The following is a 55,075-nucleotide window of genomic DNA, read 5'->3' as shown; positions in this document are numbered from 1 at the left end:
GCCCGTACGACGAGCTGTCGTTCGAAGAGCTCGAGCCGCGGTCGTTCTCGTTCAACTCGCCGTTCGGCGCCTGCCCCGAGTGCACCGGACTGGGCACCCGCATGGAGGTCGACGAGGAACTGATCGTCCCCGACCCGTCCAAGAGCCTCGACGGCGGCGCGCTGGCCCCGTGGGCGCCCGGCAGCACGTCCGAGTACTTCGACCGGCTGGTCACCGCGCTGGGCGAGGCGCTCGGGTTCCGCACCGACGTGCCGTTCGAGAAGCTGCCGAAGAAGGCCCGCGAGGCCGTCCTGCACGGCTACCCCGAGCAGGTGCACGTCCGCTACAAGAACCGGTACGGCCGCGAGCGCTCCTACTACACGTCCTACGAGGGCGTGCTCCCGTGGGTGCGGCGCCGCTACGCCGAAGCCGAGTCCGACGCCAGCCGCGAGCGGTTCGAGGGCTTCATGCGCGAGGTGCCGTGCCCGGCCTGCGGCGGCACCCGGCTCAAGCCGGTGGTCCTGGCGGTGACGGTGGGCGGCAAGAGCATCGCCGACGTCGCCGCCCTGCCCATCGGCGAGTGCGCCGAGTTCCTGCGCACCCTGAAGCTGTCCGAGCGCGAGGAGCAGATCGCCGCGCGGGTGCTCAAGGAGGTCAACGAGCGGCTGCAGTTCCTGGTCGACGTCGGCCTGCACTACCTCAGCCTCAACCGCGCGTCGGCCACGCTGGCCGGCGGTGAGGCGCAGCGCATCCGGCTGGCCACGCAGATCGGGTCCGGCCTGGTCGGCGTGCTGTACGTGCTCGACGAGCCGTCCATCGGCCTGCACCAGCGCGACAACCACCGGCTGATCGAGACGCTCATCCGCCTGCGCGACCTCGGCAACACGCTGATCGTCGTCGAGCACGACGAAGAGACCATCAAGGTGGCCGACTGGGTGGTCGACATCGGCCCGGGCGCCGGCGAGCACGGCGGCCAGGTCGTCGTCAGCGGCACCCTCGACGACCTCCTGGCACAGGAAGACTCCCTGACGGGCGCGTACCTGTCCGGGAAGCGGCGCATCGACATCCCGCCGGTACGGCGTCCGCCCACCAGGGACCGCGCGCTCAAGGTCGTCGGGGCACGGGCCAACAACCTCAAGGACGTCACCGTCGGCTTCCCGCTCGGCTGCTTCGTCGCCGTCACCGGCGTCAGCGGCTCGGGCAAGTCGACGCTGGTCAACGACATCCTCTACACCTCGCTGGCGAAGGAGATCTACAACGCCAGGGCGGTGCCGGGCCGGCACAAGCGCATCGAGGGCATGGCCCTGGTCGACAAGGTCGTGCACGTCGACCAGTCGGCCATCGGCCGCACGCCGCGCAGCAACCCGGCCACCTACACCGGCGTCTTCGACGTCATCCGCAAGCTGTTCGCCGAGACGCAGGAGGCGAAGGTCCGCGGCTACCAGCAGGGCCGGTTCTCGTTCAACGTCAAGGGCGGGCGCTGCGAGGCGTGCTCCGGCGACGGCACGATCAAGATCGAGATGAACTTCCTGCCCGACGTCTACGTGCCCTGCGAGGTCTGCCACGGCGCCCGCTACAACCGCGAGACGCTCGAGGTGCACTACAAGGGCAAGAGCATCTCCGAGGTGCTCGAGATGCCGATCGAGGAGGCGACGGAGTTCTTCGCCCCGGTCGAGCGCATCGCCCGGCACCTGCGCACGCTCAAAGAGGTCGGGCTGGGGTACGTGCGGCTCGGCCAGCCGGCGCCGACGCTGTCCGGCGGCGAGGCGCAGCGGGTCAAGCTGGCGGCCGAGCTGCAAAAACGGTCCACCGGCAAGACCATCTACGTCCTCGACGAGCCCACCACCGGGCTGCACTTCGAAGACATCCGCAAGCTCATCGGCGTGCTGCAGGGTCTGGTCGACAAGGGCAACACGGTCGTCGTCATCGAGCACAACCTCGACGTCGTCAAGACCGCCGACTGGATCATCGACATGGGCCCCGAGGGCGGCACCGGCGGCGGTACCGTCGTCGCGACCGGCACGCCCGAGCAGGTGGCCAAGGTCGAGGCGTCGCACACCGGCGGGTTCCTCAAGGAGATCCTCGGGGTCTGAGGGGGGCGCTGACCCCACCACTTCGTTGCGCGCGCAATCCGTTCCGGTCACTGGTACGTACAAGAAAAAGGACGGCGGCGGCCGGAGCCATCGGCGGGTCACGGTCGTTGAGACTGTGCGAGCCGGCGGCGATCGTCGCGCGCCGGCCGCGTTGACGCAGCCGACACGGAGAGGCCATCGATGGAGCAGCACCACACGGCAACCACCCTGACCCGCGAGGCGGACGGCCACCAGGCCGATGGCGACCACCGCGGCGACCACACCGGCAGTGACCACGCCGGCTGTGGCCGCTGCATCGGCCGCCGCACCGCCTTGATGGGCATGGGCGCCGTCGGCGTCGCGGGCCTGCTGGCCGCCTGCGGCGGGGGCGACGACGAGCCGAGCACCGGCGGCGCGCCGTCCGCGACCACCGAGCCCAGCGCCGAGCCTCCGTCCAGCGAGGCCACCACACCGGCCGAGCCGGCGCCGGAGGCGACGACGCCCGCGGAGGAGGAGCCGGCCGGCGAGGCGATCGCCACCACCGCCGACGTGCCGGTGGGCAGCGGGTTCATCAACGACAGCGCCGGGGTCGTGGTGACCCAGCCCGCGGCGGGCACGTTCGTCGCCTTCAGCGCCACCTGCACGCATCAGGGCTGCGCGGTCACCACGGTCGCCGACGGCCTGATCACCTGCGACTGCCACGGCAGCCAGTACAACGTCGCCGACGGCTCGGTCGCACGCGGCCCGGCCGAGCAGCCGCTGCCGCCGGTCGCGATCGTCGTCGACGGCGACCAGATCCTGGCCGGCTGACGCAGGACGGCACCCGGTCGCAGCCCGCGTGAGGGGCGGCGACCGGGTGCGTCACCGGGTGTTCGAGCCCGGCCGGCCAAGGCTGCCCGTGGTCGGCCGGGCCGAGGCCGATCCCGGGTGGCTGACGGGGCCGCACCCGGCCGGTGCGAACGGGGTGAACCAGGCGGCCGGGTGCGGCGTCAGTGGGGCGGCGTCAGGTGCCCGGACGCGGCTCCGTGGGCGGCGGCTCCTCGTCGCCGAACAGCGACGGACCCGGCGGGTCGGCCGGCTGGTCCGACGGCGCGCCGTACGACGGTGCGTCGTAGGACGGCGCCGTGGCGGCCTGACCCATCGGCGAGTCGAAGTTCGACGGCGACAGCTTGCGCCACCACTCGCGGGCGGTGTTGATGCCGCCCACGCCGAACGCGATGGTGCCGGCGGCCAGGATCGCCAGCGGCAGGTACTGCAGCAGCGTGTTCTCGATCTTCGACGTCACCGACGGCGCGAAGTCCAGCGTGTCGAACGCCGCCAGGACGCCGACCACCAGCACGCCGATGCGCACGGCGCTGCTGACCCAGCTCATGTTCCGGCTGTCCGCGAACGGCCGGACGACATTCGCCGCCCAGTTCGCGATCGCGGCGGCCACGAACAACACCAGAAGCGCGACGGCCACCAACGGCAGATACGCGATCAGGCGATTCAGCATCGACGTGAGCTCGTCGATCTGCAACACCTCGGCGGCGATCTGCACGAAGATGACGAAGATCAGGAAATAGGCCACCTGACCGATCAATGCCACGCCATTCGTGCCGGCCTGGCGCAAGGTGTTCTCGATGCCCGCCGCCTCGGTCAGCCGTCCGGCGCCGACTTTTTCCAGGCCGGTTGTGAGCAGCCGCCGGATCAGTTTGGCGACCCAGTGCCCGACCAGCAGCAGTAGCAGCGCGACCAAGAGGCGCGGCACGAAGTCGCCGATGTCGGAGCCGAGCCGGCTGAACGAATCGCCGAGTTGGTCGACGAAATTCTCTGTTCGCACAGATGTGGGCATTCCATGCCTCCCGCCCTGTCTCGAATTTCTCCCGAACCTAGTTGCGGGCGGCTAATGGGTCGGTGCGATTCCGATTTGTTCCGGCTGTTCGGCCGAGGGAGGTGTGAGAATTGTCGGCACATCGCGGCACAATGCCGGGCGGCCGCCCGGTCACGCCGACGGCGAACGCCGCGGTGCCATCGCTGTCGGTGCGAGGTCATAGGCTGTCAGTCGTGGCCGATCCGACGACGTACCGTCCGGCCCCGGGGTCGATCCCGGTGGAGCCCGGGGTCTACCGCTTCAGCGACGCCAGGGGCCGCGTCATCTACGTCGGCAAGGCCAAGAGCCTGCGGTCGCGGCTGTCGTCGTACTTCCAGGACCTCTCCGCCCTGCACCCGCGCACGTTCGCCATGGTCACCACCGCGGCCAAGGTCGAGTGGACGGTCGTGCGCACCGAGGTCGAGGCGCTGCAGCTGGAGTACTCCTGGATCAAGGAGTTCGACCCGCGGTTCAACGTCCGCTACCGCGACGACAAGTCCTATCCGTACCTCGCGGTCACGCTGAACGAGGAGTTCCCGCGGGCCATGGTCATGCGCGGGGCGAAGAAGCGCGGCGTCCGCTACTTCGGCCCGTACGCCCACGCGTGGGCCATCCGCGAGTCGCTCGACCAGCTGCTGCGGGTGTTCCCGGTGCGCAGCTGCTCCAAAGGGGTGTTCAACCGGTCGAAGCAGATCGGCCGGCCGTGCCTGCTCGGCTACATCGGCAAGTGCTCCGCGCCGTGCGTCGGCCGGGTCGACGCCGACGAGCACCGCGACATCGCCGACGACCTCGTCGCGTTCCTCGAGGGCAAGACGGCGGGCTACATCCGGCGGCTGGAGAAGGAGATGAAGGGCGCCGCGGCGGAACTCGACTTCGAGCGGGCCGCCCGGCTGCGCGACGACATCGCCGCACTCGACCGCGCCATGGAGGCCAACGCCGTCGTGCTCGGCGACGGCACCGACGCCGACGTCGTCGCACTGGCCGAGGACGCGCTCGAGGTCGCCGTCCAGGTGTTCTACGTGCGCGGCGGACGGGTCCGCGGGCAGCGCGGCTGGGTCGCCGACAAGTCCGACGACGTCCCCGCCGGCGAGTTGGTCGAGCGGTTCCTGCTGCAGCTCTACGGCGAGCTGGACGGCGAGGTGGCGGTGCCGCGCGAGGTGCTGGTGCCGGCGCTGCCCGCCGACGCCGGTGAGGCGGCCGCGCTGACCGAGCTGCTGACGGAGTTGCGCGGCGGCCGGGTCGACATCCGGGTGCCGCAGCGCGGCGACAAGCGGGCGCTGCTGCAAACCGTCGCCGCCAACGCCAAGCAGTCGCTCAACCTGCACAAGACGAAGCGGGCCAGCGACCTCACCACCCGCAGCCGGGCGCTCCAGGAGGTCCAGGAGGCGCTCGAGCTGGACGAGCCGCCGCTGCGCATCGAGTGCTACGACATCTCCAACCTGGCCGGCACCGAGGTGGTCGCGTCCATGGTGGTGTTCGAGGACGGCCTGCCGCGCAAGAGCGAGTACCGCAAGTTCACCGTCCGCGGCGAGCAGGGCGGCACCGACGACGTCGCGTCCATCCGTGAGGTGCTGATCCGCCGGTTCCGCCGGCTGCGCGAGTCCCACCAGGCCGACCAGGACGAGGCCGCGGCCGACGGCACCGAGACCGCCGAGGCCGGCATCGCCGCGCCGGAGCTGCGCCCCGGCATCGACCCCGAGACCGGCCGGCCGCGCAAGTTCGCCTACGCTCCCGGCCTGGTGGTCGTCGACGGCGGCCAGCCGCAGGTCAACGCGGCCCGGCAGGCCATGGACGAGGCCGGCGTCAGCGACATCCCGGTCGTCGGACTGGCCAAGCGCCTGGAGGAGGTGTGGCCGCCCGACTCCGACCACCCGATCATCCTGCCGCGCACCAGCGAGGGCCTCTATCTGCTGCAGCGGGTCCGCGACGAAGCGCACCGGTTCGCCATCACGTTCCACCGGCAGCGCCGCTCCACCTCCATGGTCGACAGCCTGCTCGACGGCGTGCCCGGCCTCGGCCCGGCGCGGCGCAAGGCGCTCATGAAAGAGTTCGGCTCGCTGAAACGGCTCCGAGCTGCGACCATGGAGCAGATCGCGGAGGTCCCCGGCTTCGGTCCTGCGACGGCGCAGGCGGTGGTCGACGCGCTGGCGGAGCGCCCGGCCGTCCCGGCCGTGAACACCGCAACCGGCGAGATCCTCGATCCGTGACCAGCGATGGCCACGGGTCGCTCGCCGGACGCGCCCCGACAACAGCTAAACAGCCACGCCCTACACCGCACAAGGGGATCGCACCATGACCGACCAGGGCCGTCCGGAGGCCTCGGAGAAGCTCGACCTGCTCCTGGTCACCGGCATGTCCGGTGCCGGGAAGACGGCGGCGACGGCTGCTCTCGACGACATCGGCTGGTTCGTCGTCGACAACCTGCCGCCGTCGTTGCTGATGGACCTCGTCACCACCGTCACCCAGCGCACCGACCTCCGCCGCGTCGCCGTCGTCGCCGACGTCCGCGGCGGCGTGTTCTTCGGCGAGCTGCGCGGCGCACTCGACCGCCTCACCGAGCAGGGCTACCGCCCGACCGTGCTGTTCATCGAGGCCGGCGACGAAGCCCTCGTCCGCCGGTTCGAGTCCGCGCGGCGGCCGCACCCGCTGCAGGGCGGCGGCCGCATCCTCGAGGCGATCGAGCGCGAGCGCGAAGAGCTGGCGTCGCTGCGGGTCGCCGCCGACGTCGTCATCGACACCTCGCTGCTCAACCCGCACGAGCTGGCCGGCCGGGTCCGGTCGGCGTTCTCGGCGCCCGAGATCACCGGGCTGCGGGCCATCGTCATCTCGTTCGGATTCAAGTACGGTCTGCCGGTGGACGCCGACATGGTCGCCGACATGCGCTTCCTGCCGAACCCGCACTGGGTGCCGCACCTGCGGCCGCAGAACGGCACGGACGCCGAGGTCAGCGACTACGTGCTGACCCAGCCGGGTGCCGAGGACTTCCTCGAGCACTACAGCGAGCTGGTCGCCATGGTGGCGCCCGGGTACCTGCACGAGGGCAAGCGGTTCGTCACCATCGGCATCGGCTGCACCGGCGGCAAGCACCGCAGCGTCGCGATGAGCGAAGAGCTCGCGCAGCGGCTGCGCAAACAGGGCATCGAGACCCTCGTGGTCCATCGCGATCTCGGACGGGAATGACGGGAACACTCACCAGCACGACGGGCGACGTCGCCCGCGGCCGGCTCGCCGGCCCGAAGGTGGTCGCCCTCGGCGGCGGGCACGGTCTGGCGGCGTCGCTGTCGGCCCTGCGCCGCATGGCCGGGCGGCTGACCGCCGTCGTCACCGTGGCCGACGACGGCGGCTCCAGCGGGCGGCTGCGCGAGGAGCTGGGCGTGCTGCCGCCCGGCGACCTGCGCATGGCGCTGGCCGCGCTCTGCGGTGACGACGACTGGGGCCGCACCTGGGCGCGGGTGCTGCAGCACCGGTTCCTCAGTGGGGGAGAGCTGCACAACCACGCGGCCGGCAACCTGCTCATCGTCGCGCTGTGGGAGCTGCTCGGCGGCCACGTCGAGGGCCTGGACTGGGTCGGCCGGCTGCTCGGCGCCCAGGGCCGCGTGCTGCCGATGGCACTGGTCCCGCTGACCATCGAGGCGCTGGTCGGCGTGCCGGCCGCGGAGCCCGGCGCGCCGCGCGAGATCTTCACCGTCACCGGCCAGCACGAGGTGGCGACGACCGAGGGCGACATCGTCGCGGTCGGGCTGGTCCCGGAGAACCCGCCGGCCTGCCCCGAGGCGCTGGAGGCCATCGCCGACGCCGACTGGGTGGTGCTCGGCCCCGGCTCCTGGTTCAGCAGCGTCGTGCCGCACCTGCTGGTCCCCGAGATCCGCGACGCCCTGGTGACGACGTCCGCGCGGCGGGCCGTCACGCTCAACCTGTCCGAGGAGGGCGGCGAGACCACCGGCTTCACCCCGGAGATGCACCTCGAGGTGCTCGGGGCGTACGCGCCGGACCTGCGGCTGGACCTCGTCATCGCCGAGCGGCGCTCCTGCCCGGACGAGAAACTGCTGCGCCGCATCGCCGGCGAGATGGGCGCCGAGCTGGTCGTCGCCGACGTCGCCGACCGCGACGGCACCGCCCAGCACGACCCCGTCCGGCTGGGCCGCGCCTACGCCCGGACGCTCGGCAGCGGCCGCATCGGCCCCTGGCGCTGACCCGCCGCCTCCCCGCCCGTCCGCCCAGCCCGTCCGCCCAGCCCAAGTTGATCTTGGAGTTGCCCGGCCATCTATGGGACAAATCGCCCGGCAATTGCCGAAGAACTCCAAGATCAACTTTGGGGAGGGTCGAGGGGTGGCCGTTCGGGGAGCCGTCGTCCGGCATGCAGCGACCGCGACCGGACGGACCCTCCGGTGTGGCAGGATCACGGCATGGCGATGACAGCATCCGTGAAGGACGAGCTGGCTCGCCTCGAGGTGACAAGGACGTGCTGCCGCAAGGCTGAGGTGTCGTCGCTGCTGCGCTTTGCCGGCGGCCTGCACATCGTCAGTGGGAAGATCGTCATCGAGGCCGAGTTGGATACGGGGGTCGCGGCCCGCAGGCTGCGACGTGACATAGCGGAGGTGTTCGGCCACGACAGCGACCTCGCGATGGTCGCGGCCGGTGGGTTGCGCAAGGGGAGCCGTTACATGGTGCGCGTCGTGCGCGACGGTGAACGGCTGGCGCGCCAGACGGGGTTGATCGACGGCAGCGGGCGGCCGGTCCGCGGGCTGCCGCCGCAGGTGGTGAACGGCGCCGACCACGACGCCGAGGCGGCGTGGCGGGGCGCGTTCCTCGCGCACGGGTCGCTGACCGAGCCGGGGCGCAGCTCCGCGCTCGAGGTCACCTGCCCGGGGCCCGAGGCGGCGCTAGCGCTGGTCGGCGCGGCGCGGCGGCTGGCGATCTCGGCCAAGGCGCGCGACGTCCGGGGCACCGACCGCGTGGTGGTGCGCGACGGCGACGCCATCGGCGCGCTGCTGACCCGACTGGGCGCCCACGACAGCGTGCTGGCCTGGGAGGAACGGCGCATGCGCCGCGAGGTCCGGGCCACGGCGAACCGGCTGGCCAACTTCGACGACGCCAACCTGCGCCGGTCCGCGCGGGCTGCCGTCGCCGCGGGGGCGCGGGTCGAGCGGGCGCTGGAGATCCTCGGCGAGGACGTCCCCGAGCACCTGCAGAAGGCCGGCCTGCTGCGGCTGGAGAACAAGCAGGCCAGCCTCGAAGAGCTGGGCCAGCTGTCCGACCCGCCGATGACCAAGGACGCCGTGGCCGGCCGCATCCGCCGGCTGCTCGCCATGGCCGACCGCAAGGCCGCCGACGACGGCATCCCCGACACCGAGGCGAACCTCACCCCGGACATGCTCGCCCCGTGAGCGAGCCCGCCCCCGACGGCGGGTGGGCGATGCAGATCGTCGTCCACCTGCCCCGGCCCGGCTCGCCCGAGGGCGACCCGCCCACCCGGAAGGCGCTGCTGGAGGCGGTCGCGACGGCGGTCGGCCGGCTGGTCGACGCGTGCTACGCCGACGGCGCCGACCCCGAGTGGGCCGCCGCGATCCGTCACTACGAGGACGGCTGGATCCGCAAGGTGGTCCGCCGCGCCCGCGGCATCGGCTGGCGGCGCGTCCAGGACCTGCCCGGCGTCGGTGTCGAGCACGACGGCGCCGGCGTGCGGGCGCTGCTGCCCGGCCCGGCCGACGCCGTCCCGGACGACGTGCGCAAGCTGCAGGTCGGCGGCACGGAGGCGGCGGACGATGCGGACGAGGCGACGCCGGACGGCGAGTACGACGACCAGCCCGCCGCGATCACCGTCGTCACGAACCCGGCAGTGACGATGACGGCGGGCAAGGCGGCCGCCCAGGCCGGGCACGCCGCCCAGCTCGCCTGGCACGCGATGCCGTCCGCCCGCCGCGACGACTGGGCCGCCGCCGGCTGCCCGGTCACCGTCCTCGCCCCGACGGACTCGGATTGGGCCACGGCGCTGGCCGGCGCCGCCGTCGTCGTCCGTGACGGCGGCCTGACCGAGGTCAGGCCGGGGACGACGACGGCGATCGCCTGGTGGTGAGCCCGGTCAGGGCTGCGTCACGGTCACGCCGTCCGGAGGCGCTGCACCGTCGGACGCAGGCCCGCCGAGCCGGCCGACCGCGCCCGACGCGGCGCTCTTGATCAGCTGGTCGAGGTCGAGGCCGGTCGCGTTCTTCAGCATCTCGATGGTCTGGACGACGTTGTCGGTGACCTGCCGCGGCAGCGAGCCGACGCCGTCGGTCGACACCACTGTCAGCTTGTCGATCGCGCTGATCGGCGCCGACACCTCGCGGGCGATGCTCGGCAGCACCTCGATCAGCATCTGCAGCACCGCGGCCTCGTTGTAGTGGGCGAACGCCTCGGCGCGCTTGTCCATGGCCTCCGCCTCGGCGTGGCCGCGGGCGAGGATCGACGACGCCTCGGCGTCGCCCTCGGCGCGGACCGCGTCGGCCTCGGCGACCCGGCGCGCCTTCTCGGCCTCACCGCGCTTGGCGCCCTCGATGGCCTCGGCCTCGGCCAGCGCCGCGCGCCGCGCCTTCTCCGACTCACCGACCAGCCGGGCCTCCTCGGCGCGGCCCTCCGCGGCGGCGATGGCGGCGGCCTTGCGCGCCTCGGCCTCGGCGATGTCGGAGTTCCGCTTGGCCTCGGCCTCCTGCTCGACGCGGTACCGCGCGGCGTCGGCGGGCTTGCGCACCTGGGTGTCGAGCTGCCGTTCGGTCAGCGCCGCCTGGCGGACGGCGACCTTCTCCTGCTCGGCGAGGATCGCCTGGTCCTGGTCGGCCTGGGCCAGCGGCCCGGCGGCGGCCGCCCGTGCCGACGCAGCGTCGGTCTCGGCCAGGATCTCGGCCTGCCGTAGCGCCAGCCCGCGCTGAGAGACGGCGATCTCCTCCTCGGCCAGGATGCGGGCCTGCTCGGCGGCCTGCCGGGCGTTGGCCTCGGCGATGGCCGCCTCCTGCCCGATGCGGGCGGCCTCGGGCCGGCCCAGGTCGGACAGGTAGCTGCCGTCGTCGGTGATGTCCTGGATCTGGAACGTGTCGAGGACCAGGCCCTGCCCGGTGAGCGAGTTCTCCGACTCGTCGGCGACGCGCTGGGCGAACGCGGCGCGGTCGCGGATGATCTGCTCGACGCTGAGGCCGCCGACGATGGAGCGCAGCGCGCCGGCCAGGACCTCCTGCGTGAACGTCTCGACCTCTTCCTGCTGGGTGAGGAAGCGCTGCGCGGAGGCCCGGATCTGGTCCTCGTTGCCGCCGACCTTCACGATGGCGACGCCCTCGACGTTGAGCTTGACGCCCTGGCCCGACACGGCGCCGCGGATCTGCACCGACAGCCGGCGGCTGGAGAGGTCGAGGATGTGCAGCTTCTGGACGAACGGGATGACGAACGTGCCGCCGCCCATCACGACCCGCTGCCCGGACAGGTCGGTGGAGATGATGCCGGTCTCGACGTTGCGCACCGCCTTGCCGCGCCGGCCGGTGACGATGTAGGCCTCGTTGGGCCCGGCCACCTTGTACCGGCTGGTGATCAGCAGGACGATCAGGACCAGGAGGACGACGAGGCCGATGACGGTGATGGTCGTTTCGTTCATGCGTGGAACTCCCCGTTGACGGGGCCCGCTACAGGCGGGCGACGGACACGGCGGTGGGTGACAGCACTCCGACGACCGTGACCGCGGCCCCGCTCTCGATCGTCTCGACGGCGCGGGCGTTCAGGCGGGTGAGATGACCGCCGACACTGATGTTGACCACCCCGAAGCCCGCCTCCGGGATGGTCGAGACCACGACGCCGTCGAACCCGATGATGTCGCCGGTGCGCGGCGTCTGGTCGGTGGCGCCGTCCTTGAGCGTCCGCGTCAGCCACACGGTGAGCGCCGCGACCAGCGCCCCGGCTACCGCGCCGAGCCCGAGCGTCGCCGGCGTGCCCAGGTCGGCGGACTCGGCCAGCGAGGCGCAGAAGCCGAACGCCGACACGAACGCGGCCACGGCGGCACTGGAGAACCAGTCGCCGAGGTGCAGGACGCCGTCCAGGAACTCACCGGCGAGCAGCGACACCAGCAGGAACGCCAGCCCCGCGACGCCCAGGACGAGATAGATGGTCACCCGTGGATCCCCCTCCCGGCGACGTGGTCGGGCCGATGGTAGCGGGTGCCGCTCCGGGGGACGAGCACGGTACTACCATGCGGATGACGGGCCACTCAACGTTTCCGGCAGCGATGCCCTAATGTTTCGTCTGGGTCACCACGACGGGGTGGACGACCGTTCTTGTACGCCCCTCACCGTGAGGAGTATCTCCTGATGACCGTACGTGTAGGCATCAACGGCTTCGGCCGGATCGGCCGCAACTTCGCCCGCGCGGTCTTCGCGCAGGGCGGCGGCGACATCGAGATCGTCGGCGCCAACGACCTCACCGACACCAAGACGCTCGCGCATCTGCTCAAGTACGACTCCATCCTCGGCACGCTCGCCGACGTCAGCTACGACGGCGACACCATCAGCGCCGGCGGCCAGTCGTTCAAGGTGCTGACCGAGCGCGACCCCGCCCAGCTGCCCTGGAAGGAGCTCGGCGCCGACGTCGTCCTCGAGTCCACCGGCTTCTTCACCGACGCCACCAAGGCGAAGGCGCACGTCGACGGCGGCGCGCAGAAGGTCGTCATCTCCGCCCCGGCGAAGAACGAGGACGTCACCGTCGTCATGGGCGTCAACGAGAACGAGTACGACCCCGCCGCGCACACCATCATCTCCAACGCGTCCTGCACCACGAACTGCCTGGCCCCGCTGGCCAAGGTGCTGCACGACACGTTCACCATCGAGCGCGGCCTCATGACGACGGTGCACGCCTACACCGCCGACCAGAACCTGCAGGACGGCCCGCACAAGGACCTGCGCCGGGCCCGCGCCGCCGCGCTGAGCATCGTCCCCACCAGCACCGGTGCGGCCAAGGCCATCGGCCTGGTGCTGCCCGAGCTCAAGGGCAAGCTCGACGGCTTCGCCCTGCGCGTCCCGGTGCCCACCGGCTCGGCCACCGACCTCACCGTCACGCTGTCGCGCGAGGTCACCCTCGACGAGGTCAACGCCGCGTACAAGGCGGCCGCCGAGGGCGCACTGGCCGGCTACCTGCGCTACACCGAGGACGAGATCGTCTCCGCCGACATCGTCACCGACCCCGCGTCGTGCATCTACGACTCCGGCCTGACCCGCGTCAATGGCGACCAGGTCAAGGTCGTGGGCTGGTACGACAACGAGTGGGGCTACTCCAACCGGCTGGTCGACCTGGTTCGCTACGTCGGCACGTCGCTCTGAGGATGAGGGGAATCGACGAGCTGGGGGACCTGCGCGGTCAGCGGGTCCTCCTGCGCTCCGACCTCAACGTGCCGCTCGATGCCGAGACCATCACCGACGACGGCCGTGTGCGGGCGTCGGTGCCGACCATCCAGCAGCTGGCCTCGGCCGGCGCCCGTGTCGTCGTCATGGCGCACCTGGGCCGGCCGAAGGGCGCGCCCGAGGCGAAGTACTCGCTCGCGCCGGTGGCCAAGCGGCTGTCCGAGCTGCTCGGCGCCGACGTCGCGTTCGCCGCCGACACCGTCGGTGAGAGCGCGCGCAAGACGGTAGCCGCGCTGGCCGACGGCGACGTCGCGCTGCTCGAGAACCTGCGCTTCGACGCGCGCGAGACCAGCAAGGACGATGCCGAGCGGGCGGCCTTCGCGGCCGAGCTGGCCGAGCTGGGCGACGTCTTCGTGTCCGACGGCTTCGGCGTCGTCCACCGCAAGCAGGCCAGCGTCTACGACCTCGCCGAGGTGCTGCCGCACGCGGCCGGCCTGCTGGTGAAGGCCGAGGTGCAGGCGTTCGCGAAGGTCCTCGACGACCCCGCGCGCCCGTACGTCGTCGTGCTCGGCGGCTCGAAGGTGTCCGACAAGCTGGGCGTCATCGACAACCTGCTCGAGAAGGTCGACCGCCTGCTCATCGGCGGCGGCATGGCCTTCACGTTCCTCAAGGCCCAGGGCTACGAGGTCGGCGGCTCGCTGCTCGAGGAGGACCAGCTCGACACCGTGCGGGGCTACCTCGACCGCGCGGGCGAGCGGGGCGTCGAACTGGTGTTGCCGGTCGACGTCGTCGTCGCGGCCGACATCAGTGCCGACGCGGCGACGTCGGTGGTGCCGGCGTCGGCCATCCCGGCCGACCAGAAGGGCCTCGACATCGGCCCGGCCACCATCGAGCTGTTCCGCGGCAAGCTGGCCGACGCCAAGACGGTGGTCTGGAACGGCCCGATGGGCGTGTTCGAGCTGGCGCCGTTCGCCGAGGGCACCAAGCAGGTCGCCATCGCCGTTTCCGAGGTCCAGGGCACCAGCGTCGTCGGCGGCGGCGACTCCGCGGCCGCCGTGCGTCAGCTCGGTCTCGACGAAGGCGCGTTCACGCACATCTCGACCGGCGGCGGAGCCTCGCTGGAGCTGCTCGAGGGCAAGGTTCTGCCCGGCCTGACCGTCCTGGAGTCCTGATGGCGACGACCACCCGCCGGCCGCTGATGGCCGGCAACTGGAAGATGAACCTCACCCACCTCGAGGCCATCGCGCTGGTGCAGAAGCTCGCCTTCTCACTCAACGACGACGACCTCGAGAAGGTCGAGGTGGCGGTGCTGCCGCCGTTCACCGATCTGCGGTCGGTGCAGACGCTGATCGACGCCGACCGCTACAACCTCGCCTACGGCGGGCAGGACCTCTCCCCGCAAGACTCCGGCGCCTACACCGGCGACATCTCCGGGGCCATGCTGGCGAAGCTGGGCTGCACGTACGTCGTCGTCGGCCACTCCGAGCGGCGCCAGTACCACGCCGAGACCGACGAGCTGGTCGCGGCGAAGATCAAGGCGGCGTACAAGCACGGCCTCACGCCGATCCTGTGCGTCGGCGAGCCGCTCGAGGTCCGGCAGGAGAACCGGCACGTCGAGCACACGCTCGCGCAGCTCGACGGCGCGCTCGACGGTCTGGGCGCCGAGCAGGCGGCCAGCATCGTCGTCGCGTACGAGCCGGTCTGGGCCATCGGCACCGGCGAGGTGGCCACGCCCGACGACGCCCAGGAGCTGGCCGCGGCCATCCGCGAGCGGCTGGCGAAGCTGTACGGCGCCGACGTCGCGGCGAAGGTCCGGGTGCTGTACGGCGGCTCCGTCAAGGCGTCGAACGTCAAGCCGATCATGGAGCAGCCCGACGTCGACGGCGCGCTGGTCGGCGGCGCGAGCATCAACGCCGACGAGTTCGCACTGATCGCCCGGTACCACCGCAACCCCTGAGCTGCGGCTCCGTGTCCCCGTCACCCGGCGCGTTCGACCCGCCGGGGGCGGGGACATGATTGTCCCAGCCCAACGCCCACCGGCGAGGTCCCGGCGGCGGTGAGACCCACGAGGCAAAGGGAGAGCGTGCACGAGGTACCATTCGGCACGTCGGGCGCGAACGCGTAGTCTTGGAGCGTGCGATCGGCGCTCTGCCGGCTCGCCGATCCGAAAGGACGAAGGCACACCACCGTGGAACTGGCATTCTCGATCCTGCTGGTCATCACCAGCGCGTTGCTGATCCTGCTGGTGCTCATGCACAAGGGCAAGGGTGGCGGCCTGTCCGACATGTTCGGCGGAGGCGTGTCGTCCTCGGTGGGCGGCTCCTCGGTGGCCGAGCGCAACCTCGACCGTCTGACGATCGCGCTGGCTCTCGTCTGGGCCGCCGCCATCGTCGCGCTCGGCCTGCTGAACGCCAGCTAGCAACTCTCAGGAGGACGCACCGTGGTCGGAGGCAACGCGATCCGTGGCAGCCGGGTGGGCGCCGGTCCCATGGGTGAGGCAGAACGCGGCGATTCCGCGCCACGCCGCCGGGTGACGTACTACTGCGAGCACGGGCACGAGAGCTCGCCCAGCTTCGCCGCCGAGGCGGTCATCCCCGAGTCCTGGGACTGCATCCGCTGCGGGCTCCCGGCCAGCCAGGACCCCGAGCACCCGCCGGCCGCGCCGCGCACCGAGCCGTACAAGACGCACCTCGCGTACGTGAAGGAGCGGCGCAGCGACGAGGACGGCGCGGCCATCCTCGAAGAGGCGTTGCAGGCGCTGCGCAAGCGCCGCTCGCTCTAGGGCACGTCTGCTGTTGCGGCCACGAGCCGATGAACCAGGGGACCCATCCCGAAGAGCTGCCGGCCGAGGTCCTGGACGACGTGGCCAGCGTGGCCGGGGCAGAGGTCACTCTTCTCAGTCGCCTACCCGGAGGCGTCAATGGGGGTGCCCTGCGCGTCCAGTTGGCCGGAAGGGCAGATGCAGTTCTCAAAGCAGTGCCCCGGGCACACCCCAACCACCTGGACGAGACGTTGCGAGCCCAGAGAGTGGTCGAGCACATGCGTGGGCGCGGCTATCCCACCCCGGCCTGGCTCGGAGTGGGGGCCACAGCCGCTCATGTATGGCATCTGATGGACTTCGTTGACGCGGCTCCCGCGCCAGAGCTGACCCCGTCCCTCGTTGAGCAGCTGATGGAGATCATCGAACTCCAGGCTGGCCAAGCCTCCGAGCCCTACGACCACTGGTCGTACGCCTGGCGGGTCGCCACCGGTCAGGAATCGGCTGTCGCCGGGCAGGATGTCCCACCACCACGAGAGGCACCTGACATGGTCCATGCCGATCTCTCAACCCCCAGCAATGTCCTGGTCCGTGACGGAGCAGTGGTGGCGGTCGTGGATATCGGGAACGCAGGTAGCGGCACGCGGGCGACCGATCTCACCACCCTCGTGTGGTACACCTTCCAGGATCCGCTGCTGGACGATGTCCGAAGGCGGCTGTGGACGAGAATCCTCGACCTGGTCGGCTGGGAGGGGGCGGCGGTGCTCGCAGCGACACAGATCCTCCACATGCTCGAGATCCCCATCCGTCACGGGCGCCACGATGTCGTTCCAGGGGTGGTCAAGCGCGGCCATCGCGCCCTCGACGAGCTGGCCACCCCGCCGTGATCATCAACCTTCTTGGCTGCTATCACGACGTGGAAGGTTGATGATCATGGAACGAACCGCAGAGCCCCGATCCTGACTCGCGCTAGTTCTGCGCCAGGAACTCCGTTGCCGCGCGGCGCATGTCGTCGCGGAGGTCGGCCGGTTCCAGCACGACCACGTCGCCGGCCAGACCCAGCAGGTAGACGCGGGTCTCGTAGGCCGACTCGAACGTCATGCTCACGTTGGCCCAGCCGTCGTCGTCCGGTGCCGTCTGCGCGTCGATGACGGCGTTGCGGGCCCAGCGCAGGCGGGTGGCGGCGTAGCCCCGGACTCGCAGCCTGACGGGGTAGCGGCGCAGCTCGGCGAAGTAGCGGTCGCTGTGGTGCCGCCAGTGCTCGGTGAGGTCGAAGGCGTCCGGCCGCTCGAACCGCTCGTCCGTGCCGTCGGCGTGGACGATGCGGTCGACCCGGTAGGTGCGGAACTCGCCGGTCGCCTTGCGGGCGACGAGGTACCAGGACCGCTTCTTCGCCACCAGCCCGAGCGGCTCGACGGCGACGGCGTGCGGCGCGCTGCCGTAGGTGAGGTGGACGCGGGTGTCGTCCCAGACCGCCCGCTGCAGCACCGGCAGCCACGGCGACGGCTCGCGCGTCTCCATCCAGTCGGCGTGGTCGACCAGCACCCGCTCGCGGGCGAGGTCGGCGTGCCGCCGGGCGTGCGCCGGCACCGTCGCCAGCAGCTTCGCCTCGGCCGTACCCGCCGCCGCGTCCAGGCCCAGGTCGGCCAGCACGTGCGCCGTCGACGCGACGAACAGCGCGGCGGTCTCGGCGGGGGAGAGGCCGGTCAGCCGGGTGCGGTAGTCCGCCGCCAGCGACCACCCGCCGGCCCGGCCGCGGTCGGCGTACACCGGGAAGCCGGCCGCGCTGAGCGCGTCGAGGTCGCGCTGCACCGTCCGCGCCGACACCTCCAGGCGCCGGGCCAGCTCGCCCGCCGTCAGCCGGCCGTGTGTCTGCAGCAGCAGGATGATCTGGACGAGGCGTTCGGCGCGCATCTCTCCTTTATATGACAGACGGTGTCCTATTTGGGTTCTACGGTGGACGACATGACGTGGAGTACCGACCTGCTCGACCAGCTCGAGTTCTACTGGACCGTCCACTTCCGGCCGCGGCTGGCCGGCCTGACCGACGACGAATACCGGTGGGAGCCGGTCGACGGGGCGTGGAGCCTGCGTCCGACCGGCCCGTACGCAGCGCTGGAGCTGGAGTCCGTCCGGCCCGAGCCGCCGCTCCCGCCCGTCACGACGATCGCCTGGCGGGCGATGCACGTCGGGCGGGACGTGCTCGGCAAACGGGCGCGGGCGTTCTTCGACCCGGCCGCCGCCGACGCGGACATGTACGACGCCCGGCACTGGCCGTCGGCCCTGCCCGGGACGGCCGAGGGGGCGCTGGAGCTGCTGGACTCGGCCTACGCGCTGTGGCGGTCGGGGGTCGCGGGGTTGGACGACGAGGCGATGCTGCGGCCGCTCGGGCCGCGCGGCGGGCCGTACGCCGAGGACTCGATGGCCAGGCTCGTGCTGCACGTGAACCGCGAGGTGATGGCGCACGGCGCCGAGATCTGCCTGCTGCGCGACCTGTACCGGGCGTACGCGGACCAGCGCGACCCGGTCGTGGCAGCGGCCCTGCGCGGCGATGCGACGGCGCTGGCGGGCGCGTCGGGTGCTGACGTGCGGCCGACGCTGGTCGCCGAGGCGGCCGGCCTGCACCATTGGGATGTCGTGCGGGCGCTGGTGACGGCCGGTGCTCCGGTGGACGGGGCGGTGCACTACGCCGCCGGCGCCGGCGAACTGGACGTGGTGAAGCTGCTGGTCGCGCACGGTGCCGACGTCGCGTTGAAGGACGACCGCTTCCACCTCGACGCCGCCGGCTGGGCCGACTTCTTCGAGCACCCCGACGTGGCCGCCCACCTCCGCTCGTCCGCCCCCTCGCCGCGTTGATCATGGAGAAGGTCGGCTCTGGATCGCCTTGGGACCCGACCTTCTCCATGATCAACGCGGCGAGGGGGCGGGAATTCGCGTGACGCGGGGCGTCTGATCGTCGATACTCCACGCGATGCCACCATGAACACCGGCGGGACCGAACCCGGCCCGTCCTCCCGGTACTCCTTGACCGCGGTGGCCGGACGCACCCTCGACGCGATCCCGCCGCCGGCGCTGGTCATGCTCGGCATCGTCAGCGTCCAGCTGGGCTCGGCGTTGGCCAAGGGCCTGTTCGACGAGGTGGGCAGCTTCGGGACGGTCGCGTTGCGGCTGTTCTTCGCGGCGGCGGTGTTGATGCTGCTGTGGCGGCCGTCGGTGCGGTTGAACCGTCGCACCTGGACCGTGGTGCTCAGCTACGGCGTGATCCTCGGCCTGATGAACCTGTGCTTCTACCTGGCCCTTGACCGGCTGCCGCTGGGGATCGCGGTGACCATCGAGTTCCTCGGGCCGCTGGCGGTGGCGCTGGCCGGGTCGAGGCGCTGGCTGGACGCGTTCTGGGCCGTGCTCGCCGCGGGCGGAGTGGTCCTGCTGATGGAGGGACGCGGCGACCTCGACCCCGTCGGCATGCTGTTCGCCCTCGCCGCGGGCGCGTTCTGGGGCCTGTACATCCTGGTCGGCGCCGCGCTGGGCCGTCACACCACGGAGGGCAACGGCCTGGCGCTGGGCATGGCCGTCGCGGCGGTGGTGGCAGTGCCCATCGGCGTGGCGGACAGCGGAACGGCGCTGATCCAGCCCTGGGTGCTGATCGCGGGGCTGGGCGTGGCGCTGTTGTCGTCCGTCGTCCCGTACACGGTGGACCTGGAGGCACTGCGCAAGATCCCGCCGCGGGTGTTCGGCATCCTGATGAGCCTCGAACCGGCGATGGCCGCGCTCATCGGCCTCATCGTGCTGCAGGAGTCGCTGAGCTGGTCGCAGTGGATCGCGGTGATCTGCGTGGTGATCGCGTCGGCGGGCGCCACCCGCGGCGCCCGCCCAGAGCCCTTGCCGCCGGACCGCTGACCGCCGGTCAGGCCGCCCGGGCCTGCGCCACAGCGGCCTTCGGCGGCTTGGCGTCGAACGAGTAGCGCCGCTTGCCCTCGCGCTCCAGCAGCCCGGCGTCGGACAGCCGCTTGAGCACGACCGGGCACGCCTTGCAGCGCGGCCGGTCGCGGCAGCACTTCTTCTTCGCCTTCATCGACGCCATGTGGGGAAGGATAGGCAAGCCTTCCCCGCTTCGTCACATCTGTCCCGATGTATCCGCGGCGATCAGGGCGACGCGAGCCGATCCAGACCGGCCGGCAGCTCGGCCGCCGCGGCACGGTCGAGCAGCCACCGCGTGGCCCGGCTGCCCTGGGCGCCGGCCGCCGGGATCTGCACCGGCCCGGAGCCGCCGAGCGCCAGCCGGACCGCCTGCGCCTTGTCGGCACCGGCGACGACCAGCCAGACCTCGTCGGCGGAGCGGATGACCGGCATGCTCAGGCTGACGCGCTCGGGCGGCGGCTTGGGCGCACCGCGCACGCCGACGACGGTGCGGTCGTCGTGCAGGGCGGGGTGCTCGGGGAACAGCGAGGCGACGTGGCCGTCGGGGCCGACGCCGAGCAGCAGGACGTCGAACGCGGGCGCCCCTGAGTGCAGCCGCTTGTTCGTCTCGGCCGCCAGCACGTCGGCGTAGCGCGCCGCCGCGTCCTCCGGCGTCAGGTCGCCGGACGACGGCGGCATCGCGAACACCCGCGCCGGGTCGACCGGCACGTGGTCCAGCAGCGCCGCCCGCGCCTGGGTCTCGTTGCGGTCCGGGTCGCCGGACGGCAGGAACCGCTCGTCGCCCCACCAGACCGACAGCGCGGACCAGTCGACCGCCGACCGCGCCGGCGACGCCGCCACCGCGCGCAGCGTCGCGATGCCCGCCGTCCCGCCGGTGAGGACGACCGACGCGTCGCCGTGGGCGGCCTGGGCGTCGACCAGGCGGGTGATCAGCCGGGCCGCCACCGCCTGCACCAGCACGTCGGCGTCGCGGTGGATGACGATCGTCGGTGTGGTCATCGCTTGACCTTCGCCTTGGTCCGGGTGATCTTGCCGGTCTCGTGCAGCTCGCCCAGCCCTTCCTGGATGACCTCGCCGTAGATGTCGTCGGGGTCGAGCCGGCGCAGCTCCTCGGCCAGCGACTCGCCGGCGTTTCGACGGGGGAGTGCGACGCGGCGGTCGGCGCGGCCGGGGACGGTCAGCGTCGCCACCTCGTCGTCGGGCCGCTCGATGCCGATGGCACCGGACGGACGGTCCAGCCGGACGCTGAACAGGCCGGCGACGCCGGTCGCCTTGGTCCGCGTCACCGGCACCCGCAGCGTGTGCGCCAGCCACCCGGCCAGCAGGTCGGCACTCGGGTTGTCCGGCCCGCCCACCACCCGCGCGGCCGTGATCTCCTCGTGCGGCGGCTGGTCCAGGGCCGCGGCCAGCAGCGCTCGCCACAGCGTCAGCCGGGTCCACGCGAGGTCGGTGTCGCCCGGCTGGTAGCTCTCGGCCCGTTCCTGCAGGGCGGCGCTCGGCCGCTTGCACGCCGCGGCGTCGGTGATGCGCCGCTGCGCCAGCCGGCCGACGGGGTCGTCGGCGGGCACCGCGGGCGACTCGGCCGGCCACCAGACGACCACCGGGTTGTCCGGCAGCAGCAGCGGGACGATGACGGACTCGGCGTGCCCGGTCAGCGGCCCGAACAGCCGCAGCACGACCACCTCGCTGGCGCCGGCGTCGCCGCCGACCCGGATCTGCGCGTCGAGCCGGGCCGACCCGCGCGACGTGCCCTTGATGACCGCAATGATGCGGCAGGGGTGCTCGTGGCTGGCCTGGTTCGCCGACTCGATGGCGTCCTCGGCGTCGGCCTCCTCAGAGACGATGACCAGCGTGAGGACGCGGCCCAGCGCGACCGCGCCGTGCTTCTCGCGCAGGTCGACCAGGCGCTTGCCGACAGCGCCGGCGGTGGTCGACGGGATGTCGATGATCATGGACGCCTCCAGGTGCGGCCGTCGCGGGCCAGCATCGCGTCGGCGGACTCGGGACCCCAGCCGCCGGGCGGGTACTGCTGCGGCTGGCCGGCGGTCTCGGCCCAGAACTCCTCGATCGGGTCGAGGATCTGCCAGGACAGCTCCACCTCTTCGTGCCGCGGGAACAGCGGCGGGTCGCCCAGCAGGACGTCGAGGATGAGCCGCTCGTAGGCCTCGGGGCTCTCCTCGGTGAACGAGCCGCCGTAGCCGAAGTCCATGGTGACGTCGCGGACCTCCATGGCCGTGCCGGGCACCTTCGACCCGAACCGGATCGTCGTGCCCTCGTCCGGCTGTACCCGGATGACCAGCGCGTTCTGGCCCAGCTCCTCGGTGGCGGTGGATTCGAACGGCAGATGCGGCGCGCGCTTGAACACGATCGCCACCTCGGTGACGCGGCGCCCCAGCCGCTTGCCGGTGCGCAGGTAGAACGGCACGCCGGCCCATCGGCGGGTGTCGATGTCGAGGCGGACGGCGGCGAAGGTCTCCGTCGTGGAGCTCGCCGGGATGCCGTCCTCGTCGAGGAAGCCCTTCACCTTCTGCCCGCCGGCCCAGCCCGCGGCGTACTGTCCGCGCGCGGTGTACTCGGAGAGGTCCTCGGGCAGCCGCACCGCGGAGAGCACCTTCTCCTTCTCCGCCCGCAGGTCCGACGCGTTGAACGACACCGGCTCCTCCATGGCCACCAGCGCCAGCAGCTGCAGCAGGTGGTTCTGGATGACGTCGCGCGCGGCGCCGATGCCGTCGTAGTAGCCGGCCCGGCCCTCGATGCCGATGTCCTCGGCCATCGTGATCTGCACGTGGTCGACGTAGTGGGCATTCCAGGTCGGCTCGAACAGCTGGTTGGCGAAGCGCAGCGCCAGGATGTTCTGGACCGTCTCCTTGCCCAGGTAGTGGTCGATGCGGAAGATCGAGTCGGGCGGGAAGATGCTCTCGACCGTCGCGTTGAGCTGCCGGGCGCTCTCGAGGTCGTGGCCGAACGGCTTCTCGATGATCACCCGCCGCCACTGCTCGGCGCCGTCCGGGTGCGCCAGCCCGGAGCGATCCAGCTGCTTGCTGACGATGTCGAAGGACGACGGCGGGATGGACAGGTAGAACGCGAAGTTGCCGCCCGTGCCCTGCTCGCGGTCGAGCTCGTGGACGGTCTCGGCCAGCCGGTCGAAGGCGTCGTCGTCGGAGAAGTCGCCCGGCACGAACCGGAACCCCTGCGCGAGCTGCCGCCAGGTTGACTCGCGGAACGGAGTGCGCGCGTGCTGCTTGACGGCGTCGTGGACGATCTTGCCGAAGTCCTGCGTGGCCCAGTCGCGCCGGGCGAAGCCGACCAGCGAGAAGCCGGGCGGCAGCAGGCCGCGGTTGGCGAGGTCGTACACCGCGGGCATCAGCTTCTTGCGCGCGAGGTCGCCGGTGACCCCGAAGATCACCAGGCCGGACGGACCGGCGATGCGTGGCAGCCGCTTGTCGCGTTTGTCGCGCAGCGGGTTCTGGTAGTTCACCTCAGGATGCCCCTCAGGGTCTCGATGCCTGCCGTGCGGTCGGTCAGGTGCAGCCGGAGCACCGGACGGTCGTGGTCGGCCAGCACCTGGGCGTCGCCGGCCGCCTGCGCGGAGATCAGCTGCCCGAACGTGAACGGCCGGTCGGGGATCTCCAGGTCCTCGGCCGGCGCGCCGGTGACCTGCAGGTACACGCCCTGCGCCGGCCCGCCCTTGTGGTACTGGCCGGTGGAGTGGAGGAAGCGCGGGCCCCAGCCGAACGTCACCGGCCGCTCGGTGCGCCGCTCCAGCGGGACGCGGACGTCCGCCAGCCCGGCGTCGGGCCCCTCGCGGTCGAGGTAGGCCATGACGGCGAGATAGCCGTCCGGCGCCAGCCGCCCGAGCAGCGCGTCGACCGCGCCGGCGAGGGAGTCGACGCCGTCCAGCAGCCCGGCCGAGCCGCGGACCTCGACGACGCCGTCGGTGAACGCCGGCGCCTCGGGCTCGGGGGTGGCGTCGAGCAGGCCGCGGGCGGCCTTCTTCGCGCTCTCGACGTCGGGCTGGTCGAACGGGTTGATGCCCAGCAGCTTCCCGGCGACGGCCGTCGCGTACTCCCAGAGCAGGAACTGCGCGCCCAGCTCACCGGCGACGACGACGCCCTTGGCGGGCGGCTGGGCGGGCGCGCCCACGATGGCCGGGAGGACGTCGGCGGCGGGGTGGGCGACCTCGGGGTCGTCGACGCTGCCGCTGGCGATCGGCAGGATGCCGGTGCCCAGCTTGCCGGTGGACTCAGCGATCAGCTGCTCCGCCCAGTCGGCCAGGCCGACGATGCCGGAGCCGGCGTCGGCGATGGCGACCTTGTCGCGGCCGTCGACCTTGCCGCCGGCCAGCGCGGCGCCCAGCCGCAGCGCCGGGTTGTCGGGGAGATCGCCGGCCAGCCGGTCGGCGGCCGCGGCCGCCTCGTCCAGCAGGGCGGCGATGTCGGCGCCGGCCAGCCCGCTCGGGACCATGCCGAACGCGGTCAGCGCGGAGTAGCGGCCGCCGACGTTCGGGTCGGCGAGGAAGACCTTGCGGTAGCCGCCGGACCCGGCCAGCTCGGCCAGCCCGGAACCGGGGTCGGTGACGGCGACGATGCGGCCGGCCGCGTCGATGCCGGCCGCCTCGAACGCGGCCGCGAACACCCGCCGCTGGCTGTCGGTCTCGACGGTCGAGCCGGACTTGCTGGACACGACGATCACGGTGCGGTCCAGCCGGTCGGCCAGCGCCCGCCGGACCGCGCCCGGGTCGGTGGTGTCGAGGACGGTCAGCTCGACGCCGGCCGTCCGGGTGATGACCTCGGGCGCCAGCGACGAGCCGCCCATGCCGGCCAGCACGATGCGGTCGAGGCCCTCGGACCGCAACTGCGCCGACAGCGCCTCGATCTCGGCCAGCAGCGGCCGCGACGTCTCGTGCAGGTCGGTCCAGCCGAGCCGGATGGACGCCTCGGGCTCGGCCTCCGGGCCCCACAGCGTGGCGTCCTTCGCCGCGATGCGCGACGCGACCTTCTCGCCGACCAGGCCGTCGACGACGGCGTCCGTGTCGACGCCGTACGTCGTGACGGTCAGAGCGGTCACTTGGCGGCCTCCAGCTTGGCGTTGACGGACTCGAGCAGGTCGTTCCAGCTCGTCTCGAACTTCTCCAGGCCCTCGCGCTCGAGCACCTCGCTGACGTCGTCGAGGTCGACGCCGGCGGCGCGGACCGCGGCCAGCGCGTTCCACGCGTTCTCGCGGTTGGGGCGGATGGTGTCGCCGGTGATGTCGCCGTGGTCGGCCACGGCCTCGATGGTCGCCTCGGGCATCGTGTTGACGGTGTCGGGCGCGACCAGGTCGGTGACGTACATGGTGTCGGGGTAGTCGGGGTTCTTCGTCGACGTCGACGCCCACAGCGGCCGCTGCCGCTTCGCGCCGGCCGCCTCGAGCCGCTGCCAGCGGCCGGCGGCGACGACGTCCTCGTAGGCGGCGTAGGCGAGCCGCGCGTTGGCGACGGCGGACCGCCCGCGCAGCGCCAGCGCCTCGTCGGAGCCGATGGCCTCGAGCCGCTTGTCGATCTCGCTGTCGACCCGGCTCACGAAGAAGGACGCGACCGAGGCGATGCCGTCGAGCGACTCACCGGCGGCGACCCGCTGCTCGAGTCCCGCCTGGTAGGCGTCCATGACCTCACGGTAGCGGTCGATGGAGAAGATCAGCGTGACGTTGACGCTGATTCCCGCGGCGATGGTGGCGGTGATGGCCGGCAGCCCGGCCTTCGTCGCGGGGATCTTGATGTAGATGTTCGGCCGGTCGACCTCGGTCCACAGGTCGCGGGCCTGGGCGATGGTGCCGTCGGTGTCGTGCGCCAGCCGCGGGTCGACCTCGATGGAGATGCGGCCGTCGCCGTTGCTGGTGCGCTGGTGGACCGGGGTGAACAGGTCGGCGGCGGCGCGGACGTCGTCGGTCATGAGGTCGCGCACGGCCGCGTCGGCGTCGGAGCCCTGTGCGGCGTGGCGGCGCAGGTCGTCGTCGTACTGGCTGCTCTTGGTGATGGCGGCCTGGGCGATCGACGGGTTCGTGGTGACGCCGACGACGTGCTTGTCGTCGATCAGCGACTGCAGGTTGCCGGTGGTCAGACGGTCGCGGGAGAGGTCGTCGAGCCAGATGGCGACGCCCTCGGCGGAGAGCTGGGCGAGTGGATCGGTGGACATGGTGTCTCCTCAGGCGTTCGAGATGGAGTCACGGGCCGCGGCCACCACGGCGTCCACCGTGATGCCGAACTCGCGGTACAGGGTCTTGTAGTCGGCCGACGCGCCGAAGTGCTCGAGGCTGACGGCGCGGCCGGCGTCGCCGAGGTAGCGGTACCAGCTCATCGCCACGCCGGCCTCGACGGAGACCCGCGCCTTGACGGCGACTGGCAGCACCGACTCGCGGTACTCGGCGTCCTGCTCCTCGAACCACTCCTGCGAGGGCATGGAGACCACGCGGGTGGCCACGCCGTCGGCCTGCAGCGCCTCGCGTGCCTCGACCGCCAGCTGCAGCTCGGAGCCGGTGCCGATCAAGATCACTTGAGGCGCCCCACTGCCGTTGTCTGTGGCGGCCTCGGCGAACACGTACCCGCCGCGCGCCGTGCCCTCGGCCGAGCCGTAGACGCTGCGGTCGAAGGTCGGGACGTTCTGACGGGTCAGCGCCAGGCCGGCCGGGTGCTGCCGCTCCAGGATGGTGCGCCAGGCGACGGCCGTCTCGTTCGCGTCGGCCGGGCGGACGACGTCCAGGCCCGGGATGGCCCGCAGCGCCGACAGGTGCTCGACCGGCTGGTGCGTCGGGCCGTCCTCGCCGAGGCCGATGGAGTCGTGCGTCCAGACGAACGTCACCGGCAGCTGCTGGATGGCCGCCAGCCGGACCGCGGCCCGCTGGTAGTCGCTGAACACCAGGAACGTCGCGGCGTAGGGGCGGGTCAGGCCGTTGAGGGCGATGCCGTTGACGATCAGGCCCGACGCGAACTCGCGGACGCCGAAGTGCAGCGTGCGGCCGTACGGGTCGCCCGGGAACATCTTCGACGAGCGCTTCTCGGGCAGGAAGCTCGGCTCGCCATCGATGGTCGTGTTGTTGGAGCCGGCGAGGTCGGCCGAGCCGCCCCACAGCTCGGGCAGTACCGGCGCGACGGCGTTGATGACCTTGCCCGACGCGGCGCGCGTGGCGATGCCCTTCTCCGACGGCTCGAAGACCGGCAGGGTGTCGGTCCAGCCTTCCGGCAGCTCGCGGTTGCTCAGGCGGTCGAGCAGGGCGGCCCGCTCGGGGTTCGCGGTGCGCCAGGCGGCGTAGCGCCCGTCCCACTCCTCGCGCGCGGCCTTGCCGCGGGCGCCGACCTCGCGCGCGTGCGCCAGCACGCCGTCGGCGACGTCGAACGTCTTCTCCGGGTCGGCGCCCAGCACCTGCTTGGTGGCGGCGACCTCGTCGGCGCCCAGCGCGGAGCCGTGGATGGCGCCGGTGTTCTGCTTGTTCGGCGCGGGCCAGCCGATGATCGTCCGGACGGCGATGAACGACGGGCGGTCGGTGACGGCCTTCGCGTGCTGCAGCGCCTCGAAGATCGCCTGCGGGTTCTCGTGGTACTCGCCGCCGGCGGTGAAGTCGACGACCTGGGTGTGCCAGCCGTACGCCTCGTAGCGGGCGACGGTGTCCTCGGTGAAGGCGATGTTGGTGTCGTCCTCGATCGAGATGTGGTTGTCGTCCCACAGCACGACGAGGTTGCCCAGCTCCTGCGTGCCCGCCAGCGAGCTGGCCTCGCTCGACACGCCCTCCTCGAGGTCGCCGTCGGAGGCGATGACGAAGACGTGGTGGTCGAAGACGCTCTCGCCCGGCAGCGCGTCGGGGTCGAGCAGGCCGCGCACCCGGCGCTGCGCGAACGCCAGGCCGACCGCCGACCCGAACCCGGACCCGAGCGGGCCGGTCGTGACCTCGACGCCGTCGGTGTGCCGGTACTCCGGGTGCCCCGGCGTCGCCGAGCCCCAGGTGCGGAACGCGCCGAGGTCGTCCAGCGTCACGTTGTAGCCGGACAGGTACAGCTGGATGTACTGCGTCAGGCTGCTGTGGCCGGCCGACAGGACGAACCGGTCGCGGCCGAGCCAGTGCTGGTCGGACGGGTCGTGGCGGAGCACCCGCTGGTAGAGGGTGTAGGCGACCGGGGCCAGGCTCATGGCCGTGCCCGGGTGGCCGTTGCCGACCTTCTCGACGGCGTCCATGGCCAGCAGCCGCACGGTGTCGACCGCCCGGTCGTCGAGCTCCGTCCACTCGAAGTCTGCGCTGTTGTCGGGTGTCGTGTTCACCGGCGTGACGTTCCTCTCAGGCGGATGGAATCCCTACGTCTCTGCTCATGGCGCCGTCGGCGAGACGGCCGTTCCACGGTCGAGCGTATCGACGTCACCCGCACGTGTGCCCGGCCGCTCGGCGGATTGGGCGCACCGTTAGACTCAACAGGCCATGCTGGCGGATGTTCCCACTCCCGCCTGTCTCTTCGACCACACGAAGGTGAACGTTGACGTCCGTCGAGCCGAGTCCCGCGGCGACCCGGCGTGGGCCGAAGCCGACCACGCGGCTGGGGCGGCTGACCGCCGTCGTCGGCGTCTACCTGGCGCTGATGAAACTGCGCGTCGTCGAGCTGCTGCTCATCACGACGCTGCCGGCCATGGTGCTGGCCGAGCGCGGGCTGCCGTCGCTGGGGCTGGTGCTCGCCACGCTGATCGCCGGCACGCTGGCCGGCGGTAGCGCGCACGCGTTCAACCAGGTGCTCGAGCGCGACATCGACGCCGTCATGCACCGCACCCGGCGCCGGCCGCTGGCCACCGCCGTGGTCGGGCCGTACCCGGCGTTCGCGTTCGCGTCCGTTCTCCTGGCCGCGTCGGTCGCGATCATGCTGGTGTGGGTCAACGCGCTGGCCGCGGCGCTGACCATCGCGGCCAACCTGTTCTACGTCCTCGTTTACACCATGCTGCTCAAGCGGCGGACGTCGCAGAACATCGTGTGGGGCGGCGTGGCCGGCTGCGTGCCGACCCTGATCGGCTGGGCCGCCGTCACCGGGTCGCTGGACTGGCCGCCCGTCTTGCTGTTCCTCGTCGTCTTCTTCTGGACGCCGCCGCACTACTGGCCGCTGGCCATGCGCTACCGCGACGACTACGCGCGGGCCGGCGTGCCGATGCTGCCGGTCGTGGCGCCGGCGCGGACGGTGGCGCTGCAGATCCTCCTGTACTCGTGGGCCATGGTCGCCACGACGTTCGTCCTGTGGCCGGTCGCGTCGCTCGGGTGGATCTTCGGGCTGGCGTCCGCGCTCACTGGCGTCTGGTTCCTCGTCGAGGCGCATCGGCTGTACGGCCGCGCGCGGCGCATGCCCGACGGCGCCGGGCTGACCGCCATGCGGCTGTTCCACGGCTCCATCACCTACCTGACCGTGGTGTTCGTCGCGGTGATGGCGGATGTCCTGATCCTGGGTTGACTCTCCAGCCGCTGGAGACAGCACGGTGGTTCTCGTGAACGACGACGACGCCTTCCTGAGCATCGGCGACCTGGCCCGGCACACCGGACTCCCGGTGAAGACGATCAGGTACTACGCCGACATCGGGCTGGTGCCGCCGACCGACCGATCCCCGGCGGGCTACCGCCGCTACGACGCCGTCGCGCTGGCCCGGCTGGATCTCGTCCGTACGCTCCGCGAGCTCGGCATCGACCTCGCGACCGTCCGGCAGGTCCTCGACCGGTCGCTGACGCTGTCTGACATGGCGACGGCGCACGCGGCCGCGCTGGACGCGCAGATCCGGCTGCTCCGGACCCGGCGTTCGGTGCTGCGGGCGGTGGCCGCGCTGGGGATCGACGACCACGAGGAGCTGGATCTCATGAACCGCCTGGCCCACCTGTCCGCCGCCGAGCGGCAGCAGATCATCGACGACTACTGGTCGTCGGCCTTCGAAGGGCTGGACACCGACCCGGCGTTCGCCGACCGGATGCGTTCGGTCAGCGTCGACCTGCCGGACGATCCCACGCCCGACCAGGTGGAGGCCTGGGTCGAGCTGGCGGAGCTGGTGCAGGACCCGTCCTATCAGGCGCGGGTGCGCCAGATGGCCGAGGCGGGTTCTGGTTCGTCGTCGGGGCCGTCGCCCGCCGAGGTCGCGCTGTACGAGGCCGTGACCGAACTGGTGACGCCGCTGCTGACGGCCGGCGTCGCGCCCGCGTCCACGGAGGGCCGCCTGGTCGTCGACCAGCTGGCGCCCCGCTTCGCCCACGCCCGCGGCGTCGACGACGGTGCCGGCTTCCGCCGCGAGCTGGGCGAGCAGATCGCGTTGTTCTCCGACCGCCGGGTCGAGCGCTACTGGGAGCTGGTCGGGATCATCAACGGCTGGCCCACCGACCAGGTGAGCTCCGGCAGCGTCGCCATGATGGAGTGGTTCGCCCACGCGCTCACGGCAGCCGCCGACTCCTGAGCAGCGGCGATGCCGGTTGGGCGCGGCTACGGCTGCGTGGGTGCGCGGCTGTGGGTGTGCGGCTGCGTGGCCGCGTGGGGCCGTCCGGACCCCCGGTTTCGGCGCTGGAGCTCTGCCGTCGCATCCGATGGCAGAGCTCTATCGCGCGCGATGGTGGTCTGCGGTCGGTTCGGATGGCAGAGCTCCATCGCGCGCGATCGTGATCTGCAGTCGGTTCGGATGGCAGAGCTCCACTGGCCCGCAGTGCCGTCCGGACCGGACCGGGCCGGGCCGCCGCGCGCGACGCCGGGCTCGCGCGACCCGGCGTCGTCCCTGCTCCGCCGACCGTGGGTGGTGTGAGAGCATCGTCGCCGTGACACCGCTGCCGTGGCCGCCGGAGTGGCGCCGTCCGCCCCTCGGTGGCTGGCTCGGCGTCGTCGTCTTCGCGCTGCTCGCAGCCCTCCTGATACCGGCGGCCGTGGTCGCCGCCGTGGCCGGTCAGTGGGTCGGCGCGGCGACGATCGGCGTGGTGCTGCTGGTGCTGGCGCCCATCGCCGCCGGCAGCCGGCCCCGTCGCCGCGGGTACGCCGTCGAGGAGGTGCCGGTCGAGGTCGGCGGCGTCCGGCAGACGGGCGTGCGTGTCCGCGTCCGGCCGACATCGCCGCTGGTGAGCCTGGCGCTGGCGGTCCTGGGGCTGGCGATCACCGTGCTCGGGCTCGCGGCGTTCGTCATCGCGATCGTGCGCGGCGACTGGTCGTCGCTGGTCGGATTCGTCGTACTGCTGGTCATCGGGTCGGTGCTGCTGCTCGGCGGCGTGGTCGGGCTGCTGGCGTCGCGGAAGCGGCTCGGGCTGGACCTGACGCCGTCGCACGTCGTCATCGGGCTCGGCGGCGAGCCCGTCGTGCTGACCTGGGAGCAGATCGCGCGGATCGGCTCGACGTCGATCCGCTACGGCGTGGGCGCGGTGCTGCGCCCGGTGCAGAACTGGCTGACGGTCGAGACCCGCGAGCCGGTGGGCGTGGCGGCCCGGCTGAGCGGCCGGCGGTCCGCGGCGCTGGGCCGGTTGGCCGCGACGGCGTCGGCGAACGTGGCCGCGGCGATCCCGGCGGAGCGGCTCGGCGCCGATCCGGCGCTGGTCCACCACGCGCTGCGGTACTACCTCGAACACGCCGACGCCCGCCCCGAGCTCGGGACGGGCGCGGCGATCCGCCGGCTGGCGGCCGGCGAGGTCGTGGCCTAGAGCGGGTCGACGTCGTCGCGACGCTCGACGTACTCGCGGGTGCGCGGGCGCTCGACGTACTCCGTGCTGCGCGTGCGACGCGTCCGCATCGACGCGACCATCATCGACACCACGATGGCCAGGGCGCCGACACCGGTCAGCACCCAGCCGATGACGCTGAGGTCGAAGTCGGACAGCCGGTCACGGACGCCGAGGGCCAGGATCAGGCCCGCCGCCATCAGGAAGACTCCAAGGCCGATACTCATATCGGGTCACACCTCCTCTATCAGCAGGATTCGCCTGAGGGGTACCCGGCCGTGGGTTCGGCAAACGGCAGGGCCGTCCGACCGGCCGGCGGCGGGTCAGGCCGCTCGGCGCGAGGGCAGCCAGCGCGTGGCGTACCAGGCGTCCGTCGCCGCCATCACCATCAGCGCCGCGCCGAGCATGTGCAGCCCGACCAGCAGTTCCGGCAGCTCGAGCCGGTACTGCACCAGCCCGATGAGCCCCTGCCCGAGTTCGACGCCGAGCAGGACGGCGGCAGTGGCGGCCGCCCGGCCGGGGGAGCCGACCGTCCGGGCGGCGAAGTAGAGCCCGATCGAGATGCCGATGAGCACCAGGACCGAGTCGGCGTGCACCTGTGTCACGACGGCCACGTCCAGGCCGGTGCGCTTGGAGTCCGGGTCGCCGGCGTGCGGCCCGCTGCCGGTGACGACGGTGCCCAGGTACACGGCGATCGCGGTGACCACCAGGGTGAGCAGGCCGAGCCGCTCCAGCCAGGGCAGCCCGACGCGCTCCGGCACCGCTCCCAGCGGCCGCTGCGTCCGTCTGACCAGTACCGTCGCGACACCGACCAGTGCCGCCGACACCAGGAAGTGGAACATGACGACCCACGGGTTCAGGTCGGTCCAGACGGTGATGCCGCCGATGACCGCCTGGGCCGGCACGACGCCCAGCAGCACGGCCGACAGCGCGACGAGGTCGCGGCGCGGCCGGTTGGAGGTCAGCGTGCGCAGGACGGCGACCAGCATGAGGAGCGCGACCGCGCCGACCACGAACGTGAGCAGCCGGTTGCCGAACTCGATGGCGCCGTGCATCCCCATCTCGCGGGTCGCGGTGACCGAGCCCTCGGTGCAGTGCGGCCAGTCGGGGCAGCCGAGCCCGGAGTCGGTGAGCCGTACTGCGCCGCCGGTCACGATGATGCCGGCCTGCGTGACCAGCGAGGCGACGGCGAGCTTGCGCAGCGTCGCCTCCGACGGCAGCGGGAGCCGCCGCACGAGCCGGGCGGCCCGGCCGGGCGCCGGAGCCGGAGTCGTCGGGAGGGTCGCGGTCACCACGACATGGTAGGGACCCGGCGCCCGACGTCGATCTCCGGGTCCGGCGTCCGCTGCCTCACTGCAGGCGTTCTGTTAAGGGTCTGCGGTTTGCCCGTTCGACGCCGGCGTTAGCCCGGTGATTAGCCCGACGGGGTCCGCCGGCGGCGCGGCGGTTAGCCCTGATTCGGGCAAACGTCCTGGTCATTCGGGCAAACGCGGAAACCGCCGAACGGGCCGGATCCGGGTTTAGCGTCCGGGTCATGACCCCTCGATCCGTTCGTTCCCGCGCTCTGACGGCGGCCGCCGCGGTGCTCGCCGTGGTGCTGGCCGCGGTCGTGCTGGCCGCCGCCATCGTCGTGGCGGGTGCCGTCCGGGCGGCGGGTCCCGACGATCGCCGGCCCGCCACAGGGGAGCGGGCTGGCGCGGGGGAGCGGGTCGTGGCGGGTGAGCGGCCCGCCGCCGTCGCCGGGCTGGTCGAGCGTGAACGCGCCCGGCCCGCCCCGTGCCGGTGCCCCGGTCCCGGCGAGTTCGGCCGGCCCGGCGCACGCGGCCCGGAGCCTGGTGGCCGCTGGCCGGCGCCCGCCGCCCGCGCGCAGGCCGCCGCGACGGCATGGTTCGCCCCACTTCGGTCGCCTCGGCGTGACGGCTCGGATAACGTGCGACTGCGGGCCGGTCCTGATCGCCGCGAGAGCCGCCGTGGGCACACCGGCGGGCTCCGGCGCCGGTCCCGTTCGCTGCGACGATCTGCGGGAGGCAACGGACATGAGCGGCGGCACTCGGCTGCGACCGCCCAGGAACTGGCTGGACCAGCGCGTGCAGGGCTGGTGGCGGGCCCAGCTGGGGGTGCTGACCGCCATCGTGGTGGTGCCCCTGCTGATCCTCGGCCTGCTCATCGCGCCGGCTCGGCCGTGGTTCCTAGTCCCGGCGGCGGTGGTCGTGGTCCTCGGGCTGCTGGCGGTCGTGCTGCTGCCGCCCTGGTGGTTCCGCATCCATCGCTGGGAGGTCACCGACCAGGCCGTCTACACCCGCGGCGGAGTGCTGTGGCAGGTCTGGCGGGTGGCGCCGATGTCGCGCATCCAGACCGTCGACACCGCGCGAGGGCCGCTGCAGCGCGCCTTCGGCCTGTCGACGGTGACGGTGACGACGGCGTCCTCCGCGGGGGCGGTGAAGATCGAGGGCCTCGACCACGAGCAGGCCGCCGATCTCGCCGAGGAGCTCACCCGCATCACCCACGACACGCCGGGAGACGCCACGTGAGCGACTCCGGCGCCGCCTCCACACCCGCCCCCGGCGCCGCTCCCGCCGCCGCCCCTGCCCACACCGCTGACGAGGGGCCGGCCTGGCTGGCGCTGCATCGCGACACGGTCAAGGTCACCGCCATCTGGGTCCTCGGCCTCGCGGTGGCCGGCGCCGTGCCCACGACGCTGGGCATCGGCTCCGGCACGTCGTACGGCATCGCCCTCGCGTTCGTCGTCCCGGGGATCGTCCTGCTGGTCGCCGGGTCGGCCGTCGCCGACTACGTCCGGTGGCGGCACAGCCGATACCGGGTCACGCCGAAGCGCATGGAGCTGCACAAGGGCCTGATCTTCACCACGAAACGCTCGCTCGCCCGCGAGCGCATCCGCACCGTCGACCTCTCCGCCGACCCGGTCCAGCGGGCGTTCGGGCTGGTGAAGGTCAGCATCGGCACCGGCGAGGCCGTCGAGGCCGGCGGTCCGGGACAGCCGAAGCAGACGCTGGTACTCGATCCCGTGGGCCGCGACGAGGGCGAGCGGCTGCGGGCGCTCCTGCTCGACCGTCCGGTGGCCTCCGGCGACGGCGCCGATCCGGGGGTGCGGGTGCTGGCCCGCTGGGACCCCGCCTGGCTGCGGTTCGCGCCGCTCTCGTTCTGGACGTTCGCGCTGGCCGGCGTCGCCGTCGGCGGGTTGTTCCAGGTGTTCGACTGGTTCGGCCGCGAGAGCCTGCCGGTCGACTTCACCCGCGACGCCGTCGAACGCCTCGGCGCCACGCAGACGCTGCTGCTGTTCGCCGCCGCGTTCGTGCTGGCCGGCATGGTCGCGATCCTGGCACTCACCCTCGAGTCGTGGTGGAACTACCGCCTCGAGCGCGAGCCCGGCGGGACGCTCCGGGTGCGGCGCGGCCTGCTGACCACCAGGTCGGTCAGCATCGAGGAGCAGCGCGTCCGCGGCGTCGAGATCGTCGAGCCGCTCGGCGTCCGCTCCGCCGGCGCCGCCCGCGTCGACGTCGTCACGACGGGCCTACGCACCGACGCGAAGTCCGAGGCGTCGACGCTGCTGCCGGCGGCGCCGATGACGGTGGCGGCGTCGGTCGCGGCCGCGGTCGCCGGCATCCGCCCCGGCGGCCGGTTGCGGCCGCACCCCGCGGCGGCGCGGACCCGGCGGCTGCGCTGGGCATTGGCCGCCGACGTCGTGCTGGCGGCGGTCATCGCCTGGCTGTCGTTCGGCTCGCCGGTGCGCACCTTCTGGGCGGTCGTGCTGACGGTGCTCGCCGCCGCCCTGTGCGTCGCGCTGGTCGTGCTGGCCCACGACGCCTACCGCTCGCTCGGCCACGACCTCGACGACGCGTACCTCGTGGCCCGCAAGGGGAGCGTCCGCCGCGCGACGGTGTACCTGCAGCGGCAGGGCATCATCGGCTGGCGGGTGAGCCAGTCGGTGTTCCAGCGCCGGGCCGGCCTCATGACCCTCACGGCCACGACGGCGGCCGGCGCCCGTCAGTACTCCGTCATCGACGCCGACGAGCACGAGGTCCTCGAGTTCGGCGCCGAGGCGGTCCCCGGCCTGCTCGCCCCGTTCCTCGTCACCGACGCGCTGCCGCCGCCCGACCGCACACCGGCGGCTCTGGAGGGCTAGAGCGGTTCTGACGGATCTTGTTCTCTGGGGTTCAGGATGCTGGGTGTGTGGGTGAGCGGCCGAGCCGGCCAGACGAATCGTGGGCGCAAAGGTGTGAGAGCAGTGGCGCAGTGGGGTGAGACCGCTGTGGCTCTGACGACCGTGAACTCACACGGTGCTCGCAGCAAACTCACGTCGTCCGAGCGCCTGGCTATCCGCAACGACAAGCCCGCCGGCAACCATCTCGGTGCATGCCCGCCGACCAGATCGATGGCGGGCGGTCTGGTGGCGCTGGGACGCCACCGATCCACCCGTCACCGCGGCACCGGCGACGGACGCGGTCACTCCCAGCGGAACCAGCGGGCCGCCGCGGCGAGGCCGGCCACGGCCCAGACCGCGAGAACGGCGACCGGCGCCCACGGCAGGCCGGCCCCATCGGCCAGGACGGAGCGCAGCCCATCCGCCAGCGCGCCCGTCGGCGTCAGCTCGAGGACCGTCCGCACGCCGGACGGGAAGCCGGACAGCGGGATCACCACGCCACCCAGGACCAGTAGCAACAGATAGACGAGGTTGGCCGCCGCCAGCGTCGCCTCGGCGCGGAGGGTGCCGGCCATCAGCAGGCCCAGTCCGGCGAACGCCAGGGTGCCGGCGACCAGCAGCACGACCACGGCCAGCGGCGATCCCGACGGTCGCCAGCCCAGGGCCAGCCCGAGTCCGCAGACCACCACGACCTGCAGGGCCTCGACCACCAGCACCGTCAGCGCCTTGGCCAGCAGCAACGTCCAGCGGGGGAGCGGCGACGCGGCCAGGCGTTTCAGCGCGCCGTAGCGGCGCTCGTACCCGGTCGCGATCGCCAGCGACGTGAACGCGGTCGACATCACGCACAGCGCCAGGATCCCGGGCACGAGGAAGTCGACCCGCTCGTAGGAGCCGGTGTCGAACACCGGGGCGGCCGTCAGCAGCCACAACAGGACGACCGGGATCGCGGCGGTCAGGAGGAGCTGCTCGCCGTTGCGCAGCAGCAGCCGGATCTCGAACCGCGTCTGCGCCAGCAGCATCCGGCCGACCGGCGCAGCCCTGGGGGCCGGAGTGAACAGGGACGGCCGCGCGGACGCCGCGTCGTCGGACGGCGAGTCCGGCGGCTGGCCGGCGGACGGCGTTCCGGTCACGGCGCGGTCCTTCCGGCCCCGATCAGCTCGAGGTACACGTCCTCCAGCGACCGGTGCCCGACCTGCAGGCCCTCGGCCAGGATGTCGTTCGCCGCGCACCAGGACGTCAGCGTCGCCAGGAGCCGCGGGTCCACGGTCGCCGTGACCTCGTAGCTGCCCGGCGCGACCTCGCGCACCACGGCGTTGTCGGGCAGCGCCGCCAGCAGCGACCCGACGTCCAGGCGGGGCGGTCCGCCGAAGCGGATGACGTCGTCGGAGACGCCGCTGATCAGCTCCTGCGGCGTCCCCTCGGTCAGCACCCGCCCGGCGTCGATGATGACGACGTGGTCGGCGAGCCGCTCGGCCTCGTCGATGAGGTGCGTCGTCAGCACGACGGTGACCCCGGCGGCCCGCAGCTCGTCCAGCAGCTGCCAGGTGTCGCGGCGGCCCTGGGGGTCCAGGCCGGCGGTCGGCTCGTCGAGGAACACCAGCTCCGGCCGCCCGACCAGCGCCGCCGCCAGTGCGACCCGCTGCCGCTCGCCACCGGACAGCCGCCGCAGCGGCGTCCCGCCCCGGCCGCGCCGGCCCTCGCGATCTTTCCCGCCCAGCCTGTCCAGCCCCAGCCGCACCATCAGCATCGGCACATCCAGCGGCGTGGCGTGCAGCCGCGCCAGGTGCGTCAGCAGCTCCTCCGGCCGCGCGCCCGGGTAGAAGCCGGCGCCCTCCTGCAGCATGACGCCCACCCGCGGCCGCAGCTCGGCACCGTCGCGCCAGGGATCGAGGCCCAGCACGCGCACGGTGCCGGCGTCGGGGCGGCGGAAGCCCTCGCAGACCTCCAGCGTCGTCGTCTTGCCGGCGCCGTTCGGGCCGAGGACGGCGGTGATCGTGCCGGCTGCGACCCGCAGCGAGAGCCCGTCGACGGCGGTGACGGCGTCGTAGCGCTTGACCAGAGAGGTGATCTCGACGGCCGGCGCTGCGCTCATCACGCGAGTGTCGCACGGCCACGCTGGACGATCACGGCCCGGTCAGGGCGGCCCTCACGACAAAGGTAAGGCTGACCTGCGTGATGCATCGCACGACGAGGAGGTTGTGACCGGCCATGAAAAAGAGCACGATGGTGTTGTGAAATACGTGCGCGACGCCACACGGGCACCGGGCGAGGAGCCCGGCGTCCAGGATGCGCACGCGCGCACCCGCGAACGGGTCGCCCGTTCCATCCTCGAGAACGGCCCGTCGACGGCGGCGGCGCTGGGCGAGCGCCTGGGCCTGACCCCGGCGGCCGTGCGGCGCCACCTCGACACCCTGCTGGGCGACGGCGTCATCGAGTCCCGCGAAGAGCGAGTCTACGGCCACCGCGGCCGCGGCCGCCCGGCCAAGGTCTTCGTGCTGACGAACGCCGGTCGCGACGCGTTCGAGCAGGCCTACGACGACCTCGCGGTCGGCGCGCTGAGGTTCCTCGCCGAGACCGGGGGAGAGCACCTCGTTGCCGAGTTCGCTCGTCGGCGTATCGCCGACCTCGAGGAGCGGTACCGGCCTATCATCGAAGCGGTACCTCCGGAGCAGCGCGCGGCCGCGCTCGCCGACGCCCTCAGCGCCGACGGGTACGCCGCGTCGGCCCAGGCCTCGCCGGTCACCGGCGAGCAGTTGTGCCAGCACCACTGCCCGGTGGCGCACGTCGCCGAGCAGTTCCCGCAGTTGTGCGAGGCCGAGACTGAGGCGTTCGCCCGGCTGCTCGACACCCACGTCCAGCGCATCGCCACCATCGCGCATGGCGAAGGGGTCTGCACGACGCACATCCCCCGGGGCGGCAACGCCACGGAAAGCAGCGCCACGGAATCCACAGGAAAGACGGAGAGGATCTCCCAGATATGACCACCACCGCTCACCCCGAGCTCGAGGGCCTGGGTCGTTACGAATACGGCTGGGCCGACAGCGACAAGGCCGGCGCCGCCGCCAAGCGCGGGCTGAACGAGAACGTGGTCCGCGAGATCTCCGCGCTCAAGAACGAGCCCGAGTGGATGCTCGAGACGCGGCTCAAGGCGCTGCGCCTGTACGACAAGAAGCCGGTCCCCACATGGGGCGCCGACCTGTCGACCATCGACTTCGACAACATCAAGTACTTCGTCCGGTCGACGGAGAAGCAGGCGGCGTCGTGGGACGAGCTGCCCGACGACATCAAGAACACCTACGACCGGCTCGGCATCCCCGAGGCCGAGAAGCAGCGCCTCGTCGCCGGCGTCGCGGCGCAGTACGAGTCCGAGGTCGTCTACCACAAGATCCGCGAGGACCTCGAGGAGCAGGGCGTCATCTTCCTCGACACCGACACCGGCCTCAAGGAGCACCCCGAGCTGTTCAAGGAGTACTTCGCCTCGGTCATCCCGGCCGGCGACAACAAGTTCTCCGCGCTGAACACGGCGGTGTGGTCCGGCGGCAGCTTCATCTACGTGCCGAAGGGCGTCCACGTCGAGATCCCGCTGCAGGCCTACTTCCGCATCAACACCGAGAACATGGGCCAGTTCGAGCGGACGCTGATCATCGCCGACGAGGACTCCTACGTCCACTACGTCGAGGGCTGCACGGCCCCCATCTACACGTCCGACTCGCTGCACAGCGCGGTCGTCGAGATCGTGGTGAAGAAGGGCGCCCGGGTCCGCTACACGACCATCCAGAACTGGTCGAACAACGTGTACAACCTGGTGACGAAGCGCGCCACGGCCGCCGAGGGCGCCACCATGGAGTGGATCGACGGCAACATCGGCTCGAAGATCACCATGAAGTACCCGGCCATCTACCTGATGGGCGAGCACGCCAAGGGCGAGACGCTGTCGCTGGCGTTCGCCGGCGAGGGCCAGCACCAGGACTCCGGGTCGAAGATGGTGCACCTCGCGCCGAACACGTCGAGCTCCATCGTGTCGAAGTCGGTCGCCCGCGGCGGCGGCCGGACGTCCTACCGCGGCCTGGTGCAGGTCATGCCGCGCGCCAGTCACAGCGCCAGCACGGTGCGCTGCGACGCGCTGCTGGTCGACACCATCTCGCGGTCGGACACCTACCCGTACGTCGACATCCGCAACGACGACGTCTCCATGGGCCACGAGGCCACCGTCTCCAAGGTCAGCGAGGACCAGCTCTTCTATCTGATGAGCCGGGGCCTGACCGAGGAGGAGGCCATGGCGATGATCGTCCGCGGCTTCATCGAGCCCATCGCGCGCGAGCTGCCCATGGAGTACGCGCTGGAGCTGAACCGGCTGATCGAGCTGCAGATGGAGGGCGCGGTCGGCTGACGCCACCGCCCCGACCACCCGCGGACCGACCACCCACGAGAGAGAGCAGATGAGCACGGACACCGCTCAGGCCCAGCACGGCCTCACCGAGCACTCGCACGGCGCGGGCGCGCCCGACCACGGCGGCAGCGCCTTCGACACCGTCGCGTCGTTCGACGTCGACGCGCACGTGGTGCCGCGCGGGCGCGAAGAGGAGTGGCGCTTCACGCCCATGGCGCGGCTGCGCGGCCTGCACGACGACGCCCCGCTCGACGGCCACGACTACGAGGTCAGCGTCGACGCCGACCCCCAGGTGGTCGTCGAGACGGTCGAGGCGACGGACCCGCGGCGCGGCTCGTCCGGCTACGTGCCGAACGACCGCGCGAGCGCCCGCGCCTGGGCCGAGGCCGACAAGGTGCTGGCCATCACCGTCCCGGCAGACGTCGTCGCCGAGAAGCCGACGATCGTCCGCCTGCGCGGCCTGAGTGCGGAGAAGGCGGCCGCCGGCCACGTCGTCATCACGGCCGAGCGGTTCAGCCAGTCCGTCGTCGTCCTCGAATATGAGGCTTCGGCTGCATTTGTTGAGAACGTCGAGATCGTCACCCACGACGGCGCCCGGCTCACCGTGGTCAGCCTGCAGGACTGGGCCGACGACTCCGTCCACCTGTCGCACCACCACGTCAGCGTGGGCCGCGACGCCGTCGTCAAGCACGCCGTCGTCAGCTTCGGCGGCGATCTCGTGCGTACGTCGGTCACCCTCGACTACGCGGCCCCCGGCGGCGACGCCGAACTGCTCGGCCTGTACTTCGCCGACAGCGGCCAGCACCTCGAGAAGCGCCTGTTCGTCGACCACAACCAGCCCAACTGCCGCAGCAACGTGCTCTACAAGGGCGCGCTGCAGGGCAAGAAGGCGCACACGGTGTGGATCGGCAACGTGCTCATCCGGCCCGCGGCCGAGGGCATCAGCACCTACGAGCTCAACCGCAACCTGGTGCTCACCGACGGCGCCCGCGCCGACTCCGTCCCGAACCTCGAGATCGAGACCGGCGAGATCGTGGGCGCCGGACACGCCAGCGCCACCGGCCGGTTCGACGACGAGCAGCTGTTCTACCTGATGGCCCGGGGCATCCCGGCCGACGAGGCCCGCCGGCTGGTCGTGCGCGGCTTCTTCACCGAGCTGATCAACAAGATCGGCGTACCGGAGATCGCCGAGCGGCTGAGCGCCACCGTCGAGCGCGAACTGGCGCTGGGCGAGGGCCTGCCGGCCGCCACGTCGACGACGCACTGACCACCGAGAACACCCGAGAGGCATCGAGAATGAGCACCCTGGAGATCCGCGACCTGCACGTCTCGGTCGAGACCGAGGCCGGCCCCAAGGAGATCCTGCGCGGCGTCGACCTCACCGTCCGCAGCGGCGAGACGCACGCCATCATGGGCCCGAACGGCTCCGGCAAGTCGACCCTGGCGTACTCCCTGGCCGGGCACCCGAAGTACACCGTCACCAGCGGCGAGGTGCTGCTCGACGGCGAGGACGTGCTGGCCATGACGGTCGACGCGCGGGCTCGCGCGGGCCTGTTCCTGGCCATGCAGTACCCGGTCGAGGTGCCGGGCGTGTCGGTGTCGAACTTCCTGCGCACCGCCAAGACCGCCGTCGACGGCGAGGCGCCGAAGCTGCGCACCTGGGTGAAGGACGTCAAGCAGGCCATGGACCAGCTGGCCATCTCCGACGACTTCGCCGAGCGCGACCTCAACACCGGCTTCTCCGGCGGTGAGAAGAAGCGGCACGAGATCCTGCAGCTGGAGCTGTTGAAGCCGACCTTCGCCGTGCTCGACGAGACCGACTCCGGCCTCGACATCGACGCGCTGCGGGTCGTGTCCGACGGCGTCAACCGCTTCTCGGCGTCGGGCGACAAGGGCGTCCTGCTGATCACGCACTACACGCGCATCCTGCGCTACATCAAGCCCGACTTCGTGCACGTCTTCGTCGCCGGCCGCATCGCCGAGGAGGGCGGCTCGGAGCTGGCGGAGAAGCTGGAGGAGAAGGGCTACGTCGACTACGTCGGCACCCCGGCCTGACCCCCGCTCGACCGCGCGACCACAGAGGAGCCATCGTGAGCGCACCGCACAGCCCGCTGGACGTGGATCGGGTCCGCAAGGACTTCCCGATCCTCGAACGGCGGCTCGCCGGTGACCACCCGCTGGTCTACCTCGACTCCGCGAACACCTCGCAGAAGCCGACGGCCGTCCTCGACGCCCTCGCCGAGCACTACACGCAGCACAACGCCAACGTGGCGCGTGCGGTGCACCAGCTCGGCGAGGAGTCGACGGCGGCCTACGAGGGCGCCCGCGACAAGCTGGCCGCGCTGATCAAGGCGCCCAGCCGCGACGAGATCATCTTCACCAAGAACGCCTCCGAGGCGCTCAATCTGGTCGCGCACACGCTGGCCAGCGGCCTGGCCGACGACCCCCGGTACCGCCTGGGGCCCGGCGACGAGATCGTCGTCACCGAGATGGAGCACCACTCCAACATCGTGCCGTGGCAGCTGGCCGCCAAGCGGACGGGCGCGGCGTTCCGCTGGTTCGGGCTCACCGACGACGGCCGGCTGGACCTCTCGACCATCGGCGAGCTGATCAACGAGCGGACGAAGATCGTCTCGCTGGTGCACCAGTCGAACAGCCTGGGCACCGTCAACGACGTCGCCACCGTCGTCGCCCGCGCCCGCGAGGTCGGCGCGCTGGTGCTGCTGGACGGCTCGCAGTCGGTGCCGCACCAGCCCATCGACGTCAACGAGCTGGGCGTCGACCTGCTCGCGTTCACCGGCCACAAGATGGTCGGCCCGACCGGCATCGGCGTGCTGTGGGGCCGCCGCGACGTGCTCGACGCGCTGCCGCCGTTCCTCGGCGGCGGCGAGATGATCGAGACCGTCGAGATGACCGACTCGACGTTCGCCGGCATCCCGCACAAGTTCGAGGCCGGCACGCCGCCGATCGCGCAGGCCATCGGCCTGGGCGCGGCGGTCGACTACCTCACCGGCATCGGCCTCGACCGCATCCACGAGCACGAGCAGGCGCTGACGGCGTACGCGCTGGAGCAGCTCAACGCCATCGACGACGTCCGCATCATCGGCCCGAACTCGACGCAGAGCCGCGGCGGAACCGTCTCGTTCGTCGTCGACGGCGTCCACCCGCACGACGTCGGCCAGCTCCTCGACGAACAGGGCGTCGCGGTGCGCGTCGGGCACCACTGCGCCCGGCCGGTCTGCGTCCGGTACGGAATACCCGCGACCACCCGGGCGTCGTTCTACCTGTACACGACGTTCGACGAGATCGACGCGCTCGCCGGCGGTCTCCAGCAGGTGAAGAGGTTCTTCGGGTGAGCGACAGCCTGTACCAGGAGATCATCCTGGACCACTACAAGCACCCGCACGGGCGCGGGCTGCGCGAGCCGTTCGGCGGCGAGGCGCACCACGTCAACCCCACGTGCGGCGACGAGATCACCGTCCGGGTCGCGCTCGACGGCGAGAAGATCACCGACGTCTCGTACGACGGCCAGGGCTGCTCGATCAGCCAGGCGTCGGCGAGCGTCCTGCACGAGCTGCTCACCGGCTCCACCGTCGACGACGCGTTCGCGACCGAGCGGGTGTTCACCGAGCTCATGCAGGGCCGCGGCCGCGTCGAGCCGGACGAGGACGTGCTCGGCGACGGCATCGCCTTCGCCGGCGTCGCCAAGTACCCCGCCCGGGTCAAGTGCGCGCTGCTGAGCTGGATGGCGTTCAAGGACGCGACCGCCCGCGCCCTCTCCGGTGCCGGGCCTATCGAGGAGGAGACCCGATGACCACCACCGTCGACCTCGAGGACCTCAGGGAGGCCCTCCGCGACGTCGTCGACCCCGAGCTGGGCATCAACGTCGTCGACCTCGGCCTGATCTACGGCGTCACCGTCGACGAGCAGAACGTCGCCACCGTCGACATGACGCTCACCAGCGCCGCCTGCCCGCTCACCGACCTCATCGAGGAGCAGGCCAACGCGGCCACCGACGGGCTGGTCGCGGAGCTGCGCATCAACTGGGTGTGGATGCCGCCGTGGGGCCCGGACAAGATCACCGACGAGGGGCGGGAGCAGCTGCGCGCGCTCGGTTTCAACGTATGAGCGCACCGCAGACCGTCGTCTTCGACCTCGGGGGAGTGCTGGTCGACTGGGACCCGCGCTACCTCTACCGCACGCTGCTGCCGTCCGACGCCGACGTGGAGCGGTTCCTGTCCGACGTCGCGACGCCGTCGTGGAACGCCGAGCAGGACGCCGGGCGCACCTGGGCCGACGCCGTCGCCACCCTCTCGGCGGAGCACCCCGAGCACGCCGAGCTGATCGAGGCGTACGACACCCGCTGGATCGAGACCATCGGCGGGCCCATCGACGACAGCGTCGAGCTGCTGCGCGAGCTGCGCGACGGCGGCGAGGTCGGCCTCTACGCGCTGACCAACTGGTCGGCGGAGAAGTTCCCGCTGGCCGTCGAGCGGTTCGAGTGGCTGTCCTGGTTCGAGGGCATCGTGGTGTCCGGCACGGAGCGTCTGGTCAAGCCCGACCATCGGATCTTCCGGTTGCTGCTGGACCGCTACGCCCTCGACGCGTCGTCGACCGTCTACATCGACGACAGCGCGCGCAACGTCGACGCCGCCGCCGAGCTGGGCATGACCAGCCTGCACTTCACCGGCCCGGACCGGCTGCGCGACGAGCTGTCGCAGCTGGGCCTGGTGCCGGCTGATCCGTCACCTGATCGTCCGTCCGAGGAGTAAGAGATGGCCGTCCGACCGATCCGGCTGTTCGGCGACCCGGTGCTGCGCACCAAGGCCGAACCAGTGGTCGACTTCGACCGTGAGCTGCAGCAGCTCGTCACCGACCTCGTCGACACCATGCAGGCCGCGCCCGGCGCCGGCCTGGCCGCTCCGCAGATCGGCGTCTCGCTCCGCGTCTTCACCTACGACATCGACGACGTCGTCGGTCACCTGATCAACCCGTCGCTGGAGCTGTCCGAGGAGGAGCAGTTCGGCCCCGAGGGCTGTCTCTCGCTGCCCGGCCTCGAGTACGACTGCCGCCGCGCCCTGCGCGTCGTCGCGCACGGCTTCGACATGTACGGCGAGCCGGTCGCCATCGAGGGGTCGGAGCGGCTGGCCCGGGCCATCCAGCACGAGACCGATCACCTCGACGGCATCCTCTTCATCGACAAGCTCGACCGCGAGTCCCGCAAGGCGGCGATGAAGGTCATCCGCGAGGCCGACTGGGCTGGCGAGCGGGCCCCGGTCATCAAGGAGTCCCCGCACGCCACCTTCGGCAGCGCCATCTGACCCCAGCCTCTCCACGTTGATCTTGGAGTAGCTGCGGAGTTCCGGCCCGAAATGTCCGATGAATACCGCGGTTACTCCAAGATCAACATCGCCTGGGGCGGTCAGGCGGAGAAGTCGTAGGCGATCAGCCGGGCGAGGCAGTCGTGCCAGCCCTGCGCGTGGTTGGCGCTGTCGCCGGCGTCGGTGAACCGCTCGTGGGTGACGACGACGTCCGTGCCGCCGTCGGCGCGGGCCAGGAACTCCACCGTCACCAGCGTCTCCAGGTCCTCGCCGTCCCACTGCCACGTGTGGACGAGCCGGCCGGGCGGCTCGACGGCGGCGAACTCGCCGCTGACGGCCATGCCGGCAGAGGCTGACGCGATGCGGAAACGGCCGCCGACGCGCAGGTCGACGCTGCACTCCGTCGCGAACGAGGCCGGCCAGTACCAGCGGGCCAATTCGGCGGGGTCGGTCCAGGCCTGCCACACGCGCTCGCGGCCGGCCGGCACGTGCCGCTTGAGCTGCAGCGTCAGGGGCGTCATCACGGGTTCTCCTTCAGATAGTCCGTCAGGGCGTCGAGCCGCTCGTCCCAGTAGGCGCCGTACTCCGCGAGCCAGGCGGCGGCGTCGCGCATCGGCGCGGCCGTCAGCGCGCAGTACCGCTGCCGGCCCTGCTTCGACGTCGTCACCAGGCCGGCCCGCTGGAGCCCCCCGGGGGTCTTCGTCAGCGCCGGGAGGCCGGCCCGCAGGGGAGTGGCCGGCTGGTGAAGTGACAAGACTACTGCTTGCGTTCGTTGGTTCTGCGGTGTTACGGTTCATTAGTCAAGTAAAGAACCTAAGAACCGAGGGGGTGCGCATGTTCGACGACCGGAGCCCGATCTACCACCAGATCGCGGAAGCCATCAAGAACGACATCCTCAGCGGAGAGTTGGGAGCTGACGAGCAGGTGATGTCCACCAACCAGTACGCCGCGTACTACCGCATCAACCCGGCGACCGCCGCCAAGGGGTTCCAGCAGCTGGTGGACGAGGGCGTCCTCTACAAGCGGCGGGGCATCGGCATGTTCGTCAGCCCCGACGCCCGCGACGCGCTGCTGGCCCAGCGTCGCGAGCGGTTCTTCGCCGCGGTCGTCGAGCCGATGGTCGCCGAGGCCCGGGTCATCGGCATCCCGCTCGACGACGTCGTCGCCCGCATCCAGTCGCTGAAGGGTCGTGAGTCGGCATGACGTTCGGCATCGACATCCAGAACCTGACCGTCCGCTACCCGGGCGTCACGGCGATCGACGACCTCACGCTGAAGCTCGAGGGCGGCAAGATCTACGGGCTGCTCGGCCGCAACGGGTCGGGCAAGACCACGCTGCTGTCGCTGATCGCGGCGTACCGCCGGGTCGCCGAGGGGACCATCCTCGTCGACGGCGAGAGCCCGTTCGAGAACGAGCGGCTCACCCAGGACATCTGCCTGATCCGCGAGAGCGGCGACATCGTCATCGACGGCGACAGCGTCAAGGGGATCCTGCGCCGCTCGCGCCGGTTCCGCCCGAACTGGGACGACGAGCTCGCCCAGCGGCTGCTCGACCTGTTCCAGGTGCCGGCGAACCGCGGCGTCGCCAAGCTGTCGCGCGGCCAGAAGTCGGCCCTCGGCATCACCGTCGGGCTGGCCTCACGCGCGCCGCTGACCATGCTCGACGAGTCCTACCTCGGCATGGACGCACCGTCGCGGTACGCGTTCTACGACGTCCTGCTCGAGGACTACATGGAGAACCCGCGCACGATCATCCTGTCGACGCACCTCATCGAGGAGGTCGCGCGGCTGTTCGAGCAGGTCGTCATCATCGACGGCGGCCGGTTGGTCGCCCACGACGACACCGAGTCGCTGCGTCTGCGCGGCGCCGCCGTCGTCGGCCCGGCCACGGCCGTCGACGACTTCACCACCGGCATGACGATCCTCGGCGAGCAGCGCCTCGGCGGCACGAAGTCCGTCACCGTCTACGGCGACATCGACCCCGACGCGCGCGCCGTCGCCGCGGACTGGGGCCTGGAGCTGTCGCCGGTCGCCCTGCAGGACCTGTTCGTCCACCTCACGAAGGGAAACCAGGCATGAGCGCCGCCGCCCTCACGTACCGCCGTGCGCGGGCATCGTTCCTGGACCTCTCGACCGGCTTCTCGCTGAGCATCGCGTGGTTCGTCGCGACCGTCGCGGTGATCTTCCTGGTCATCGGCGTGATCGTCAGCTTCGCCACCGGCGGCACCAGCGAGAGCATCTGGGAGAACTCCCAGTACGCGACGCGGTACTTCCCGCTCTCGATGGGCATCATGATCACCGCGGCCTACCTGCCGGTGGCCATCGCCTCCGGCGTGACGCGGCGCAGCTTCGGCTGGGCCGGCGCGGGCGTCGTCCTCGCGCTGTCCGGGCTCATGGCGCTGCTCGAGGCCGTCGGCTACCTCATCGAGTACGGCCTGTACCGGCTGGTCGACCAGGTGCCGGAGTTCACGACACCGCACCTGTTCGACCAGGGCTACCAGTTCTGGATCATCCTCCCCGAGGTGTGGATCATCGTCGCCGCCAACGTGGCCGCCGGCTGGCTGATCGGCTCGGCGTACTACAAGTGGGGCTGGCTCGGCCCGACGCTGGCCCTCCCGCTGCTGCTGCTCCCGCTGCTCGCCGTCGAGGCGATCATGGCCGTCGGCTGGGCCGGCAGCGCCCTCGACGCCCTGAACATCGAGCCGCTGCCCACCGCCGCCGGCGTGCCGGCCGCGCTCGCCGTCGTCGCCCTCACCCTCGCGGGCATGCAGCGGTTCGTCCGCACCATCGACCTCCGGCCGCAGAAGTCCTGACCTCTCACCCCTCGCCCCTGAGCTCCGGAAGGACGGCACACCATGCCGATCATCGAAGTGACCCATCTGCACAAGGTCTACGGCTCCACCGTCGCCGTCGACGACGTCTCGTTCGCGGTCGAGGAGGGCGAGATCTTCGGGATCCTCGGCCCCAACGGCGCCGGCAAGACCACCACCGTCGAGTGCATCGAAGGACTGCGGCGGCCCGACGGCGGCAGCGTCAGCGTGCTGGGCATGGATCCGGTCCGCGACCGTGCCGACGTGCGTCAGGTGCTCGGCGCGCAGCTCCAGGAGAGCGAGCTGCCCGAGAACATCACCGCCGCCGAGGCGCTCGACCTCTACGCGTCGTTCTACCCGTCGCCGGCCGACCCGGCCGAGCTGCTCGCCGACCTCGGCCTCACCGACAAGGCCGGCACGCGGTTCGAGAAGCTGTCCGGCGGGCAGAAGCAGCGGCTGTCGATCGCCCTGGCGCTCGTGGGCAACCCGCGCATCGCCGTGCTCGACGAGCTCACCACCGGCCTGGACCCGCAGGCGCGGCGCGACACCTGGCAGCTGATCGAGCAGGTGCGGGCGCGCGGCGTCACGATCATCCTCGTCACGCACTTCATGGACGAGGCCGAGCGGCTGTGCGACCGGCTCGCGCTGATCGACGGCGGCCGGGTCGCGGCCATCGACAGCCCGGCCGGGCTGGTCGCGCGGGTCTCGTCGGAGCAGACGCTGCGGTTCCGCCCGTCGTCGCCGCTGGACGAGACCGTCCTCACCGCGCTGCCCGACGTCACCGGCGTCCGCCGCGACGGCGCCCACTACGTCGTCAGCGGCACCGGCAACCTGCCCTACACCGTCATCACCACGCTGGCCGCGCACGACGTCGTCGCCGCCGAGCTGCGCATGGACCAGGCCAGTCTCGAGGACGCGTTCGTCGCGATGACCGGCCGCTCGTTCCAGCCCGAGCCCGTCGGCTGACGCCGTCCCGCGACCAGAGAGGAGACTTCCATGTCCACCCTGACCAAGATCACCACGGTCGAGTCCAAGCTGTTCCTCCGCGACACGACGTCCGCCATCATGACGTTCGCGCTGCCGATCGGCCTGATGGTCGTGTTCGGCTCGATCGGGCTAGGGGAGGACGACCCCGAGGTCGGCATCACCGAGGCGTTCCTGCCGGTCATGGCGCTGGCGCTATCGGCGGCGCTGCTCGGCCTCAGCGTCCTGCCGACGGTGCTCGCGACCTACCGCGAGAAGGGGATCCTGCGCCGGATGTCCGTGACGCCGGTCCACCCCGGGAACGTCCTGGCCGCGCAGCTGCTGGTCAACCTGGCGGCGCTGCTGGCGGCGGCGGTCATGGTCGTGCTGCTCGGGGCGCTCGCCTTCGACCTGGGCACCCCGTCGAACGTCGGCGGCTTCCTCGTCGCGTTCGTGCTGACGGCGACGGCGCTGTTCGCCGTCGGCCTGCTGGTCGCGGCGCTGGCGCCGACCGGCAAGGCGGCGACGTCGATCGGCATGCTGCTGTTCTTCCCGAGCATGTTCTTCGCCGGCGTCTGGACGCCGGGCGACCTGATGCCGTCCTGGGCGCGGCCGGTCCGCGACGTGTCGCCGCTGGGTGCGGGCATGGAGGCGCTGCAGGACGCGTGGAACGGCGCCTGGCCCGACGGGACGAACCTGATCGCGCTGGCGGTCATGACGGTGGTCGCCGGCGGCATCGCCGCGCGGGTGTTCCGCTGGGAGTGAGTGCTCAGACGACCTCGGCCAGGTGCGGTGTGCGTCCGGCCGGGAGCGCAGGCAGCGAGCGCGCGGTGTCCTCCAGCAGGTGGACGCCGCGCGTGAGCTCGTCCACGCGGCCGGTGAACGGGAGACGGACGAACCGCTCGAACGCCCCGTCGATACCGAACTTCGGGCCGGCGATGATGCTGACGCCCCTGGTCAGGCCGAACAGCGCGAGTGCGGAGCTGATCGGCGCGCCGAGACCCACCCACAGCGACGCGCCGCCGTCCGGCACCGGCACGTCCCAGTGCGGCAGCCGCTCGTTCAGCTCCCGCACCAGCACGTCGCGGTGGTGCCGCAGCTGCGCCGTCCGCCGCTGCACCAGCGCGTCGTAGTCGTCGAAGACCTCGGCCGCGACCAACTGCTCCAACTCAGGCGTCCCGAGGTCGCCGGCCGCCCGCGCCGCGTGCAGCGCGCCGATGACGTCGTCGTCGGCCCTGATCCAGCCGATGCGCAGGCCGCCCCACACGCTCTTGCCGAGAGAGCCGATGGTGACGGTGCGGTGGCCGTCCGCCCGCGCGGCGAACGGCACGTCCGTCCAGCCGCGGTCGATGTCCAGGTCGGCCGTCGTCTCGTCGATGACCAGGACGGTGCCCGCGCGGCGCGCGTCGCGGATGACGTCGTCCCTTTCCCGCGGGGGCATCGACGCGCCGGTCGGGTTCTGGAAGTCGGGGATGAGGTAGGCCAGCGCCGGCCGGGCCCGTTCGAACGCGTCGCGCAACCGTTCCCCGTCCCACCCGCCGGCGGTGACCGGCACGGTGACCAGCCGCCCGCCGTTCATCCGGAACGCGTCCAGCGCGTGCGGGTACGTCGGCGACTCGACCAGCACCCGGTCGGCCCGCCGCACCAACGTCCGCCCGAGCAGCGCGATCGCGTGCTGCGCCCCCAGCGTGATCATCACCTGGCCGGGGTGCGTCGGCAGCCCGCGCCTGGAGTAGTGGTCGGCGATCCGCTCGCGCAGCGGGAGGCTGCCGATGAGGTCGAAGCCGCTCTTGCTCAGCACCTGCGAGAGGTCCGCGGTGGCCCGCTGGATCACCGTCTCCAGCCCGCCGATCGCCGCCGGCGCCGCCCTCGAGAAGTCGACGACGGCCGGCTGAGGTAGCGGGCCGGGCCGCTCGTGCGCGTGCGGCAACGCGGCGACGCTGCCGGAGCCGCGCTGGCTGACCAGGTGGCCGGTGTCCTTCAGCTCCCGATACGCCGACACGATGGTCGTCCGGCTGCGTTCGAGCTCGTCCGCCAGCTCCCGCTCGGCCGGCAGCCGCGTCCGCGTCGGTATCCGCCCGTCGATGATCAGCAGCCGGATGCGGTCGGCCAGCGCGTGATAGGCGCTCTGCCCGTCGGTCTCCCACTCGCCGAGCAGCGTCCGCAGGTCCTTCGGTCCGAGTCTCGCGCCGTTCATCAGTCCAGTCTTTCACAATTGGCATCTTGTTGAGAAGAGTGGACTGGTGTTTGGTGGGAGGTGTTGGAATATTGGTCTTGTTGGTTGGGCGGTGGGTTGATCATGGGTGTCGTGGTGGTCGTGGCGGTGTTGGTCCTGGCGGCGGTCTTGGCGGCCGAGATCTGGGCGGTGCAGCACGGGGACGTGCGGGCCCAGCTCTACCGCTCCGACTACGACAGCCGCCGGCCTCGTCCCTGAGCGATTTGGCCGCGGGTCTGGTCGGCCCTTCTCGTGCTGAAGGGGTGACTTGAGCGCCAACTGTTGGCGCTCAAGTCACCCCTTCGGCCGGTGTCCGGAGCGGTGCCGCGGAGGCGGTACACTGTTCATCGCTCCGCCGCGCTCGTGGATGGGGCAGCCACGGGCTGTGGCGCAGCTTGGTAGCGCACCTGACTGGGGGTCAGGGGGTCGCAGGTTCAAATCCTGTCAGCCCGACCAATCCATCACCCTCGTTGACACAGGTCAGCGGGGGTTTTCGCTTGTCGCATCACCTCCTCTGATGATCTTCAGCTGAGGCCGCGACGGACCAGATCCGGACCACCAGGACGAGAACGACTCGCCGGCGGCCTTTAACGCGGCCAAGTCGGGGTGAAGGTAGCGCGACGTCACGTCGGGGGACTGGTGCCCGGCGACCTTCTGCAGAACGTCGAGCGAGACGCCGGCGTCAGCCATCCACGTCAACGCTGTATGCCGCAGACCATGACGGACCAACGTCGGGTGACCAAGGCGCGTCACCAGCTCGTCCCAACGAGTTGCATCGCGCAGTGTCGCCGTCGTGATCACGCCCCCGCGCGGACCACGCAGCAACCGATCATCAGGCTTCCGACCCGCCATCAGACGCTCCAGCGTCGGCACCAACGGCTCGATGATCGGCACCGCTCGACGACGACGGCCCTTCGTACGCTTGCGAACCAGCCCACCCTCGCCTGGGTAGAGCTGCCACTCGACTTTGATGACCCCGTTCGACAAGTCGACGTAGCGTGCTTCCAGACCGGACGCCTCACTGATCCGCATCGCCGTCGTGGCCAGGATCGTCACCATGTCGCCCCAGCACTGATGCCGGCCTGCCTTGGCTACTTCCGCCACCAGTTCGTCAAGCGCGGCGACATCGGGCAGCGCGAAGTCACGCGGGTTCGGCGCTTCCTCCTCATCGTCGCCGGTGCGACGGCCGACAGCAGTACGGCGAGCGCGATCGTCGGCCGGGTTGCGATCGATCAACTCGTCACGCTTGGCCTCGTTGAGCACCAGGACCAGGGAAGCGATGGTGTTCTTGATGGTCGAGCCGCCGATGCCCTTGTCCTCCCAGTCATCGATCACGCGGTCGATCAGCCCGGCCGTGATCATGTTCACCGGCAGATGCCCGAGGGTCGGGATCACGCGCAGCCGCAGACCCGCCGAGTACACGCCTAACGTCGAGGTCTTGTCGATCTGTCGAGCCCACCGAGCACCGATGGTCGCGACGTACTCAGCCAGCGTCTGACCAGGATCCAGGCCCGTCGACGCAGCCCGTGTCATCCGGTCGACCCAGGCGTTGGCCGCATCGATTGTCGGATGAGCCCGTTTGACGCCATCACGGCGACTCGTTACCGGATCTGTCCAGCGAACCCGTGCCCAGAAGGAGACACCGCCGCGCTTCAACTGGACCTCCTCGATGTCGACAGTTAGTTCCACGCCGACGGGCGGCCGTTTCTCGACCTTGCTCATGACGCCAGCCGGCCTCTCAGGCTCTCGGCGATCCAGGCTTCCAGCTCGTTTGCCGGGTAGCGGTGGATGCTGCCCTTCTTGAGGTAGGGCGGGCCGACACCGTCGAGACGCCAGCGGCGGACGGTGGACGGGTCCACGCGAAGTCGTGCGGCCGTTTCCTCGGTAGTCAACAGCCGGCCAAGGTTCTGTCTGGTCATGGTCGTTCTCCCTGCACTTCGGTCCGATCAGCTGGCGACGCCGTCGGCGCGGCGGATGCGGGCGAGGTTGGCTGAGCGGGTGGCGTTGGCGGCGGCTGCGGTGTCGAGGTAGCCGCGTCCGGCGTAGTGCCAGTCGCCGACGACGATGAGCGTGGTGGTGTCGTCGGCCGCCTCCTGGTCGAGGTCGAGGACGTCTCGTACGTCGGCGTCGGCGGGGAGTTGGGCGCGCTTCTGTCGCCAGTGCCGGCGGGCGGAGCGGAGTGCGCCGAAGGTCACGCTGTAGGCGCGGCTCTTGGTGATGGGGTGGCCGCGGTAGCCGAGGGTGGCGTAGCGGTCCCTGAGCCGGGCGTAGTCCTCGTCGACGGGAACCAACTGCTGTGCCGCCTTGATGAGCCGGACGGCGTGCGGGGTCGCGCCGCGTTTGGCCGCGTGACCGGCGCTGTAGAGCTTACCGGCGACGGGCAGCCCGAAGTCCTCGGTCGACTTCGTCAAGTACTTCGCGAGGTAGGCGGCGACCTGGTGCGGATGTGCTGGCCCGTCGGAGTTGTCGCGCCCGGCGCCGGGGGTGATGGTGCGCAGGTCGAGCTGCTTCCCCCACCGCAGCCGTAGCGTCTGCCCGCCGATGATCGGCACGTCCTTGTGCGCCTGGGCGGCGGCGTGCCGTACCGCGTCCTCGAGGTCCGTCACCGAGAGGCCCAGCTGCGGCGGCGTGGCCGGGCCGTCGGGGCCGTCGAGGCGGATGACGACGTGGAAGTGCACGACGCCACGGGCCTGGAACTCGGTCACCTTCGTGTAGGAGACCTTGACCGCCTTCGTGAACGCCTTCATCGACAGGCCGACAGCGCGGGCGAGGCGGCGGCGCAGCGCCATGGTGAAGTAGCGCCACAGCTGCGGCGCCCACCACTGCCACGCGGCGTGCGCGGTGTAGTCGTAGCACTCGAAGCACAGCGGCTGCCCTACCTGCGGGTCATCGGCGTCATGCCGCCGCACACATGACAGCGGCCGGCTGTGCGGGCAGCGCGGTCTGTCCCGCCTGGCCCGGCACGGCGCGGTGCGGCCGTTGGTGGGCCGGGTGTGGCGGTGCACGGCCCCGAACGACGGCGCGGTGAAGGTGGCGAACGTCGCCGGATGCTCGGCCACCGTCTCCGGGACGGTCTTGCCGCCGGCCAGCCCGCAGGACAGCAGCTGCCACGCGTCGCCCTTGTACTCCCGCGAGCAGGACGGGCAGACGGCGGCGCGGCGGTTGCCGCAGCGCACGTAGGTGTGCCCATCCGGTTCGTCGTTCGAGGAGTAGCTGCGCACGACCTCACCCGTCGCGGCATGGATGGTGGTCGAGGAGCCGGTGAGCCTGATCGGGTTGACGCAGCCGCGGGCCTGCTGTGCGGCGCGGGAGTGCGACAGCGACGCCAGCTGGAACAGCAGCTCCGTATGTCCGAGCTCGCGCGTGCTCATGCGACCGCTCCCGTGTCGTCGTCGCCCTTGTCGGTGTCGGTGACGACGGTGAACCCGTGACGCGGCGGTGCCGGCGGCGCGGCCGGGTAGTCGCGGGCCATGGCGCGGATGTCGTCGTCGGTGACCCACGTGAACCGGATCCGGACCGGGGTGGGGTCGCCGTCGACGAGCACGTAACCCGTGCCGGGCAGAGCCTCGGGAATCGACTCAGCGCGTGCGCCACGTTCCCAGGCGTCCTTGCC

The 55,075-nt window shown here is 71.7% G+C and carries 57 protein-coding genes and 1 tRNA gene (2 of these 58 only partly in view); 36 read left to right on the top strand and 22 right to left on the bottom strand.

Annotated features, from left to right (window positions below):
• Positions 1–2,072, top strand: partial view of an excinuclease ABC subunit UvrA gene (gene uvrA / locus BLV05_RS24060; RefSeq protein ID WP_046772527.1) — the 3' portion only. 793 nt of this gene lie to the left of the window's left edge; 2,072 of the gene's 2,865 nt are visible here — the last part of the coding sequence; its start codon lies beyond the left edge, outside the window; the stop codon is at positions 2,070–2,072.
• A 180-nt stretch (positions 2,073–2,252) separates the two neighbouring features.
• Positions 2,253–2,861 carry a QcrA and Rieske domain-containing protein gene (locus tag BLV05_RS24055; protein WP_197683289.1) on the top strand — a complete coding sequence of 203 codons (609 nt, stop codon included), beginning with the start codon at positions 2,253–2,255 and terminating at the stop codon, positions 2,859–2,861.
• Between the two features lie 193 nt (positions 2,862–3,054).
• Here BLV05_RS24055 and BLV05_RS24050 read toward each other — a convergent pair whose 3' ends face one another.
• Positions 3,055–3,873, bottom strand: coding sequence for a mechanosensitive ion channel family protein (locus BLV05_RS24050; RefSeq protein ID WP_046772526.1), 819 nt, complete (start codon positions 3,871–3,873; stop codon positions 3,055–3,057).
• Positions 3,874–4,097: 224 nt separating this feature from the next.
• Here BLV05_RS24050 and uvrC point away from each other — a divergent pair, with 224 nt between their 5' ends.
• The 5 genes from uvrC (at position 4,098) to BLV05_RS24025 (ending at position 9,979) form a co-directional block, all read left to right on the top strand.
• A complete protein-coding gene (uvrC, locus tag BLV05_RS24045; RefSeq protein WP_046772525.1) occupies positions 4,098–6,110 on the top strand; it encodes an excinuclease ABC subunit UvrC in 2,013 nt (670 codons plus the stop codon).
• Positions 6,111–6,195: 85 nt separating this feature from the next.
• Positions 6,196–7,083: an RNase adapter RapZ gene (gene rapZ / locus BLV05_RS24040; RefSeq protein WP_046772524.1), complete on the top strand. Its 888-nt coding sequence runs from the start codon at positions 6,196–6,198 to the stop codon at positions 7,081–7,083.
• Entirely contained in the window at positions 7,080–8,096 is a 1,017-nt protein-coding gene (locus BLV05_RS24035) for a gluconeogenesis factor YvcK family protein (protein ID WP_046772523.1), read from the top strand. The genes rapZ and BLV05_RS24035 overlap by 4 nt, the downstream gene beginning before the upstream one ends.
• A 213-nt stretch (positions 8,097–8,309) precedes the next feature.
• Complete coding sequence (gene whiA / locus BLV05_RS24030; protein WP_046772522.1) at positions 8,310–9,290, top strand: DNA-binding protein WhiA; 981 nt, start codon at positions 8,310–8,312, stop codon at positions 9,288–9,290.
• On the top strand, positions 9,287–9,979 hold the full coding sequence (locus BLV05_RS24025) for a peptidyl-tRNA hydrolase (RefSeq protein WP_052763122.1): 693 nt from the start codon (positions 9,287–9,289) through the stop codon (positions 9,977–9,979). Before whiA ends, BLV05_RS24025 begins: the two co-directional genes overlap by 4 nt.
• 6 nt (positions 9,980–9,985) lie before the next feature.
• Here the strand turns inward: BLV05_RS24025 and BLV05_RS24020 are convergent, their stop codons facing one another.
• Positions 9,986–11,524: a flotillin family protein gene (locus BLV05_RS24020; RefSeq protein ID WP_046772521.1), complete on the bottom strand. Its 1,539-nt coding sequence runs from the start codon at positions 11,522–11,524 to the stop codon at positions 9,986–9,988.
• A gap of 28 nt (positions 11,525–11,552) precedes the next feature.
• Complete coding sequence (locus tag BLV05_RS24015) at positions 11,553–12,035, bottom strand: hypothetical protein (protein WP_046772520.1); 483 nt, start codon at positions 12,033–12,035, stop codon at positions 11,553–11,555.
• Between the two features lie 195 nt (positions 12,036–12,230).
• Here BLV05_RS24015 and gap point away from each other — a divergent pair, with 195 nt between their 5' ends.
• The 6 genes from gap (at position 12,231) to BLV05_RS38705 (ending at position 16,901) form a co-directional block, all read left to right on the top strand.
• Complete coding sequence (gap, locus tag BLV05_RS24010; RefSeq protein ID WP_046772519.1) at positions 12,231–13,235, top strand: type I glyceraldehyde-3-phosphate dehydrogenase; 1,005 nt, start codon at positions 12,231–12,233, stop codon at positions 13,233–13,235.
• A 2-nt stretch (positions 13,236–13,237) separates the two neighbouring features.
• Positions 13,238–14,428 carry a phosphoglycerate kinase gene (locus BLV05_RS24005; protein WP_046772518.1) on the top strand — a complete coding sequence of 397 codons (1,191 nt, stop codon included), beginning with the start codon at positions 13,238–13,240 and terminating at the stop codon, positions 14,426–14,428.
• On the top strand, positions 14,428–15,213 hold the full coding sequence (gene tpiA, locus BLV05_RS24000; RefSeq protein ID WP_046772517.1) for a triose-phosphate isomerase: 786 nt from the start codon (positions 14,428–14,430) through the stop codon (positions 15,211–15,213). The genes BLV05_RS24005 and tpiA overlap by 1 nt, the downstream gene beginning before the upstream one ends.
• Before the next feature lie 231 nt (positions 15,214–15,444).
• Entirely contained in the window at positions 15,445–15,675 is a 231-nt protein-coding gene (secG, locus tag BLV05_RS23995; RefSeq protein WP_046772516.1) for a preprotein translocase subunit SecG, read from the top strand.
• Positions 15,676–15,696: 21 nt separating this feature from the next.
• Positions 15,697–16,038: an RNA polymerase-binding protein RbpA gene (locus BLV05_RS23990; protein ID WP_082155801.1), complete on the top strand. Its 342-nt coding sequence runs from the start codon at positions 15,697–15,699 to the stop codon at positions 16,036–16,038.
• Positions 16,039–16,427: 389 nt separating this feature from the next.
• A complete protein-coding gene (locus BLV05_RS38705; protein WP_197683288.1) occupies positions 16,428–16,901 on the top strand; it encodes a phosphotransferase in 474 nt (157 codons plus the stop codon).
• A gap of 82 nt (positions 16,902–16,983) precedes the next feature.
• Here BLV05_RS38705 and BLV05_RS23980 read toward each other — a convergent pair whose 3' ends face one another.
• Complete coding sequence (locus tag BLV05_RS23980) at positions 16,984–17,928, bottom strand: helix-turn-helix transcriptional regulator (RefSeq protein ID WP_046772514.1); 945 nt, start codon at positions 17,926–17,928, stop codon at positions 16,984–16,986.
• Positions 17,929–17,979: 51 nt separating this feature from the next.
• Between BLV05_RS23980 and BLV05_RS23975 the strand changes: the two genes are divergently transcribed.
• Positions 17,980–18,870: a DinB family protein gene (locus tag BLV05_RS23975; RefSeq protein ID WP_082155803.1), complete on the top strand. Its 891-nt coding sequence runs from the start codon at positions 17,980–17,982 to the stop codon at positions 18,868–18,870.
• 123 nt (positions 18,871–18,993) lie between these two features.
• Positions 18,994–19,911 (top strand): EamA family transporter, encoded by a 918-nt coding sequence (locus tag BLV05_RS23970; RefSeq protein WP_052763121.1) that lies wholly within the window; start codon positions 18,994–18,996, stop codon positions 19,909–19,911.
• Between the two features lie 7 nt (positions 19,912–19,918).
• On the opposite strand, the gene BLV05_RS35990 is transcribed toward BLV05_RS23970, so the two are convergent.
• The 7 genes from BLV05_RS35990 to tkt all read right to left on the bottom strand — a co-directional run bounded on the left by BLV05_RS35990 (position 19,919) and on the right by tkt (position 28,220).
• Positions 19,919–20,095 (bottom strand): hypothetical protein, encoded by a 177-nt coding sequence (locus tag BLV05_RS35990; protein ID WP_157524293.1) that lies wholly within the window; start codon positions 20,093–20,095, stop codon positions 19,919–19,921.
• Positions 20,096–20,157: 62 nt separating this feature from the next.
• A complete protein-coding gene (pgl, locus tag BLV05_RS23965) occupies positions 20,158–20,931 on the bottom strand; it encodes a 6-phosphogluconolactonase (RefSeq protein WP_046772513.1) in 774 nt (257 codons plus the stop codon).
• Entirely contained in the window at positions 20,928–21,884 is a 957-nt protein-coding gene (opcA, locus tag BLV05_RS23960) for a glucose-6-phosphate dehydrogenase assembly protein OpcA (protein WP_046772512.1), read from the bottom strand. Before opcA ends, pgl begins: the two co-directional genes overlap by 4 nt.
• Positions 21,881–23,410 carry a glucose-6-phosphate dehydrogenase gene (gene zwf, locus BLV05_RS23955; RefSeq protein ID WP_046772511.1) on the bottom strand — a complete coding sequence of 510 codons (1,530 nt, stop codon included), beginning with the start codon at positions 23,408–23,410 and terminating at the stop codon, positions 21,881–21,883. The genes opcA and zwf overlap by 4 nt, the downstream gene beginning before the upstream one ends.
• Positions 23,407–24,999 (bottom strand): glucose-6-phosphate isomerase, encoded by a 1,593-nt coding sequence (locus BLV05_RS23950; RefSeq protein WP_046772510.1) that lies wholly within the window; start codon positions 24,997–24,999, stop codon positions 23,407–23,409. The genes zwf and BLV05_RS23950 overlap by 4 nt, the downstream gene beginning before the upstream one ends.
• A complete protein-coding gene (tal, locus tag BLV05_RS23945) occupies positions 24,996–26,105 on the bottom strand; it encodes a transaldolase (protein ID WP_046772509.1) in 1,110 nt (369 codons plus the stop codon). The genes BLV05_RS23950 and tal overlap by 4 nt, the downstream gene beginning before the upstream one ends.
• A 9-nt stretch (positions 26,106–26,114) precedes the next feature.
• On the bottom strand, positions 26,115–28,220 hold the full coding sequence (tkt, locus tag BLV05_RS23940; RefSeq protein ID WP_046772508.1) for a transketolase: 2,106 nt from the start codon (positions 28,218–28,220) through the stop codon (positions 26,115–26,117).
• 209 nt (positions 28,221–28,429) lie between these two features.
• Between tkt and BLV05_RS23935 the strand changes: the two genes are divergently transcribed.
• From BLV05_RS23935 to BLV05_RS23925, 3 genes are all read left to right on the top strand, one after another.
• Positions 28,430–29,383 (top strand): heme o synthase, encoded by a 954-nt coding sequence (locus tag BLV05_RS23935; protein ID WP_046772507.1) that lies wholly within the window; start codon positions 28,430–28,432, stop codon positions 29,381–29,383.
• Positions 29,384–29,417: 34 nt separating this feature from the next.
• Positions 29,418–30,365, top strand: a complete 948-nt coding sequence (locus BLV05_RS23930) for a MerR family transcriptional regulator (protein ID WP_052763120.1) — start codon at positions 29,418–29,420, stop codon at positions 30,363–30,365.
• 352 nt (positions 30,366–30,717) lie between these two features.
• Positions 30,718–31,584, top strand: a complete 867-nt coding sequence (locus BLV05_RS23925) for a hypothetical protein (protein ID WP_046772506.1) — start codon at positions 30,718–30,720, stop codon at positions 31,582–31,584.
• Here the strand turns inward: BLV05_RS23925 and BLV05_RS23920 are convergent.
• Together BLV05_RS23920 and BLV05_RS23915 are read right to left on the bottom strand one after the other, a co-directional pair.
• Complete coding sequence (locus BLV05_RS23920; RefSeq protein WP_046772505.1) at positions 31,581–31,829, bottom strand: DUF6458 family protein; 249 nt, start codon at positions 31,827–31,829, stop codon at positions 31,581–31,583. The genes BLV05_RS23925 and BLV05_RS23920 overlap by 4 nt on opposite strands.
• 96 nt (positions 31,830–31,925) lie before the next feature.
• Positions 31,926–32,894, bottom strand: a complete 969-nt coding sequence (locus BLV05_RS23915) for a COX15/CtaA family protein (protein ID WP_052763123.1) — start codon at positions 32,892–32,894, stop codon at positions 31,926–31,928.
• Between the two features lie 744 nt (positions 32,895–33,638).
• On the opposite strand from BLV05_RS23915, the gene BLV05_RS23910 reads away from it, so the two are divergent.
• Positions 33,639–34,133, top strand: coding sequence for a PH domain-containing protein (locus BLV05_RS23910; RefSeq protein WP_046772504.1), 495 nt, complete (start codon positions 33,639–33,641; stop codon positions 34,131–34,133).
• On the top strand, positions 34,130–35,746 hold the full coding sequence (locus tag BLV05_RS23905) for a PH domain-containing protein (protein WP_197683287.1): 1,617 nt from the start codon (positions 34,130–34,132) through the stop codon (positions 35,744–35,746). Before BLV05_RS23910 ends, BLV05_RS23905 begins: the two co-directional genes overlap by 4 nt.
• A 320-nt stretch (positions 35,747–36,066) precedes the next feature.
• Here the strand turns inward: BLV05_RS23905 and BLV05_RS23900 are convergent, their stop codons facing one another.
• Entirely contained in the window at positions 36,067–36,783 is a 717-nt protein-coding gene (locus tag BLV05_RS23900; RefSeq protein ID WP_046772531.1) for an ABC transporter permease, read from the bottom strand.
• Between the two features lie 107 nt (positions 36,784–36,890).
• A complete protein-coding gene (locus tag BLV05_RS23895) occupies positions 36,891–37,856 on the bottom strand; it encodes an ABC transporter ATP-binding protein (RefSeq protein ID WP_046772503.1) in 966 nt (321 codons plus the stop codon).
• Positions 37,857–37,995: 139 nt separating this feature from the next.
• Between BLV05_RS23895 and BLV05_RS23890 the strand changes: the two genes are divergently transcribed.
• From BLV05_RS23890 to def, 9 genes are read left to right on the top strand one after another with little or no spacing between them, the layout of a single operon-like run.
• The gene (locus BLV05_RS23890) at positions 37,996–38,745 is read left to right on the top strand and encodes a helix-turn-helix transcriptional regulator (RefSeq protein WP_152691096.1); all 750 of its coding nucleotides are present in this window, start codon (positions 37,996–37,998) and stop codon (positions 38,743–38,745) included.
• A complete protein-coding gene (gene sufB / locus BLV05_RS23885) occupies positions 38,742–40,154 on the top strand; it encodes a Fe-S cluster assembly protein SufB (protein ID WP_046772502.1) in 1,413 nt (470 codons plus the stop codon). Before BLV05_RS23890 ends, sufB begins: the two co-directional genes overlap by 4 nt.
• A gap of 49 nt (positions 40,155–40,203) precedes the next feature.
• Positions 40,204–41,421, top strand: a complete 1,218-nt coding sequence (gene sufD / locus BLV05_RS23880; protein ID WP_046772501.1) for a Fe-S cluster assembly protein SufD — start codon at positions 40,204–40,206, stop codon at positions 41,419–41,421.
• 29 nt (positions 41,422–41,450) lie between these two features.
• Positions 41,451–42,209 (top strand): Fe-S cluster assembly ATPase SufC, encoded by a 759-nt coding sequence (gene sufC, locus BLV05_RS23875; RefSeq protein WP_046772500.1) that lies wholly within the window; start codon positions 41,451–41,453, stop codon positions 42,207–42,209.
• Positions 42,210–42,244: 35 nt separating this feature from the next.
• On the top strand, positions 42,245–43,510 hold the full coding sequence (locus tag BLV05_RS23870; RefSeq protein WP_046772499.1) for a cysteine desulfurase: 1,266 nt from the start codon (positions 42,245–42,247) through the stop codon (positions 43,508–43,510).
• Positions 43,507–43,968, top strand: a complete 462-nt coding sequence (sufU, locus tag BLV05_RS23865; RefSeq protein ID WP_046772498.1) for a Fe-S cluster assembly sulfur transfer protein SufU — start codon at positions 43,507–43,509, stop codon at positions 43,966–43,968. Before BLV05_RS23870 ends, sufU begins: the two co-directional genes overlap by 4 nt.
• Entirely contained in the window at positions 43,965–44,282 is a 318-nt protein-coding gene (locus BLV05_RS23860) for a metal-sulfur cluster assembly factor (protein ID WP_046772497.1), read from the top strand. The genes sufU and BLV05_RS23860 overlap by 4 nt, the downstream gene beginning before the upstream one ends.
• A complete protein-coding gene (locus BLV05_RS23855; RefSeq protein ID WP_046772496.1) occupies positions 44,279–44,926 on the top strand; it encodes an HAD family hydrolase in 648 nt (215 codons plus the stop codon). Before BLV05_RS23860 ends, BLV05_RS23855 begins: the two co-directional genes overlap by 4 nt.
• Before the next feature lie 3 nt (positions 44,927–44,929).
• Entirely contained in the window at positions 44,930–45,475 is a 546-nt protein-coding gene (def, locus tag BLV05_RS23850; RefSeq protein WP_046772495.1) for a peptide deformylase, read from the top strand.
• 101 nt (positions 45,476–45,576) lie between these two features.
• Here the strand turns inward: def and BLV05_RS36665 are convergent, their stop codons facing one another.
• Complete coding sequence (locus BLV05_RS36665; RefSeq protein ID WP_046772494.1) at positions 45,577–45,996, bottom strand: SRPBCC family protein; 420 nt, start codon at positions 45,994–45,996, stop codon at positions 45,577–45,579.
• Positions 45,996–46,229: an ArsR/SmtB family transcription factor gene (locus BLV05_RS36660; RefSeq protein WP_160312834.1), complete on the bottom strand. Its 234-nt coding sequence runs from the start codon at positions 46,227–46,229 to the stop codon at positions 45,996–45,998. The genes BLV05_RS36665 and BLV05_RS36660 overlap by 1 nt, the downstream gene beginning before the upstream one ends.
• 80 nt (positions 46,230–46,309) lie before the next feature.
• On the opposite strand from BLV05_RS36660, the gene BLV05_RS23840 reads away from it, so the two are divergent.
• Genes BLV05_RS23840 through BLV05_RS23820 form a run of 5 tightly spaced genes read left to right on the top strand, consistent with a single transcriptional unit; the run spans position 46,310 to position 50,012 of the window.
• Positions 46,310–46,678 carry a GntR family transcriptional regulator gene (locus BLV05_RS23840; RefSeq protein WP_046772493.1) on the top strand — a complete coding sequence of 123 codons (369 nt, stop codon included), beginning with the start codon at positions 46,310–46,312 and terminating at the stop codon, positions 46,676–46,678.
• Positions 46,675–47,553, top strand: coding sequence for an ATP-binding cassette domain-containing protein (locus tag BLV05_RS23835; protein WP_046772492.1), 879 nt, complete (start codon positions 46,675–46,677; stop codon positions 47,551–47,553). The genes BLV05_RS23840 and BLV05_RS23835 overlap by 4 nt, the downstream gene beginning before the upstream one ends.
• Positions 47,550–48,287 (top strand): hypothetical protein, encoded by a 738-nt coding sequence (locus tag BLV05_RS23830; RefSeq protein ID WP_046772491.1) that lies wholly within the window; start codon positions 47,550–47,552, stop codon positions 48,285–48,287. The genes BLV05_RS23835 and BLV05_RS23830 overlap by 4 nt, the downstream gene beginning before the upstream one ends.
• Positions 48,288–48,329: 42 nt before the next feature.
• On the top strand, positions 48,330–49,250 hold the full coding sequence (locus BLV05_RS23825; RefSeq protein WP_046772490.1) for an ABC transporter ATP-binding protein: 921 nt from the start codon (positions 48,330–48,332) through the stop codon (positions 49,248–49,250).
• 30 nt (positions 49,251–49,280) lie between these two features.
• Entirely contained in the window at positions 49,281–50,012 is a 732-nt protein-coding gene (locus BLV05_RS23820) for an ABC transporter permease (protein WP_046772489.1), read from the top strand.
• A gap of 4 nt (positions 50,013–50,016) precedes the next feature.
• On the opposite strand, the gene yczR is transcribed toward BLV05_RS23820, so the two are convergent.
• On the bottom strand, positions 50,017–51,444 hold the full coding sequence (yczR, locus tag BLV05_RS23815) for a MocR-like transcription factor YczR (protein ID WP_046772488.1): 1,428 nt from the start codon (positions 51,442–51,444) through the stop codon (positions 50,017–50,019).
• A 102-nt stretch (positions 51,445–51,546) separates the two neighbouring features.
• Between yczR and BLV05_RS38250 the strand changes: the two genes are divergently transcribed.
• Together BLV05_RS38250 and BLV05_RS23810 are read left to right on the top strand one after the other, a co-directional pair.
• Positions 51,547–51,681, top strand: a complete 135-nt coding sequence (locus tag BLV05_RS38250; protein ID WP_267884922.1) for a hypothetical protein — start codon at positions 51,547–51,549, stop codon at positions 51,679–51,681.
• A 160-nt stretch (positions 51,682–51,841) separates the two neighbouring features.
• Positions 51,842–51,918: transfer RNA gene (locus BLV05_RS23810), tRNA-Pro, on the top strand.
• A gap of 24 nt (positions 51,919–51,942) precedes the next feature.
• Here BLV05_RS23810 and BLV05_RS23805 read toward each other — a convergent pair.
• The 4 genes in view from BLV05_RS23805 to BLV05_RS23790 are tightly spaced (at most 27 nt apart) and all read right to left on the bottom strand, a layout consistent with a single transcriptional unit that may run on beyond the window.
• Positions 51,943–53,184, bottom strand: coding sequence for a tyrosine-type recombinase/integrase (locus BLV05_RS23805; RefSeq protein ID WP_082155799.1), 1,242 nt, complete (start codon positions 53,182–53,184; stop codon positions 51,943–51,945).
• Complete coding sequence (locus BLV05_RS23800) at positions 53,181–53,381, bottom strand: helix-turn-helix domain-containing protein (protein ID WP_046772486.1); 201 nt, start codon at positions 53,379–53,381, stop codon at positions 53,181–53,183. The genes BLV05_RS23805 and BLV05_RS23800 overlap by 4 nt, the downstream gene beginning before the upstream one ends.
• A 27-nt stretch (positions 53,382–53,408) precedes the next feature.
• Positions 53,409–54,833: a replication initiator gene (locus BLV05_RS23795; RefSeq protein WP_083421370.1), complete on the bottom strand. Its 1,425-nt coding sequence runs from the start codon at positions 54,831–54,833 to the stop codon at positions 53,409–53,411.
• Positions 54,830–55,075 carry the 3' portion of a hypothetical protein gene (locus BLV05_RS23790; protein ID WP_052762591.1) on the bottom strand. 78 nt of this gene lie beyond the right edge of the window, so the window shows 246 of its 324 coding nt (coding positions 79–324); its start codon lies off the right edge, out of view — the gene reads right to left on this strand; the stop codon is at positions 54,830–54,832. The genes BLV05_RS23795 and BLV05_RS23790 overlap by 4 nt, the downstream gene beginning before the upstream one ends.

This window comes from Jiangella alkaliphila (genome assembly GCF_900105925.1).
GTDB classification, from domain to species: domain Bacteria; phylum Actinomycetota; class Actinomycetes; order Jiangellales; family Jiangellaceae; genus Jiangella; species Jiangella alkaliphila.
This window is presented reverse-complemented; position numbering and strand designations above follow the sequence as displayed.

What these genes read in the sequence shown, in the direction of transcription:
- BLV05_RS35990 (WP_157524293.1), bottom strand. Translation starts at nt 20,095, where the DNA reads ATGGCGTCGATGAAGGCGAAGAAGAAGTGCTGCCGCGACCGGCCGCGC.
- BLV05_RS36665 (WP_046772494.1), bottom strand. Translation starts at nt 45,996, where the DNA reads ATGACGCCCCTGACGCTGCAGCTCAAGCGGCACGTGCCGGCCGGCCGC.
- BLV05_RS38250 (WP_267884922.1), top strand. Translation starts at nt 51,547, where the DNA reads ATGGGTGTCGTGGTGGTCGTGGCGGTGTTGGTCCTGGCGGCGGTCTTG.
- BLV05_RS23835 (WP_046772492.1), top strand. Translation starts at nt 46,675, where the DNA reads ATGACGTTCGGCATCGACATCCAGAACCTGACCGTCCGCTACCCGGGC.
- BLV05_RS23805 (WP_082155799.1), bottom strand. Translation starts at nt 53,184, where the DNA reads ATGAGCAAGGTCGAGAAACGGCCGCCCGTCGGCGTGGAACTAACTGTC.
- BLV05_RS24005 (WP_046772518.1), top strand. Translation starts at nt 13,238, where the DNA reads ATGAGGGGAATCGACGAGCTGGGGGACCTGCGCGGTCAGCGGGTCCTC.
- BLV05_RS23975 (WP_082155803.1), top strand. Translation starts at nt 17,980, where the DNA reads ATGACGTGGAGTACCGACCTGCTCGACCAGCTCGAGTTCTACTGGACC.
- BLV05_RS23800 (WP_046772486.1), bottom strand. Translation starts at nt 53,381, where the DNA reads ATGACCAGACAGAACCTTGGCCGGCTGTTGACTACCGAGGAAACGGCC.
- BLV05_RS23895 (WP_046772503.1), bottom strand. Translation starts at nt 37,856, where the DNA reads ATGAGCGCAGCGCCGGCCGTCGAGATCACCTCTCTGGTCAAGCGCTAC.
- def (WP_046772495.1), top strand. Translation starts at nt 44,930, where the DNA reads ATGGCCGTCCGACCGATCCGGCTGTTCGGCGACCCGGTGCTGCGCACC.
- BLV05_RS24020 (WP_046772521.1), bottom strand. Translation starts at nt 11,524, where the DNA reads ATGAACGAAACGACCATCACCGTCATCGGCCTCGTCGTCCTCCTGGTC.
- BLV05_RS23855 (WP_046772496.1), top strand. Translation starts at nt 44,279, where the DNA reads ATGAGCGCACCGCAGACCGTCGTCTTCGACCTCGGGGGAGTGCTGGTC.
- pgl (WP_046772513.1), bottom strand. Translation starts at nt 20,931, where the DNA reads ATGACCACACCGACGATCGTCATCCACCGCGACGCCGACGTGCTGGTG.
- BLV05_RS23830 (WP_046772491.1), top strand. Translation starts at nt 47,550, where the DNA reads ATGAGCGCCGCCGCCCTCACGTACCGCCGTGCGCGGGCATCGTTCCTG.
- sufC (WP_046772500.1), top strand. Translation starts at nt 41,451, where the DNA reads ATGAGCACCCTGGAGATCCGCGACCTGCACGTCTCGGTCGAGACCGAG.
- BLV05_RS23980 (WP_046772514.1), bottom strand. Translation starts at nt 17,928, where the DNA reads ATGCGCGCCGAACGCCTCGTCCAGATCATCCTGCTGCTGCAGACACAC.
- sufB (WP_046772502.1), top strand. Translation starts at nt 38,742, where the DNA reads ATGACCACCACCGCTCACCCCGAGCTCGAGGGCCTGGGTCGTTACGAA.
- BLV05_RS23795 (WP_083421370.1), bottom strand. Translation starts at nt 54,833, where the DNA reads ATGAGCACGCGCGAGCTCGGACATACGGAGCTGCTGTTCCAGCTGGCG.
- BLV05_RS24055 (WP_197683289.1), top strand. Translation starts at nt 2,253, where the DNA reads ATGGAGCAGCACCACACGGCAACCACCCTGACCCGCGAGGCGGACGGC.
- whiA (WP_046772522.1), top strand. Translation starts at nt 8,310, where the DNA reads ATGGCGATGACAGCATCCGTGAAGGACGAGCTGGCTCGCCTCGAGGTG.
- BLV05_RS23860 (WP_046772497.1), top strand. Translation starts at nt 43,965, where the DNA reads ATGACCACCACCGTCGACCTCGAGGACCTCAGGGAGGCCCTCCGCGAC.
- BLV05_RS23970 (WP_052763121.1), top strand. Translation starts at nt 18,994, where the DNA reads ATGAACACCGGCGGGACCGAACCCGGCCCGTCCTCCCGGTACTCCTTG.
- tpiA (WP_046772517.1), top strand. Translation starts at nt 14,428, where the DNA reads ATGGCGACGACCACCCGCCGGCCGCTGATGGCCGGCAACTGGAAGATG.
- rapZ (WP_046772524.1), top strand. Translation starts at nt 6,196, where the DNA reads ATGACCGACCAGGGCCGTCCGGAGGCCTCGGAGAAGCTCGACCTGCTC.
- sufD (WP_046772501.1), top strand. Translation starts at nt 40,204, where the DNA reads ATGAGCACGGACACCGCTCAGGCCCAGCACGGCCTCACCGAGCACTCG.
- BLV05_RS24035 (WP_046772523.1), top strand. Translation starts at nt 7,080, where the DNA reads ATGACGGGAACACTCACCAGCACGACGGGCGACGTCGCCCGCGGCCGG.
- opcA (WP_046772512.1), bottom strand. Translation starts at nt 21,884, where the DNA reads ATGATCATCGACATCCCGTCGACCACCGCCGGCGCTGTCGGCAAGCGC.
- yczR (WP_046772488.1), bottom strand. Translation starts at nt 51,444, where the DNA reads ATGAACGGCGCGAGACTCGGACCGAAGGACCTGCGGACGCTGCTCGGC.
- BLV05_RS23840 (WP_046772493.1), top strand. Translation starts at nt 46,310, where the DNA reads ATGTTCGACGACCGGAGCCCGATCTACCACCAGATCGCGGAAGCCATC.
- BLV05_RS23910 (WP_046772504.1), top strand. Translation starts at nt 33,639, where the DNA reads ATGAGCGGCGGCACTCGGCTGCGACCGCCCAGGAACTGGCTGGACCAG.
- BLV05_RS38705 (WP_197683288.1), top strand. Translation starts at nt 16,428, where the DNA reads ATGGAGATCATCGAACTCCAGGCTGGCCAAGCCTCCGAGCCCTACGAC.
- tal (WP_046772509.1), bottom strand. Translation starts at nt 26,105, where the DNA reads ATGTCCACCGATCCACTCGCCCAGCTCTCCGCCGAGGGCGTCGCCATC.
- BLV05_RS23825 (WP_046772490.1), top strand. Translation starts at nt 48,330, where the DNA reads ATGCCGATCATCGAAGTGACCCATCTGCACAAGGTCTACGGCTCCACC.
- BLV05_RS23820 (WP_046772489.1), top strand. Translation starts at nt 49,281, where the DNA reads ATGTCCACCCTGACCAAGATCACCACGGTCGAGTCCAAGCTGTTCCTC.
- BLV05_RS23920 (WP_046772505.1), bottom strand. Translation starts at nt 31,829, where the DNA reads ATGAGTATCGGCCTTGGAGTCTTCCTGATGGCGGCGGGCCTGATCCTG.
- gap (WP_046772519.1), top strand. Translation starts at nt 12,231, where the DNA reads ATGACCGTACGTGTAGGCATCAACGGCTTCGGCCGGATCGGCCGCAAC.
- BLV05_RS23900 (WP_046772531.1), bottom strand. Translation starts at nt 36,783, where the DNA reads ATGCTGCTGGCGCAGACGCGGTTCGAGATCCGGCTGCTGCTGCGCAAC.